Origin of the sequence: Lysobacter sp. Root494 (assembly GCF_001427225.1) — a bacterium.
In the GTDB taxonomy this organism is placed as follows: Bacteria; Pseudomonadota; Gammaproteobacteria; order Xanthomonadales; family Xanthomonadaceae; genus Agrilutibacter.
On the sequence record NZ_LMFH01000009.1, the window covers coordinates 1 to 55,199 of the forward strand.

A 55,199-nucleotide genomic window follows, 5' to 3' on the forward strand; every position below is an offset into this window, starting at 1 on the left:
AAGTTCTGGCGCAGGATGACGTTCACGACGCCGGCGATGGCATCCGAACCGTAGATCGAGGATGCGCCGTCCTTCAGGACTTCGATGCGCTCCACCGCGGCGGTCGGGATGGTGTTGAGGTCGACCGCGCCGCCCAGGCCGGTGCCACCGATCCAGCGACGGCCGTTGACCAGCACCAGGGTGCGGTTGGAACCGAGGTTGCGCAGGCTGACGCGGGTTTCGCCGTTGCCACCGTTGTTCATGGTGGTGTTGAGGGTCGAGCCGTTGGCGGTGATGTTCTGGATCACGTCGCCGACCGACGTCAGGCCCTGCGCCTGGATGTCATCGCGGCTCAGCGAGAACACCGGCTGCGAGGTTTCGATGTCGGTGCGCTTGATGCGCGAACCGGTCACCTCGATGCGGTCGAGGGTGGTGGCTTCTTTTTCCTGCGGCGCCGCGGCGTCCTGCGCGAACGCGGGCATCGCCGATGCGAACAGCGTCGAAGCGATGGCGAGCTTGAGTCCGCGCGCGAGCGGATGGTGTTGCGGATGGTGTGTCATTCCAAAACTCCAGATCGGATTCCCGCCGGACGGCCGGGTCCGATCAACTTACAAATCGTTAACACGCACCCCGTGCCGTAAAGACCGCATTCGATGTGCGCGAACGTGGATTTCGCCCGCGTTGGCATCGCGCGTTTGCAGGGAAATGGACTGCGCTTCGCGCACCTGTGCCGATAGCCTTCACTCATCACACGGGACGGATACCTATACAGAGCCATGCGCTGGCTTCCTGCACTGCTCGGATTTGCTCTCTCGTCGCCCGCGTGGGCCGCACCGGCCTGCACGGCGCGGAGCGGCTCGACGCGGCTTCCGCTGGTGGAGCTGTACACGGCCGAGGGCTGCAACCAGTGCCCGCCCGCGGATCGCTGGCTTGGCACGCTCGCCAGTGGTTCGAAGGACGTCGCCGCACTCGCGTTCCATGTGGACTACTGGAACGACGACGGCTGGGTCGATCCGTTTTCCGATGCCGCTTACACACAGCGCCAGGACTACCGCGTGCGACTCGCCCGCAAGAAGGCGCTGGTCACACCGCAGGTCATGGTGGGTGCCAATTCCACCGTCAACTGGCGCGAACCGGCCACGGTGAACCGCGTCCTCAGGGCTGCGCGCCAGGGGGCGCCCGAAGTGGCTCTCTCATTATCGGGCAACGTCATCGGCGATCACGCCGAGCTGCAGTTGTCCGCACGGCCCGGCGTCGAAACTAAGCCCGAAGGCGAAGCCCCGATGCTCTGGCTCGCGCTGTACCAGGAAGGTGCCGACAGTCGCATCACGGCCGGTGAGAACCGCGGCGTGTCGCTGCACCACACCAATGTCGTGCGCAAGCTGGCCGGGCCCTGGAAGCTTGAAGCAACGGGAACGCAGGGCACTGTCAGCATTCCGCTAAAGGGCCTGGATCCGACGGGTCTCGGCGTCGTGCTGTTCGCCGAAAGCGGCAGGGACGCGCGGACGCTGCAGAGCGTGGTGCTGCCCCTGCGCAATTGCCGATAATCGAGCCCGGCTTCGCTGGCGCGATCGCCGCCAGTGGCCCGCCTCCTGGTATCGAAAGTGGACTGCGAATGGTCTCTTCCTCACGATCCAATGCGAGCAGGAGGAAGTAAATGGACCTGGTTCTCGACGAAGACGGCCCGCTGTACCTGCAATTGGCCCGCGCCCTCAAGGAGGCGATGGCCACCGGACGGCTGACCAACGGCACGCGGCTGCCTTCCAGCCGTGAGATGGCCTACGACCTCAATCTCTCCCGCACGACGGTAGTCGCCGCGTACGAACATCTGCGCGCGGAAGGGTTCATCACCGGCCGCGTCGGCTCCGGCAGCTACGTGACATCGCCCTGGTCGGCGCCGGTACGGCCACCGCCCGCGCGCCGTGCCGTCGTCGCGCAGTCCGCCTTCAGCCGCCGCGCTCGCGAGTTCTCCACGCTCGGCAACATTCCCGGCCATCGCCCTCCCGGCATGCGCTACGCCTTCCAGTACGGCATGCCCGTGGTCAACACCGCGCTCACGGCGCAATGGACGCGCGAACTCGCACGCGCGGCGCCCTATGTCCAGCCCAACTATCCACGGATCCAGGGCCTGCCCGCGTTGCGCGAAGCCGTATCCCGGCACGTGGGCCGCACCCGCGGCGTCGTGTGCACGCCCGACGACGTGCTCATCGTCGGCGGCACCCAGCAGGCGTTCTCGCTGATTGCACGTGTATTGCTCGACGAAGGCGACCAAGTCGCGCTGGAAGAGCCGCACTACTTCAGCGCGCGCACGCTGCTGCAGATCCATGGTGCGCGCCTGATCGGCATTCCGGTGGACGCTGAAGGCATGCAGGTGGATCGCCTTCCCGATCCCGCGGTGAAACTCACCTGCGTCACGCCCTCCCACCAGTTTCCGACCGGATCGGTGCTCTCGCACGAACGGCGCCTGGCCTTGCTCGAATACGCGCGGTTGGGTTCGGGATGGATCCTCGAAGACGACTACGACGGCGAATTCCGGCACGACCAGCAACCGGTGAAAGCATTGCAGCAACTCGACCGCGACGGCCGGGTGCTCTACGTGGGGAGTTTTTCGAAGACGCTGTTCCCGGCGCTGCGGCTGGGCTACATCATCATGCCGCCGGGCTTGAAGGACGACCTGCTCGTTGCGAAGTGGAGCGACGATTTCGGCACGCCGTCCATGGACCAGGCCGCGCTGGCCGGCTTCATCACCTCCGGCGGCTACGACCGTCACCTGCGCCAGGTCACGCGCAAGCTCGCCGAGCGGCGCAACCTCATGCGTTCGCTGCTCGAGCAACACTGCGGCGACCGGCTCGAGATCATGGAGTCGCATTCGGGCATGCACCTGGTCGCCTGGGTACACGACATGCCGGCAGCCGAAGGCGAAGCGCTCATCCATGCGGCACGCGAACGCAAGCTGGCCCTGTATTCGATCGCACCGTGCTACCTGCAGCCGCCGGACCGTACCGGGCTGATCATGGGTTTCAGTGCGATGTCGCCCAGCGAACTGCGGGACGCGGTGCCGCTGTTCGCGAAATGCCTGGCGCTGTTTCCGCGGCGTGCGGCGGGCGATCGTTCGCGACCGGCGCTGTATCTGGCCAGCAGCTCGGGCTGAGAAGCCAAGACCCAACACCTCTTGACGTACGCCGTTAATTCCATAAAACTGGAATTATGGAAACGAGCAACGCCCTCGCCGCACTCTCGGCCCTCAGCCACGAATCCCGCCTCGCTGCCTTTCGCCAGCTGGTCCAGGCTGGGCCGGACGGCCTGTCGGTCGGCGAACTGCGCGAGCGGCTGGAGCTGCCGCCCGCGACGCTGACCGCGCACCTCAACATCCTGCGCGGCGCCGGCCTGGTGACCGACCAGCGCGAGGGCCGGGTGATCCGCGTCCGCGCCCACTACGGGCAGATGAACGACCTGCTCGCCTACCTGACCGAAAACTGCTGCGGCGGCGCGTCGAACTGCGCTCCCGCGTCCACCTGCACACCCGCGGCCGCGCGGGCACGTACCGAAGGAGCCACGCCATGAGCCACCGCTTCCACCTGCACCTCAACGTCGCCGACCTCGCCGCGAGCGTCCGCTTCTACTCGCAGCTGTTCGCCGCCGAGCCCACGGTGCTCAAGGGCGACTACGCGAAGTGGATGCTCGAGGATCCGCGCATCAACTTCGCGATCTCCAACACCGGGCGCGCGCCGGGCATCGACCACCTGGGCCTGCAGGTCGACGACGAAGCGGGCCTGGCCGAACTCGGTCGCCGCCTCGACGCCGCCGGCGCCGCGGTGGTGCCCGAAGACGCGGCGATCTGCTGCTACGCGCACTCCGACAAGCTGTGGACCGAAGACCCGCAGGGCACGCGCTGGGAAACCTTCCATACCCACGGTGAAGCCACGACCTACTACGCCGCCGACGCGGCCTGCTCTACCGACGTCGCCGCGTGCACGCCGAACGTGCGCGAGATGAAGCCGAAGGTCGACAAGGGCGCGGCGTGCTGCGCGCCGCAGTCGGCCTGCTGCTGATTGCCCTTGCGAACCGGACCTGACTCCATGACGGCAAAGAAACGCGTCCTCTTCGTCTGCGTCGAGAACTCCAACCGCAGCCAGATGGCGGAAGCCTTCGCGCATATCCACGGCGGCGACGCCGTGGAAGCCTTCAGCGCCGGCTCGAAGCCGTCCGGCGTGCTCAATCCGAAGGCGATCCGCTTCATGGGCGAGCTCGGCTACGACCTCACCGCGCATGCGTCGAAGTCGCTGGACGAGATCGGCGGCGAATTCGACGCGGTAGTCACCATGGGTTGCGGCGACGACTGCCCGTGGATGCCGGCGAAGCAGCGCGAGGATTGGGCCCTGCCCGATCCCAGGCACATGGACGACGACGCCTACCGCGCGGTACGCGACGAGATTTCCGCGCGCGTCAAAGCACTGCTGGCGAGCCTGTGATGCCGCTGTCGCGCCGGCTCATCGCCGAGTTCGTCGGCACCGCCCTGCTGCTCGCCTGCGTGGTGGGTTCGGGAATCATGGGCGTCGCGCTGTCGGGCGGAAACGACGGTGTCGCGCTGCTCGCCAACGCGGCGGCGACCGCGGGTGCGCTGTACATGCTGATCACCGTGTTCGGACCGGTGTCGGGCGCGCACTTCAATCCGGCGGTCACACTGGTGATGCGGCTGCGCGGCGAGCTGCGCACCGACGAAGCCATCGTCTACATCGCCGCGCAGGTCGCCGCCGCGATCGTTGGCGTGCTGCTCGCGCATGCGATGTTCGACCTGCCGCTGCTGCAACCTGGCACGCGGATGCGCACCGGCGCGGCGCAGTGGCTGAGCGAAGGCGTGGCGACGTTCGGGCTGCTGCTCACGATCCTGCTAGGCGCGCGGCATCGCGCGACGGCGATTCCCGCATTGGTGGCGAGCTACATCTTCGCCGCGTACTGGTTCACCGCGAGCACGTCGTTCGCGAATCCGGCGGTGACGCTGGCGCGGTCGCTGACGCAGACGTTCGCAGGCATTCGTCCGGCCGATGTGCTCGCATTCGTTGCCTCGCAGCTTGCCGGTGCGTTGCTTGCGCTGGCGTTCGCGACCTGGTTGCTTCGCGATTCGAAAACGGTGCAAAGCGAAGGCACGTGACCAGGCCCGCGGGGATCAGTCGCGCAATGCGGCGGCGTGGTGGGCGACGTGTTCGCCGATGAAGCTGGCGATGAAGTAATAGCTGTGGTCGTAGCCCGGTTGCAGGCGCAGCTCGAGCGGATGGCCGGCGGCGGCGCAGGCATCGCGGAGGCGTTCGGGTTGCAGTTGCGCCGCGAGGAATTCGTCTTCGCTGCCCTGGTCGACGAGTAGCGGCAGTCGCTCGCTTGCGTTCGCGATCAGGGCGCACGCGTCCCACGCCTTCCATGCTGCGCGATCCTCGCCGAGGTACGCGCCGAACGCCTTTTCGCCCCACGGCACCTGCGACGGCGCCACGATCGGTGAGAAGGCGGAGACGCTTCGATAACGGCCCGGATTGCGCAGCGCCAGTACCAGCGCGCCGTGGCCGCCCATCGAGTGGCCGCTGATCGCGCGGGCACCGGTGGCAGGGAAATTCGCTTGGACCAGCGCAGGCAGTTCTTCGACGACATGGTCGTGCATGCGGTAGTGCGCCGACCATGGCGCCTGCGTCGCGTTGAGATAGAAGCCCGCGCCCTGGCCGAGGTCGTAGCCTTCGGCATCCGCGACATCCGCGCCGCGCGGGCTCGTATCCGGCGCGACGAGGATGACGCCGTGCTCGGCCGCGTAACGCTGCGCGCCGGCCTTGGTGATGAAGTTCTGTTCGGTGCAGGTCAGGCCCGACAGCCAGTACAGCACCGGGCAGGATTTCTGTTCAACCTGCGGCGGTAGGTAGATGCCGAAGCGCATCTCGCAGTCGAGCACCTGCGAGCGGTGGCGCCAGACTTCCTGGCGGCCGCCAGAACACGCGTGGGATTCAATCCTTTCCATCAATTCACTCCGACCTCGCGGAAGCTGACTCGTCATTCCCGCGAAGAGCTTCACCACAGCCGAAGGCTGCTCGAGCGGGAAACCAGTGTCGTCTGTTTCACCTTGTACCGACAAAAGTCGCTGGGTCCCCGCCTTCGCGGGGATGACGGCCGTGGTGATCTGGTTGATCGCGACGCAGCCCAGCAATGGCGATGCGCAAGTCAGTAATGCACCACCGACCGGATCGACTTGCCCTCATGCATCAAGTCGAACGCTTCGTTGATGTCTTCCAGTGGCATCGTGTGGGTCACGAACGGCGCCAGTTCGATGTCGCCGCGCATTGCGTCCTCGACCATGCCCGGCAACTGCGTGCGGCCCTTCACCCCACCGAAGGCGGTGCCCATCCACTTGCGTCCGGTGACGAGCTGGAACGGCCGCGTCGAGATCTCCTGTCCCGCGCCCGCGACGCCGATGATCACCGACTGGCCCCAGCCACGGTGCGCGCACTCCAGCGCCGCGCGCATCACGTGGACGTTGCCGATGCATTCGAACGAATGATCCACGCCCCAACCGGTCATCTCGACGACCACCTGCTGGATCGGCTTGTCATGGTCCTTCGGGTTCACGCAATCGGTGGCGCCCATCTGCTGCGCCATCCCGAACTTGGACGGATTGGTATCGATCGCAATGACGCGGCCCGCCTTCGCCTGGCGCGCGCCCTGGATCACCGCGAGGCCGATGCCGCCCAGGCCGAACACCGCGACCGAATCGCCCGGCTGCACCTTCGCCGTGTTGTGCACGGCCCCGATGCCAGTGGTGACGCCGCAGCCGAGCAGGCACACGTGCTCGTGGTTGGCTTCGGGGTTGATCTTCGCCAGCGAGACTTCCGCAACGACGGTGTATTCGCTGAAGGTCGAGCAGCCCATGTAGTGGTACAGCGGCTGCCCGTTGTAGGAGAACCGCGACGTACCGTCGGGCATCACGCCCTTGCCCTGTGTCGCCCGCACCGCCACGCACAGGTTGGTCTTGCCCGACTTGCAGAACAGGCATTCGCCGCACTCGGCGGTGTAGAGCGGGATGACGTGGTCGCCCGGCTTCACCGAGGTCACGCCCTCGCCCACTTCGACCACGATGCCGGCGCCTTCATGGCCGAGCACGACCGGGAACAGGCCCTCGGGATCCTCGCCGCTCAGCGTGAACGCATCGGTGTGGCAGACGCCGGTGTGGGTGATCTTCACCAGCACCTCGCCGGCGCGCGGCGGCGCGACGTCGATCTCGACGATCTGCAGCGGCTGGCCCGCGGCGAAGGCGACGGCGGCACGGCTTTTCATTTCGGTTCTCCGGAGGCGGTGGTGCAGATGATCGGTCGTCGGCACCGCGATTGTGCCGGTGGCGGTGCGATTCGCCAGAGCCGGCAACGCTCACGAATTCGCCGACGCACCCACCGAACGCAGATAAGCATCGAGATTGCGCTGCGGATTCTCCGCGAATACCTCGCCGGTCAGTGCGAAGGCGGCGATGCGATCCGGGCGGAAGCTGCGGAAATCGCCGCGCAGCCGGCACCACGCACCCATCGTCCAGCTGCCGCCCCAGAACGCCAGCGCCAGCGGCTCGACGTCGCGCACGCTGACTTCGCCATTGCCGTCGCGGTAATCCAGACGCAGCACTTGCGCGTTTTCGATCGCGGCATGCAGCGCGTCGATCAGGCCGGTGGCTTCGATGCGGTTGCTCAGCTGCGGCGCGAAGATGCGCGTGCGGCGGCTGCGGTTGCGCAGTTCGTCGGGCAGCACCGCCTCGATCTTGAGCAATGCGGCCGTGGCGCCGCGGCCGAGGCGCTCGCCGCCGAAGGCACGGACGAAGCGCGTGCCGACGACCAGGGCCTCGAGTTCTTCGACAGTGAACATCAGCGGCGGAATGTCCGCGCCCTTGCGCAGCATGTAGCCGACGCCGGCTTCGCCTTCGATCGGCACGCCCGACAGCTGCAGGTCGGCGACATCACGGTAGACCGTGCGCAGCGAAACCTGCAGGGTGGTCGCCAGCTGCTGCGCGGTGATCGCGGAACGGCGGCCACGCAGGGCGTGGATGAGCAGGAACAATCGGTCGGCGCGGCGCATGCGGCATGATCGGGTGACCCCTTCGGATGTTCAACATCCGGGTGCTGCCCTTGAAACCGTCATTCCCGCGAAAGCGGGAATGACGAACAGAGCGGACTTCGCGGTTCCATGCTGATCGCAACTCGACCGCTTCACCGCAATTCCGATCTCGCGGTTGGTGTGAGGCGAAGCAGCTCCGGTGGCTGCGTGAGTTCCTCCAGCATCGCGGCGGCGATCGTTTCCTGCCACGCCGCGTCCGCGCGCAAGGCAGTCAGGTGCGCGTCGAGTGCAGCAACATCGGTGAAACGCGCAAGCCACACGAACACGCGTTCGCCTTCGCGCACCGGCAGGCGCGGGAACGTGTTTTCGCTTGCATCGGTGACGTACTGCGCGAGCAGCTCGGCGCCGTGCTGGCGCAACAACGGAGCCAGCTGCTGTTCGAAGCGCGTGCCGAAGTTCCGTTCCGCGGGTTCGGTCAGTCCACAGATGCCGAGGCAGAGCGCACCGGACGCAACCGGTTCGCCGACGGCCGGTCGCGATACAGGAACCGCAGACGATTCCGCCTCCGCATGCGGCTTCAACAGCAACACGTTGTCGCTGTCGATCATCGTCGCGTTCGCGGTTTCGCGATGCTTCTGCCATACCGGACCGAAGTAGAACGCCTGCAGCGCTTCGCGTCGCGCGTCCATCGACGGGAACCCGCGTAGCCACACGAAGCGGTCCGGCGCATCGAGGTCGCGGAAATGGCCGATCACGTGCATGCCCACGGCTTCCTGCGGTTCGATGAATTCGCGCTCGAACAACTCGACCAACGCGTCGCGCTGTCCGGGGTGCAGCGTGTACTGGCGCAGTTCAAGCACGTGGTCTTCCTGCACCAGCCGGCCCTGCGCATCGAGGCGGCGGAACCACATGTGCCAGTTGGTTTCCCAGCTCGCGCCATCATCTTCGGAGAAGGCCTGCTGCCAGTGCGCGCTGTTCGCGCTGGAATGGCTCCAGAGGAACCGCACGCGCACCGGCCGGCCGTCGTGCAGGTCCTCGCCATGGAACGTGCCCACGCCGTCTTCGAAGATGCCACTCACCGGCGGATCGAGCACGCCGCTGCGATCGCTCGACCAGTGGATGCGCCATTGCCGCGCGGCGAGGTCGTACAGGCGTAGCGCGAGGCCTTCGTAGCCGCCGTTCCATGCCGTGTGGAATTCCTCGAGATTGCCAATCCCGCCGAGCAGCGGCCGGCACTCGTCGGTCGCATTGAAGACTTCCCAATCCTGGCTGCCCGCAAGCCGCTCGCGCAGGCGTTCGTTCTGCACCTGCCAGCGACCGTGGATGAAGTCGAAGTCGTGGCGTCCGTCGTCGTGATGATCGTGGTCGTGCATGAAAGGCTCCATCGGATGGGGCGAGCAGGCGTGAGGCGGGGCTGGCCATGCCGGAGGGCCGGATCGCGCGTCATGGATTCGCGGCGGGCCCGGCCTCCGCGACGATGTTCGTACGGGTCCGACCTCACGACGCCAGCCTGCGCCGGAGCTGCTGCCAACCTGATGTCAGGAGCCTGAACGCGTTGCCCCAGCTGGTTTTCACCGGCCGCTGACCGCCGGCTGTGCACGCTGGCGCTGTCCGCAACCAGCCCCCGGCTGCGTAAAACGGGTTGGCAGGCATCTCAGTTCCTGCGACAGCCCCCTTCGAGACTGCACGCATGAACGCTACCTACGCCCCCGCCTCTTCCGCTGAACTGCTTGACGCCCTCGCCCGCCTCGACACCGCGATGGCACTGGTGGTGCGGCGCGCCGGCCAAGGTTGCGGCCCGGATTGCGAGCGGCATCTGGACGGGGCGTCGCGCGGACTGCGCGCCCTGCTTGGCCCGGACGCGAGCCAGGTCGTAAGCGACGTCATCGAGGCCGCGCACCGCGTGCTCACCTCGGCCGATCCGTCGGCGCCGCTGCTGATGCTGTCGATGGCACGCAAGACGCTCGCGACCGTGGTGCATCGCCAGGCGGCGCGGGCGACACGAAAGGTGGCCTGAGCGGTCCTGTCCGCCTTTTCCGCATCCTTCTGAAACGGCTTCCGGTGGGCGGCGTGCCACGCGATGCCGTTGGCATCGGCGACAATGGCGGCCCCTTTTCTGCCTGCCCGCCCATGTCCAGCTCCGCTTCGATTTCGCTCACCCGCTTCCTGATCGAGGAACAACGCGCCGGCCGCATCAATCCCGACCTTCGCCTGCTGATCGAAGTAGTGGCGCGGGCCTGCAAGACCATTTCGATCGCGGTGGGCAAGGGTGCGCTGGGTGGCGTGCTCGGCGACGCGGGTTCGCCCGGCGTGGCGAGCATGAACATCCAGGGCGAGGCGCAGAAGAAGCTCGACGTGCTGAGCAACGAGATCCTGCTCGAAGCCAACGCCTGGGGCGGCCACCTTGCCGGCCTCGCGTCGGAAGAGATGGATACCTCGCAGCCGATCCCCGACGTCTACCCGCGCGGCAACTACCTGTTGATGTTCGATCCGCTCGATGGCTCCTCGAACATCGACGTCAACATTTCCGTCGGCACCATCTTCTCGGTGCTGCGCTGCCCGGACGACGTGACCACGCCGCGCGACGAGCACTTCCTGCAGCCGGGCACCGCCCAGGTCGCCGCCGGCTACTGCACCTACGGGCCGAGCACGATGCTGGTGCTCACCGTCGGCCACGGCACGCACGCGTTCACCCTGGACCGCGAAGTCGGTTCATTCGTGCTGACCACGCGCGGCATGCGCATTCCCGAGGAGACGAAGGAATTCGCGGTCAACATGTCCAACCAGCGCTTCTGGGAAGCGCCGATGCAGCAGTACGTCGGTGACCTGCTCGCCGGCACGGAAGGTCCGCGCGGCAAGGACTTCAACATGCGCTGGGTCGCGTCGATGGTCGCGGACGTGCACCGCATCCTCACCCGCGGCGGCATCTTCAGCTATCCGCTCGACAGCAAATGCCGCGACAAGGGCGGCAAGCTGCGGCTGATGTACGAAGCCAACCCGATGGCGCTCCTCGTCGAACAGGCCGGCGGCGCGGCGACCACCGGCCGTGCACGCATGCTCGAAGTGCAGCCAACCGGGCTGCACATGCGCGTGCCGGTGTTCCTGGGTTCGAAGCGGGAAGTGGAGACCGCCACGCGTTACCACTGCGAGTACGACGCGGTGAGCGGGAACGCGGCGGCGGTGGCCTGAGCGGCGCCAGCTACCCGTCATTCCCGCGAAGGCGGGAATCCATGGACGCTGCTCTGCTCTTCACTCTCGTGGCCCCAACGGCAAACCCAAGTCCATCGATTCCCGCCTGCGCGGGAATGACGGCAGAGGCACTGAAGCCGAGCGCGAATCTGCTTTACTGAAACCTTTGCGGCCAGCCAACTCTTCCACACCATCCTGCCCATGAGCGCCACCGACACCCACGCCGATTTCATCGAGGTCTACGACGGCGCGTTGTCGCGCGAGGCGTGCGCGGCGCTGGTCGAGCGCTTCACCGCGAGCAATGCCGCGCTGCCCGGCCGCGTCGGCGGCGGCGTGCTGCCCGACCTCAAGGACAGCCTCGACATCTCGCTCGCCGGCAAACCCGAATGGCGCGATGCCGAGGCGCAACTCAACCAGGCCATGTTCCGTGGCCTGCTCGCGTACCTGCGCCGCTATCCGCACACGCTGATCGCGCCGCTGATGCTCGAAGTACCGGGCGACAACGACACCCGCCACCGCCTCACCGCCGAGCGCCTGCAGGCGATGGACGACGCGACGCTGTCGCCGATCGTGCAGACCGTGCTGCGGCCGGGCGCGATCAACCTGCAGCGCTACACCGGTGGCCGCGGCGGGTATCCGTACTGGCACTGCGAGTTGTATCCGCGCGATCCGCAGTGCGACACGCTGCACCGCCACCTGTTGTGGACGATCTACCTCAACGACGGTTTCGACGAAGGCGAAACCGAGTTCCTCTACCAGCAGCGCAAGATCGCGCCGCGCACGGGTTCGCTGCTGATCGCACCCGCGGCGTTCACGCATACGCATCGCGGCAACCGGCCGCTCGGCGGCGACAAGTTCATCGCGACGAGCTGGATCCTGTTCCAGCGTGCGGAGGCGTTGTTCGGGAAGTCGTAGAGCCGCCTGGCGCTCGCGAACGTTTCCACGCAGAAGGCGGAGTCGATCCGCTTGCGCCATATGGCTTCAAACGTTTCTGTTCGGCCATTTGGCGCTGCTCTGCTCTTGCTCGTCATTCCGGCGAAGGCGGGAATCCAGTGACTTGGCTTCTTCTTGTGAAGGCCCCTGTGGCGAACAAGAAGCGCGCGCGAGTAACAAAGACGCTGGATTCCCGCCTTCGCGGGAATGACGAGCAAAAAGACCTGGTGGTGGCGAGCAACAACGAAACCAGTACGCCGGATACCCGGCGAGATACGCAACAACAGCGAAGGGAACCGCCTGGCCGCTAAGCCACCCGCGGATGGTTAAGCACCAGCCAGTACAACCCCACCTGCCGCACCGCCCATACGAACTGCTCGAAATCCACCGGTTTCTGGATGTAGCTGTTCACGCCCAGGGCATAGCTGGCTTCCACATCGAAAGGTTCCGCGCTGGTGGTCAGCACGATCACCGGCAGGTCGCGCGTCGCCGGATGGGCGCGGATCGCCTGCAGCACTTCGCGCCCATCGAGCTTGGGCAGGTTGAGATCGAGCAGCACGATCGAAGGCAGAGCGGTGGCATCGCGCGATGCGTAGCGGCCACGGGCGAAGAGATAGTCCAGCGCCTCGGCGCCGTCGCGCACGACCACCAGGTGGTTGGCGACGTTGGCTTCCTCGAAGGCGAGGCGGGTCAGCTCGACATCGTCCGGGTTGTCTTCGACCAGCAGGATTTCTTTATGCTGCATGCGGCGATCCCTCATCCGGTCCCGGTAGCTCGACAGTGAAGGTGGCTCCGTCACCGGGCGGTGAAGCCGCGGTGATGGTGCCGCCGTGCCGCATTGCGATGCGTTGCGCGATGGTGAGGCCGAGGCCGTGGCCGGCGCCCTCTTCCGCCGTGTGCAGGCGCTGCAGGGGTTCGAAGATCTTGTGGAGATAGCGTGGATCGAAGCCGATGCCGTGGTCGCGGACCTCGGCCCGGAAAACGTCGCGGTCGAGGGTACCCGTCACCTCGATGCGCGTCGTCTCCGCCGCCGCGGAGAACTTCCAGGCGTTGTGCAGCAGTTGCGCGAGCATCAGCCGGAGCAGGCGTTCGTCGCCGTGCGCCGTCAGGCCGGGTTGCACGAGGATCTGCGCGGCGCGGTCCGGCTCGCCCGCCTGCAGGTCGGACAGGATCCATTCCGCGAACAGGCTGATGTCGACGTCCACCATCTGCAGCGGCGCATGGGTGGCCCGGGAGAGCTCGCCGAGCTCTTCCAGCAGGGCATTCATGCGCGTGGCTGCATCGCGCACGCGTTGCAGTTGCTCGCGCTCGCGTTCGTCGAGGCGCTCGTGCGCGCTGGTCGCCACGCGCGTGGCGAAGCCCTCGATGGTCCGCAGCGGCGCGCGCAGGTCGTGGGTGATCGCGTCGGTCAGGAGCTGCAGCTGCCGGCGGGCGGCGTCGAGCTGGGCACGGGCCTGTTGCGGGGATTCGTCGTTGTTCATGGACCAGCGGCGGCGGCAGATGCCTGATTATCGGCCAGCCGCTTCGCGTGCGTCATTTCCCTGTTCAGCAGCTAGAACAACTCGCCCTGTGGCGATGCCGCTCGCGGCGGCGTGAAGCGGCTCGCATCCAGTGGCGGCAGCCGCCCGAACCCGATCCGGGCATGCGCCTTGGCGAAGCGTTGCTGCATCAGCTGCGCGAACGGCCCTTCGCCGCGCATGCGCTTGCCGAACGCGCTGTCGTAATCCTTGCCGCCGCGCATCTGCCGGATGAGGCTCATCACGTGCGCGGCGCGGTCCGGGTAGTGCAGCTCCAGCCATTCGCGCCAGATCTGCTTGAGCTCGTGCGGCAATCGCAGCAATACGTAACCGGCGGCACGCGCACCATGTTCGTAGGCGGCTTCGAGGATGTGCTCGAGCTCGCGGTCGTTGATCATCGGGATCATCGGCGCGGCCATCACGCCGACCGGCACGCCGGCTTCATGCAAGGCCTGTATCGCGCGCAGCTTCGCGTGCGGCGCGGACGCGCGCGGTTCCATTTTCGAAGCGAGCTTGTTGTCGAGCGTGGTCACCGAGAAGTACACATTGACCAGGCGCTCGCGGGCCATCGCGGCGAGCACGTCGATGTCGCGCTCGATCAGCGCGTTCTTGGTGATGAAGCTGAGCGGATGCTTCGTTTCCGCCAGCACTTCCAGGCACTGGCGGGTGACGCGGTAGCGGCGCTCGATCGGCTGGTACGCATCGGTGTTGATGCCGAGCGCAATCGGCGTGCACTTGTACGAAGGCCGCGCAAGTTCCGCGCGCAGGCGTTCGGCGGCGTTGGTCTTCGCGAACAGCTTCGTCTCGAAGTCGAGCCCGGGCGAGAGATCGAGGTACGCGTGCGACGGTCGTGCGAAGCAGTAGACACAACCGTGTTCGCAACCGCGATACGGATTCACCGACGCGGCGAAACCGACATCCGGCGAATCATTTCGACTGATGATGCTGCGCGCGCGTTCCTCGGTGACGGTGGTCTGCGGGCGTGGCGCGTCGGCGATGTCTTCGTACACCGAACCCCAGCCGTCGTCCGCGCCCTGCGTGGTGGTGACCGCGTAGCGGCCATGCACGTACGAAGCGGCACCGCGGCCCTTGAGCGGCGCCTGTGGACGGCGGGCGTCGGTGTCGTACGCGTCTTCCATTGGCTCTTGCGCGATCGCATGGCGGGGACGCCCAGCTTATTAGCATTATTACTAACTGACAAACCCGTTTTTCCTGAACAGGTCAAACGTGGAGCCCCGGCGGTCATCACCGCCGCTTGGGATACCCTCGCCGCGTCGCCAGCCCGCGACGACACTGAATCCGCAAGCGCCCATGCCCGATGCCGTACGCGATCTCTGGACGGCCCTGCTCGCCGTGCCCCATCTCAAGCTGTACCTGACGCTCGCCTGGGCGGTATACCTGTTGTGGCTGGGCAGCTGGATCGTGCTGCAGAAGCGCGAGCCGGTGGCGACGCTCAGCTGGCTGGTCAGCCTCGCCGCGCTGCCGTATGTCGGCTTCCTCATTTATTACCTGCTCGGTCCGCAGCGCATCCACCGTCAGCGCCTGCGCCGCGTGCGCGCCCGCGCGAAGCTGCCGCCGCTGCCGGACGGCTTCAAGCCAACGCCCGAAGCGATCGAACTCGCGCGGCTCGGCCAGGCCACCACCGGCCTGCCCCCGACGACCGCGACCGGTGCGCGCCTGCTGATCGACGGCGCCGCCAAGTACTCCTCCTTGCTGCACGACGTTGCCGCGGCGCAGGACCACGTCCACCTCGAGTACTACATCTTCTATCCGGACCGGACCGGCGCCGCGTTGCGCGATGCACTGGTCGAGCGCGCACGCGCCGGAGTGAGGGTGCGGCTGCTGCTCGATGCGGTGGGTTCGGGCAAGACCCCGGCGCGCTTCTTCGACGCACTCGTCGCGGCCGGCGGCGAGCTGGCCTGGTTCCATCCTTCGCGGATCCTGCAGGTCTGGAAGCGGCCGTGGCTCAACCTGCGCAGCCATCGCAAGATCGTGGTGATCGATGGCCGCATCGCCTATACCGGTGGCATCAACATCACCGACGAGGAGGACGAGCGCCTGCGCGACGACGCGTACCGCGACCTGCACCTGCGCGTGGAAGGCAACGTGGTGAGTTCGCTGCAGGTGGTCTTCATCGAGGACTGGGCCTATGCCACCGGCAAGCCGCCGCTCGCGCTGCCTTCGCCGGAGCCGCACCCGGGTCGGGTTCCGATGCAGGTGCTGGTGTCGGGTCCGGACTCGTCGTGGGAAGCGATCCATCGCCTGCACGTCGGCGCGATCCATTCCGCGAAGCGGCGGGTATGGCTGGCCACGCCCTACTTCGTGCCGGGCGAAGCCGCGCGCATGGCGCTGACCTCGGCCGCGCTCGGCGGCCTCGACGTGCGCCTGCTCGTGCCGCGCCGCAGCGACAGCCGGCTGGTGACGCTGGCTGCGCGCTCCTACTTCGACGAACTGCTCGCAGCCGGCGTGCAGGTGTACGAATACGGCCCACGGATGCTGCACACCAAAGCGCTGCTGTGCGACGACGACCTCGCGATCATCGGCAGCGCCAACTTCGACCATCGCAGCTTCCGCCTCAACTTCGAGGTGTCCCTGATGTTCGCCGACGCCGAACTGTGCGTCGAGCTGGCCGCGCTGCTGGAACGCGAGTGCATGGCTTCGCGCGGCGTGCAGCCGGAACGGGAGCGGCCGCTATTTCGCACGCGGCTGCCGGAAGCGCTGGCACGCCTGGTGTCCCCGCTGCTGTAACCCCCGGACGTGTGGCGCCGGGCTCGCGACCGGCGGGCCGCAGGCGCGAGCGCACGCACGAAACTGCCCGGATTGGCGCGCTACACTTTCGCCAAGCGCACTACGGAGTTGCCCATGGCCTGGTTGTTCCTTCTGCTCGGTTTCGGCGCCCTGTGGGTGGCGTTTACCGCATCGTCCCCGGGCCTGCTGGCCCTCGCACTGGTCGCGGCGCTGGTGCTGTTCATCGCCTTCGTGTTGAAGATGGCGTCCGACCGCATCGGCAACCGGTCACGCGACGAACAGCTGATGCTGGATCCGGACGAGCTGCGCCGCCTGCGCGAGCAGGCCGAAGCGCGCAAGCTCGCCGCAGCGTCGCAGAGCGACGTAACGCGCTGAGTTCGCACCGCCTCGGCTCCATGGTCGCGGCGGATACCGCGCCGGACACAGAGCGGAAGGATGGCCGTCGTAAACTGGCGCCATGACCGTCCTCAGCGTCAACGTCAACAAGATCGCCGTGCTACGCAATTCGCGTGGTGGCAACGAGCCGGACGTGGTGCGCGCCGCGCGCGCCTGCCTCGATGCCGGCGCGCACGGCATCACCGTGCACCCGCGTCCCGATGCGCGCCATATCCGCGCGGACGACGTGTACGCCCTCGCCGAACTCACTCGCGAGTACGGCGTCGAGTTCAATCTCGAAGGCAACCCGTTCGCGCCGCCGCGTCCCGGATATCCCGGCTTCGTCGCGCTGTGCGAACAGGTGCGTCCGGCGCAGGCCACGCTCGTGCCCGACAGCGACGCGCAGCTGACGTCGGACCATGGCTTCGATTTCGCGCGCGATGCCGATGCGTTGCGGCCACTTGTCACCCAGCTGCGAGCGCTGCAATGTCGCATCAGCCTGTTTGCCGATGCGCATGTGGAAGCCAGCGGGGACATGCGGCTCGCGGCTGATGTGGGGGCTGATCGCGTTGAGCTGTACACAGGACCTTATGCCGAAGCCCATGCCCGCGGCGATGCGGCAACCCTGTTTGCGCGTTTCGCGGCGACTTCACGTCGTGCGCAGGCGGCGGGACTGGGCGTGAATGCCGGGCATGATCTCAGCCTGGAGAATCTCGGCGATTTCCTGCGTGCCGTGCCTAACGTGCAAGAGGTCTCGATCGGCCATGCGCTGATCGGCGAGGCGCTGTATGCGGGGCTGGACGCGACGGTAAAGCGCTATCTGCGGATTCTTGCTGCCGTTTGAGCCGTACGTCCTTAGTTGTGACTTGCTTGTCGCGTTATCAGCGACATTGGCTCCGCACGCAGCATGTACGCATGACGCTTCGGCGGTAACTTGCTACCTCCGTGTTGCCGGTTGTGCGCGCGCGAGCCAAGCGCTCGGCAACCACCACCTGCGTCGCGCTGAGTGATTCGAAAGTAATGGCGCTGGGCTGCGACGCCGTGGTTCGACGCGACCGCAGGGATCGATACATGCATGGTTGAAGCCGCGACGCATTCGAGCGTCGCGCGTCGGGTGTGCCCCTTGTTCTTACGTGCGCTCTTGCATCGAACGCACAGTCGAGCCACGTGTCGGATCTCAGCGTTGCAGCGCGATATTGGTGAGCCCACTGCGCCGCGCCGCCGCAAGTGCGCTCGTGAATGCCTGATAGTCCGCGTTCTCGCTCACGGTCACATCCACGATCGCGTTTGGCGTCGTGCGTGCCGCGTTGCGTAGTGCCTCAGACAAGGCCTGTTCGGTCAGTACCGTGTCTTCCAGCATGAATTGGCCATCGCCCTGCACACCCACGCGCAAGTGCGGTGGTTCGGTCGGCTGCAGTGGTGGTTGCTGAGGGAGGGTCAGGTCGAGCGAACGCGTCGCGATCGGCGCAGCCACCATGAAGATGATCAGCAGCACGAGCATCACGTCCACCAGCGGCGTGATGTTCATTTCCGCCATCGTCCGGCCGCCCGTACTCCTGGAATCGCCCGCAAACATGGAAGTCGCCATGGTCCCCTCCTCCGGTCACGTTGATGGGTGCCGCTGCAGGCCTTCTTCGGCCCGGCAGTGGCGCGCCGGGTGAAGTCCGAGGCCGGATTCACGCTACGCCTGGGCTCGCAACGTTGGCAAGGGCACGGCGGGGTTATACCGGCGGTCGGACACCGCCGGGATGGCGACTGCTCGCGCGGAGGAAAGCACTTCTCCCTGCGATGAGATGGCATCCGCTTTGGTGCGTAGTCCGGAAGCTGGTGGCAGGCTCGGACAAAAAAAACGCCGCCCGGAGGCGGCGTTCTCACGACTTGTAGCGGTAAGCGGTAAAGCGTTGGCCAGGCTTACTGCGGCTGGACGAAGCCGATCTTCTGCATGTCGGCGTTCTTCGCCCGTGCCAGCACCTTGGCGAGGATGCCGTAATCGGCATCCGGGTTCACATCGATTTCGAGCAACGGCTGGTTGGTCGGATCCTTCGCGACCTCGTTGATCATCTGCTGCTGCAGCACGCGGATGTCGACCGGCGAATCGTTCCAGAAGATCACACCACTGGCGTCGATGCGCAGCCGGATCGGCGGCGGCGGCGTCTTGGTCTGCGGCGGCTGGTTCAACGAACGCTGCGGCAGGTTGACGTCGATCGGGTAGGACAGGATCGGCGCGGTGACCATGAAGATGATCAGCAGCACCAGCATCACGTCGACGAGCGGCGTGACGTTGATGTCGGCCATGGGACCGCCGCCGGAACCACTTGCAAATGCCATGTCTGTTTCTCCGGTTACGGTTACTGCTGGCCCGAGCGATCCTTGATCGCCACGAAGCCCACCTTGCGCATGCCCTGGCTCTGTGCGATCTGCACGACTTCCTGCACGAGCTTGTACTTGGCGGTCTTGTCGCCGCGCACGTTGACCTGCGGCTGCGGGGTCTTCTGCGCTTCCACCGAGAAGCGGCTTTCGATCACGCCCTTGGTCACCGGCTCGTCGTTCCAGTACAGGGCGCCGCTTTCCTCCACCGCGATGGTGATCGGGGTGACGTGCGGGCCCTTGTCTTCTTCACGATGCAGGAGGTTCGCTTCCGGAAGCTCGACCTTGACCTTATGGGTCATCAGCGGTGCGGTGATCATGAAGATGATGAGCAGCACCAGCATCACGTCGACGAGCGGCGTGACGTTGATTTCGGCCATCGGGCGACCGGCACCACTATCAGAACTGAAAGCCATGTTCGAACTCCGGAGCGACTACTGACAGACGACGTGCGATCAGCGCTTGCCGACTTCGCCGACGCGCGCGCCGGTAGCGAAGAAGTCGTGCAGGTCGTGGGCGAACGTGTCGAACTTGTTGTTCGTCACGCGGTTGAGGCGGGTGAAGAAGTTGTAAGCCAGCACCGCCGGGATCGCGACGAACAGACCGATCGCGGTCATGATCAGCGCTTCACCGACCGGACCGGCGACGGCGTCAATCGAGGCGTTGCCCGAAGCACCGATGCGGATCAGCGCGCCGTAGATGCCCCACACGGTACCGAGCAGGCCGACGAACGGCGCGGTCGAACCGACGGTGGCGAGCACGGTCAGGCCGGACTCGAGGCGCGAGGATTCGCGGGTCACGCCCTGGCGCAGGGCGCGGTCAACGAACTCGGAGCGGTTCAGCGACTCGACCAGGCGCGAACCCTCGTGGCGCTGGTGGTGAGCGGCGGCCTGGGCAGCGTCCAGGGCGATCTTGGAGAACGGTTCGAAGCGCGGCTGTTCTTCCATGAAGCGGATCGCGTCCTGGGCGTTCGGGGTTTCCCAGAACGTGCTGATCACGCGGTCCGAAGTGCCCTTCAGGCGCATGTTCTTGATGAAGTTGGTGACGATCCAGTAGATCGAGAGCACCGACATCAGCGTGAGGGTGATGAGCACGGCCCAGGAAACGGCGTAATGGCCCGGGGTGCTGATCATTTCCTGAAGCAGATTGCCGAAGCCCATCTGCGACAGAGCGGCGGCGTTGGAGCCTCCGGTTTGTGCCGCAGCGGCGGCGGTGGTTTCCTGCAACATGACGCTTACCTTTTAGTCGTGGAAGGTGGAATTGCTAATTACAACAGTGCTCCCCGGCACGCAGGCCGGGGCTTGAAACTTAGAGATTGAAGACAACCGGGACGCGCACGGTGCTGGGCACCGGATTGCCGTTTTCCTTGGCGGGGTTGAAGCGCCACTTCTTCTTGCGCGGTGCGTCCTGGGCGGCACGATCAAGGTCGCGGTTGCGGCTGGACTTCTCGACCCGGACGTTGACGACGTTGCCCTGTGCGTCGATGTCGACCAGCAACACCACCGTGCCGGTGACGCCGGCGCGGACTGCGGCGGCCGGGTAGTCCGGCGGATTCATGCGCTGCGACGACGGATCGATCGAGCCGGCGATGGTCTCGGACGGACGCGGCGGCGCCGGCGGCGACGGCGGGACCGGCGGAAGATCGACCGGGCTCGGGTCTTCGACTTCGATCGGCGGCTGTTCCGGCGGCGGCGGCAACGGAGTCGGCTGCGGCGGCGACAGCTGGCGAACCGGCTGCGGCTTGGGCTCTTCCGGCGGCGGCGGCGGCGGCGGCGGCGGCGGCGGTGGTGGACGCACGATGTTCACGATCGTGGTCTCCTCCTTGGCCTTCTCGCTCGGCGGTGCGGCCAGCGGAGCCAGCAACAGCAACAGGGCGCCGACGTGGACTGCCAGCGCCATGCTGATGCCGGTAATGCGCGCCCAGTTAAGGCCTTCGCGATCGTCGTCGTGGATATGTGTTTCGAGGGCTTGCGTCATGCGCCGTAGCTCGGGAAGTTTTTTCCGGACGCCAGGGCGCCGCGGGCGATATTCGATTCCAGCGGTCGCGCAGGCGAGACCGCAGGAACCTCCTAGCATATACCAGTTAGAGGCTTGGCTTCCAAGCACGAACCGGCGTTTTTGTGGGGTGAAGCCTTATTTTGACGGCAATGCCAGAATCTTCTTGGCGTCATCAGGCTTCTTGAGGCCTTTTGCGATGGCCTGTTTCGCGGCTTCCTTCGCTTCGGGAACACGTTCTTCCTGCCACAACAGGCGAGCGAGGTTCAGGTAGGTCTCGCCGTCGTCATCCAGCGGCGCGGCCTTCTTGTAGGCATCGATCGCCGGGCCGGGCTGCTCGGAGAAGTAATAGGACTGCGCAAGCGCGAGATAGACCTGGTGGTCGGGCTTGAGCACGCCCTTGTCGAGGCCTTCCTTGATTACCGCCGCCGCTTCCTTCTCCTTGCCCTCCAGGTTGAGGTAGGTGGCATACAGCTGGCGGTAGTCGCGATCCTCGGTGAGCTGTCCAGCAGCGCGCAGCTTTTCGAGGACGACGGCGGCCTTGTCGTACTTGTCCGACTGCAGGTAGACGGCGACGAGGTTCATCTGTGCGCGCTTGTCGGTCGGATTCTTGGCCGCAACCTTTTCCGCCATCGCAATGGCCTGGTCGCCCTGGCCGCTCTCGGCGTACGCCGCCATCAGGAGCTGCTGCCAGTCGGCGCGCGGCTCGGGACTGGCATCGATCGCCTGCTTGAGGACTGCGGCAGCCTCCGGATATTTCTCCAGACGATAGAGGGCGTTGCCCTTTACGACGAGGTGCTCCGGATTCTGGCTCTTGGTTTCACCGAGGAAGCGATCGATCGTCACCAGGCCTTCCTGGTACTTGTCTTCCTGCAACTGGAGCTGCGCCTTCATCAGCATCACGTTGTAATGGCTGTTGTTGTCGAGGGCATCGAAGCCGAGCGCCTTGTCCAGATAGGCGATGGCACTCGCGGTGTCGTCGCCTTCATACGCGATCTGCGCCGCGATCTGCGCTGCGAAGGCGTGGTCGTAGGCATTGAACGCGCTGTTGTTGATGATCTCGTCGGCGAGGGCGCGCGCTTCGGCGGCCTTGTCGTCGTCGTACAGCTTCATCATCTTCTGCAGCTTCGGGCCGGCCTTCGATGACGCCTTGATGCCGGGTTCTTTGCGCGTGGCATTCGGATAGCTGTCGGCCTTCTTCTCTTCCTTGCCGCCCTTCGCGGCTTCGCGCTCCTGGCGACGCTGTTGCGCGCGCTCGGCGGCGCTCTGCGCATGGACCGGCGAGAAGGCACCGACCGTCAGAACTACTGCGATGGCGGCCGCCAGGACAGTGCGATGGGAAGAGATGGAATTCATTGCTGTCACCTTTGTTGCGCCCGTGTCGGTGTGAAGGCGGGCCAGGGGGCCGTCACGCTATCAGAAACGGCCGTGCCGGCGATATGGGGTTGCATGTGCGGCAAGTGTCGTGTTTAGCCACACTTTGGCGTATGGCCAGCGGCGCGCGCCTGTTGATAGACGGGCACGAGGCTTGCGGCACGGCTGCTGAGTTCCTGGATGCGGTTCTCCGGATTGGGGTGCGTCGACAACCATTCGGGCGGACGACTGCTGCTCGCGGCAATCATGTTCTCCCACAGGTTCACCGCCTGGCGCGGGTCGAAGCCGGCACGGGCCATCAATTGCTGGCCGACAACATCGGCTTCACTTTCCTGCGTGCGCGAATTCGGCAACAGGAAGCCGGCCTGCGCGGCAATGCTTCCGCCTTGCGTCACGGCGTTCGCCACGCCTTCGCCGTAACGCGAGCCGGCAAGCGCACCGAGTACCTGCAAGGCACCCTGCGTACCCATCTGCCGCGTGATGCGTTCGTTGTGATGGCGCGAATAGACGTGACCGACTTCGTGCGCGACCACCGCAGCGAGTTGATCCTGGTTTTTCGCCACGCTGAAGATGCCGGTGTTGACGCCGACCTTGCCGCCCGGCAGCGCGAACGCGTTGGGGGAACTATCGACGAACACTGCGGTTTCCCAGCCCACGTTCTGCCATTCCGCCGGAAGCTGTTGCACGACCTGTTGCACGACACAGCGCACGTACGCGTTCTGCCGGCTGTCGGTGCTCTGCGGCGTCTTCGCCTTGGCTTCGGCGAATGCCTGCGCACCCAGTTGCGCGAGTTGCTCATCGGACACGGCGCCGACCACCTGTTTGCGGCCGGTGGGCGAGGTAGTAGTAGCGCAACCGGCAAGTAGCGTAGTGACCGCGGCGACAAGTAGCAGGCGCTTCATCGTCGAATTCCTGAATGGGTTAAACGCGTTGTAGACCCGCAGGTATTAACGGTTCGTCAATGTTTCGAGTGCGGCGACGCGAGCCGCCGCACCCGGACGAACCGGCGTTACACGTCGAGGTTCGCGACCTTCAACGCGTTCTCTTCGATGAAGTCGCGGCGCGGCTCCACCACGTCGCCCATCAGCGTCGAGAAGATCTGATCCGCGGCCACGGCGTCTTCGATCCGCACCTGCAGCAGGCGGCGTGTTTCCGGATTGACGGTGGTGTCCCACAGCTGCTCGGGGTTCATTTCACCCAGGCCCTTGAAGCGCTGGATCTGACGACCCTTCTTGGCTTCCTCGAGCAACCACGCCTGCGCTTCGGCGAAGCTGAGGATCGGTTGTTCGCGGTTACCGCGCACGATCTTCGCGCCGTCGCGCACGAGGCCGTGCAGCAGCGCGGCCGCATCACGCACCGCGCGCAGTTCGCCCCCCTCGAACGCGGCCATCGGCAGCACTTGCGTATGGTCGACCCCCATGTGCGTGCGATGCACGAGCAGGGCGGCCTGGCGAACGTCGGTAGCCGGATGAAGTTCGAGGCGGTAACGCGGCTTGCCGAGACCGGTACGGTTTAGGCGCGACTGCAGCGCGTCGAGCTCAGAACGCTCGTCGGTGTTGCTCGCGAGCGTGGCGGCGTCGAGCGGAGTGAAGTCGATCAGCGACTCGAGCACGATCGGATCGTAGCGATGTGCGTTGCGCGCAATGGCTTCGCGCGCGCCTGCATACGCCAGCAGCAGTTTTTCCAGCGCTTCGCCGGTGATCGGTGGCTCGCCATCGGCGGGAATCAGCGATGCACCTTCGACCGCGTTACCGGCGAGATACGCATCGAGTGCCGCATCGTCCTTCAGGTACAGCTCGGTCTTGCCCTGCTTGATCTTGTACAACGGCGGCAGGCCGATGTAGATGTGGCCGCGCTCAAGCAGTTCCGGCATCTGGCGGTAGAAGAACGTCAGCAGCAGCGTGCGGATGTGCGAGCCGTCGACGTCGGCGTCGGTCATCAGGATGATGCGGTGATAGCGCAGCTTGTCCGGGTTGTATTCGTCCTTGCCGATACCGGTGCCCAGCGCAGTGATCAGCGTGCCGACTTCCGCCGATGCGAGCATGCGATCGAAGCGCGCGCGTTCGACGTTCAGGATCTTGCCCTTGAGCGGAAGGATCGCCTGGGTCTTGCGGTTGCGCCCCTGCTTGGCCGAGCCGCCCGCCGAGTCACCCTCGACGATGAACAGTTCGGAGAGCGCCGGATCCTTCTCCTGGCAGTCGGCGAGCTTGCCGGGCAGGCCGGCGATGTCGAGCGCGCCCTTGCGGCGGGTAAGGTCACGGGCCTTGCGAGCGGCCTCGCGGGCGCGGGCGGCGTCGACGATCTTGCCCGCGATAGCGCGGGCTTCATTGGGGTGTTCCTGGAGGAACTCCTCCAAACGTGCGCCGAACGTGCTTTCAACTACCGGCCTCACCTCGGAACTGACCAGTTTTTCCTTGGTCTGCGAGGAAAAGCTCGGGTCCGGCACCTTCACCGAGAGCACGGCAATCATGCCTTCGCGCATGTCATCGCCCGAGAGGGTGATCTTCGCCTGCTTGGCGATGCCGTTCTGCTCGATGTAGTTCGACAGGGTGCGCGTGAGGGCGGCACGGAAGCCGATCAGGTGGGTGCCGCCGTCCTTCTGCGGGATGTTGTTGGTGAAGCAGAACATCGTTTCCTGGTAGGCGTCGGTCCATTGCAGGGCGACGTCCACGGTGATGCCATTCATCTCACCAGAGACCGAGATTACGTTCGGATGCAGCGGCGTCTTGAGTTGCGCCAGGTGTTCGACGAAGGAGCGGATGCCGCCTTCGTACTGGAAGATGTCGCGCTTGCCTTCGCCGCGCTCGTCGACAAGGCTGATCTTGACGCCCGAGTTCAGGAACGACAGTTCGCGCAGGCGCTTGGCCAGGATGTCGTAATGGAATTCGACGTCGGTGAAAATTTCCACCGAAGGCTTGAAGCGGAGCAGGGTGCCGCGCTTGTTCGAATCTTCCAGCTTCTTGAGCGGGTATAGCGGCTCGCCGAGTGCGTATTCCTGCTTGTAATGGCCGCCGTCGCGCCAGATCTCCAGCCACAGATGTTCGGACAGTGCGTTGACGACCGACACGCCGACGCCGTGCAGGCCGCCGGAAACCTTGTAGCTGTTGTCGTCGAACTTGCCGCCGGCGTGCAGCACGGTGAGGATCACCTCGGCCGCCGATACGCCTTCTTCCTTGTGGATGTCGACCGGGATGCCGCGACCGTTGTCGCTGACCGAGCAGGAGCCGTCTTCGTGCAGGGTCACGATCACTTCATCGGCATGGCCGGCCAGGGCCTCGTCGATGGAGTTGTCCACGACCTCGAAGACCATGTGATGCAGACCGGTGCCGTCATGCACGTCGCCGATGTACATGCCCGGGCGCTTGCGCACGGCTTCCAGGCCACGGAGCACCGTGATCTTGCTGGAGTCGTAGGTCTGGGTCGGGGCGACGGGGGAGGAGTCGTTCGAAGGATCGTGTTCGATCGAATTCATGGGTGCAGCAGGCTCCTGCGGCGCATCCGCCGGGGCCCTGGAAACGGGTCGGAAAGCGCGCCGAGATTCATTGATTTACGTGCGTGAAGTATAGCGGCCGCGGGTCTGGAGCGGGCGTTTCAGGCGCTGTTTGCCTGTGCGCGGACGGGCAGAGGTTCAGCCCGCTGTCGGCTTAAACGACGGGAAACACCGCTGCGTGTTCCACGTGGAACTTGTGCACCGATGCGCCCACGGCTTCGAGCCCAGCGGGCGGTTCGGTGCCGGTGACGAACACCTGTGCCCCGCAGGCCAACAGGTGCTTCAGGACGCGCTGCTGGTGGTTGCGATCGAGCTCCGACGCCAGGTCGTCCAGCGCCACGACCGGCCATTCGCCCTGTTCCGCGGCGTGGTGCTCGGCCTGCGCCAGCAGCACCGCCAGGGCGACCAGCTTGGCCTGGCCCCGCGACAGCGCTTCGCGGCCAGGCACGGCGGAAAACCCGAGCGACCAGTCGGCTCGATGCGGGCCGACCGAAGTGTGGCCGACCAGCAGGTCGCGTTCGCGAGCCACCAGCAGGGCGTCCTGCAGCGGCAGGTCGTCCCGTCGCCAGCCCGGCAGGTAGCGGAGTTCGCCCGCGCCCAAGGTTGGGGCCAATGAACCGGCCAGCCGGGCGTAGTGGGGTTGCACGGCGTCCAGGTACTGCTGGCGCTGCCGGGTCATGGTCTCGCCAGCATCGGACAGCTCGGCATCCCAGGCATCCAGTTGCGAATCGCGAGCTTTCGACTTCAGCAGGGCATTTCGTTGCCGGAGCGCGCGGCTGTAGCGCCGCCACAGAGGCAGGAACTCAGGTTCCACGTGGAACAAGCCCCAGTCCAGAAATCGCCGCCGCGGCTCGCCGCCGCCACTGATCAGGGCGTGGCTGCCCGGATCGAAGCTGACCACAGCAAGCGCAGCGCACAGATCACCGAGATGGCTCACCGCGGCGCCATCGAGGCGCCCTGTCCATTCCTGCCCGTTGTGCCGCAATCCGGCCTTGCGCGAGCGGGCGTAGGCGTGGGCCGCATCGGCCACGCCGCCGGTGCCGGTACGTAGCCGCTGCCTCCCTTCTTCCACCCATTCCACGAATATTTCCAGAGCAGTCGCGCCAGTCTGGACCAGTCCGTCCCGGACCCGGCCGCGAAAGCTGCGGCCGTAAGCCATCAGGTGCAACGCCTCAAGCACACTGGTCTTGCCGGCACCGTTCTCGCCGGTGATCAGGTTGAGGCCCGGGCCCGGCGCCAGGCTCGTCTCGCTAAAGCGGCGGAGGTGGCGAATGTCGAGGCGGGTGACGTGCATGGCAGCCATTGTAGGAGTGCGGCCGCGGGGTCCGGCCAAAACCAAAACGCCCGGCGAGGGCCGGGCGTTCGGTGTTCCACGTGAAACCTCTCTTCAGAGCCGCAAGGGCATGACCACGTGGCGGCATCGCTCGTTGGAGGCTTCGCGCACTAACGCCGAGGAGTTCGCATCGCGAAGCGCGACCACCACGTTCTCGTCGCGCAGCGCGCTCAGGGCATCCAGCAGGTAGTTCACGTTGAAGCCGACGGCGAGATCCGACACGCGGGTATCGGCCTCGACTTCTTCCTGCGCCTCTTCCTGCTCGGGATTGTGCGCGCTGATCTTGAGCTGGCCGGGCGAGACCTCGATGCGTACGCCGCGGTACTTCTCGTTCGACAGGATTGCGGCGCGTTGCAGGGAGGCGCGCAACACCTCGCGGTCGATCCGTACTTCCTTGTCCGCGCCGATCGGGATCACCGCCTCGTAGTCGGGGAAGCGGCCATCGATGAGCTTGCTGGTGAAGGTGACGTCGTCGCGCTTCACGCGCAGGTGGCTGCGGCCCATTTCCAGCTCGACCTCGCGCTCGCCGCCTTCCAGCAGGCGCTGCAGCTCGGTCACACCCTTGCGCGGCACGATGATCTGGCGCTTGGTGCTGGCGCCGCTGTCCAGTGGGGCTTCGCACAGGGCCAGGCGGTGGCCGTCGGTGGCCACGCACCGCAGCGAACTTTCGCGCAGGTCGAAGAGCAGGCCGTTGAGGTAATAGCGCACGTCTTGCTGGGCCATCGCGAACGCCGTGCGCTCGATCAGTTCCTTGAGGGCTGCCTCAGGCACGCGGACGCGCTCGGTGGCTTCGACTTCGTCGATGGAAGGGAAATCGTTCGCCGGCAGCGAAGCCAGGGTGAAGCGGGAGCGTCCCGCCTGCACCGTGATCTTCTCGGCCGCCTGCGACACGGTGACCTTGGAGCCATCAGGCAGCGCGCGCACGATCTCGAACAGCTTGCGCGCCGGGATCGTGGTCTCGCCGTCCTGCGCGTCATCGACCCCGATGCGCGAGACCATCTCGACTTCCAGGTCCGTGCCGGTCAGCGAGAGCTGGCCGCTCTTCACCTGGACCAGCAGGTTGGCGAGGACCGGCAGGGTCTGCCGACGCTCAACGACATTGACGACTTGCGCCAATGGCTTCAGGAACACTTCGCGTTGCAGGCTGAAACGCATTCGGTGCCGCTCCCCAGAACCAATACAAAAGTAGTGAATAAATCAAAAGCATGGTGATGATGGAGGCGCCATAATCGGCTGAAAACCATATCAAGCCATTGATTTACAAGAATAAATTACTCGTGAAACCCTTGTGAAAACCCGCGGCGAGCTGGGGCACAAGCTGTGGACAACTCTGGTCGCGACCCGGCGGATGCGACTTGTACACAGGTTGCGCTCAGCCCGTGCCCAGTCCGTTGTGGACAAGCGGCGTAATCCACTGCTTATCCACCGACTGGAGCGACGCGCAAAGCCTTGTCCGTTCGCGGCGACGAGCACTTGCCCACACACGCTGGCGCCGCGCAGGTGTGAACGATACCGCGCCGCGGGCGCGCGCGCATTGGGAACGGAAAATATTGCGGCCCATCGCGTCCACCGACACAAGGGGTGCGGGTTGCCGGTCGCCTTTGGGTCGGCAGCGATCGCCAATGGCATGCGTGCCTGCCGGCAAGAAGCGCTGTCGTCGGAATGGTGGGCCAGATACTGCAACGCCACGCCTGTGCAGACGCACGAAGGAGCCAGCAGCGGGGGGCTGGCGGCCTTACTCGCTGAGCTTGCGGATCAGCTTGTCCCAGTCTTCGCGCAGCTTGCCGTCGGCATCCATCAGGGTGCGGATCTGGCGGCAGGCGTGCAGGACGGTGGTGTGGTCGCGGCCGGCGAAGGCGTCGCCGATTTCCGGCAGCGAGTGCTCGGTCAGTTCCTTCGCCAATGCCATCGCGACCTGGCGCGGGCGCGCCAGCGAACGCGTGCGGCGCTTGCTCAACAGATCCTTGATCTGCAGCCCGTAGTAATCGGCCACGACCTTCTGGATGTTGGGGATGCCGATCGCCTGCTGCTGTGCGCGCAACAGATCGCGCAGCGTCTCCTGCGCGAATTCGGTGGTGATGGCGCGACCGGTGAAGTTCGCGCGTGCGGCGAGCGTGTTGAGCGCGCCTTCCAGGTCGCGCACGTTGCTGCGCATCTTCTTGGCGAGCAGGAACGCGACGTCCTCGGGAATGTGCGCGCCACGTTCGCGTGCCTTGCTCAGCACGATCTGCGCACGTGTCTCGAAGTCGGGCGGATCGATCGCGACCGACAGGCCCCAGCCCAGGCGCGATTTCAGCCGCGGCTCCAGGCCGTCGACTTCGCGCGGGAAGCGGTCGCAGGTCAGGATGATCTGCTGCTTGCCGTCGATCAGCGCGTTGAAGGTATGGAAGAACTCTTCCTGCGTGCGGTCCTTGCCGGCGAAGAACTGGATGTCGTCGATCAGCAGCGCGTCGACCTGCTGGAACTGGCGCTTGAACGCAGCCATGCCGTTGGTCTTGTCCTGCAACGCCTTCATTAGCGAGGCGAGGAACTGCTCGCTGCGCAGGTACAGCACGCGCATGTTCGGATTGGCCGCGCGCATCGCGTTGCCGGCGGCGAACATCAGATGGGTCTTGCCCAGGCCGGTGCCGCCGTAGAGCAACAGCGGGTTGTGGGCGCGATCGCCGGGACGGGCGGCGGCCTGTAGCGCGGCGGCACGACCGAGCTGATTGCTGCGGCCTTCGACGAAGTTGTCGAAGGTGTAGTGCGCGTCGAGGTTGCCTTCGAAGGGTTCGCTGCGCGCCGCCACGGCGCCGCCACGGACCGGAATCATCTCGTTGGCGGCGATCGGTGCGGACGCACGGGGCAGGGCACCGATTTCCAGCTGCACCTCGGCGCTGCCGGCAAAGTAGCTCAGCAGTTCGCGGATGCGGCCCAGATAGCGCTCGCGGACGTGCTCGACCACGAAGGCATTGGGCGCGTACAGCACGGTGACATCGTCGCGACGCGTGGCCTGCAGGGGCTTGAGCCAGGTGTGGACGTCCTCGACCGGGAATTCGGCTTCGAGGCGTTCGAGACAGCGGGGCCAGGCTTCCATCGGGTTCGGGACTGCTCGCAAACGGTGGCCGCGGCTGGGCTGCGGCGAAAAAGAGGCTCAACGCGATGCGGGAGATCGCGCCGGGCAAAGGTCAGGAGGCGGCCAGACTATCACCGCGCCCCGGCAGGGAACAGGACTTGTCCACAGGCTGCCTGAGGTGTTTACGACGGTCCCGGAGGCGCCTTTTGCCGCATGAAGCCGCCGCCGGAGCGCCGCGCCCGCAACGCGTACTACGCGGCGCCTTGCTTCGGGCCGACGCCCCCGCTAGAATCCGCGGTCTTTTCCGCCGTTTACGCCGAGCCGACCATGGCCACCAAGCGCACTTACCAGCCCAGCAACCTCAAGCGCAAGCGCGACCACGGCTTCCGTGCCCGCATGGCGACCGCCGATGGCCGCAAGATTCTTGCCCGTCGTCGCGCCAAGGGCCGCAAGCGTCTTTGCGCCTAAGCGCAGACGGCTGCCCCCGGCAACCGCCGGACTAGTCTTCTCCGGCTTGCCCTTGGCCGCCCTCTCCGCAGCGGCGGCCGCATGAGCACTGTGAACTCCCGCTTCCCGCGCACTGCGCGGGTACGCGCGCGCGCGGATTTCGATCGCATCTTCGAACACGGCCGCCGCCAGGCGACGCCGCGGCTGGCCGTGCATTGGCACGCGAGCGACGTACCGGCGCGCTTGGGCCTTGCCGTTTCGCGCAAGGTCGACCCCAACGCCGTCGGGCGCAACCGCATCAAGCGCGCACTGCGCGAAGTGTTCCGTCACCACCGGCTGCAACTCGCGACCGGCGATTACGTGGTGGTCGCGCGGCCTTCCGCGCGCGATGCAACCCGCGAACAACTCGAGCGCCACTTCCTCGACGTACTGCGCCGGCTCGATGCATTGCCGGTGGCCGCGTTGCCGCTGACATCCTTGCCCGGCACAATGCCCGCCGCGCCGGAATCCGCCGCTTTTCCCGATGGGCTTGCGTCGACCGAGCCCGGCCCCACCTCCCTCTGACTGTGCCGACCATCCACGTCGGCCGAGCCTGCCTGCCCACATGAACCAGACCCGCCTTTTCCTGATTTTCGCCTGGCTGATGGTGGCGACCCTGCTATGGATGGAGTGGGGCAAGGAGAAGGCCGCGCCGGCGGCGCCTGCTGCAGTTGCCGAAAGCAGCAATGCGGTTGCGCCGACAGCAGGCGCGGTGCCGGGCGTGCCGACAGGAGTACCCACCGGCGCAGTGCCCAGTGCACCCGCCACGGCCACGACGCCAACGACCAGTGCGGCGCCGGCACAGGCGGCCGCGGTCACCGTCACCACCGACGTACTGCGCGTCGTGCTCGACGGCGGCGAACTGCGCCAGGCCGACCTTCTCAAGTACCCGAGCGAGGCCGATGCGAACAGCCCGCCGGTGCGGCTGTTTGCCGACGACGCGGCGCACTTTTTCGTCGCGCAGAGTGGCTGGGTCAGCAACAGCGGCACCGCGCCGAGCCATCAGGGCGCGTTCGTGCCGGCCGATGGCGGTCGCGACTTCAAGCTTGGCGGCGACGCCCGCGAGATCGTCGTTCCTTTCGTTTGGAGCGGCGCGAATGGGATGACCATCCACCGCAACTACGTCTTCCAGCGCGGCAGCTATGTCGTGCAGGTGCGCGACCAGGTGGCCAATGCCGGCAACGCGCCATGGCAGGGGTATGTCTACCGGCAGCTGATCCGCGTGCCGCGCGCGTTGTCGCGCAAGGGCCCGATGAGCGCGGAGAGCTACAGCTTCCAGGGCGCCGCGTGGTTCAGTCCGACCGACAAGTACGAAAAGTGCAAGTACGACAAATTCGCCGACGACTGCGATCTCAACAAGCAGGTCAACGGCGGCTGGATCGGGATGTTGCAGCACCACTTCTTCGCCGCCTGGATTCCGGGCGCGAACGACACCAGCACGTTCTCGCTCGCCACGCCATCGGCGAACGGCACGCCGCAGTACCTGATCCGCGAAGTCGGCCCCGGCGTCAACGTCGCGCCGGGTGCACAGGCGGAAACTTCGGCGCGCCTTTGGGTCGGGCCGAAGCTGGTGAAGCAGATCGAAGCGCAGAACGTTCCGGGTCTCGACCGTGCCGTGGACTTCTCGTCCTACGGCTGGGCGGCAACGCTCGCGGGCTGGCTGTTCTGGGTGCTCGAGAAGCTCCACAACCTGCTCGGCAACTGGGGTTGGGCGATCGTCGGCCTCGTGGTGATCATCAAGGCGCTGATGTATCCGCTGTCGGCGGCGCAGTACCGCTCGATGGCAAAGATGCGCAGGTTCCAGCCGCGCATCAAGCAACTGCAGGAGCGCTACGGCGACGACAAGCAGAAGCTGCAGATGGCGATGATGGAGCTGTACAAGAAGGAAAAGATCAATCCGGTCGGCGGCTGTTTCCCGATCCTGCTGCAGATGCCGGTGTTCCTGTGCCTGTACTGGATGCTTTCCGAATCGGTCGAGCTGCGCCACGCGCCGTGGATCGCGTGGATCGCCGACCTCACCGCGCGCGATCCGTATTTCATCCTGCCGGCGATCAACCTCGGCGTGATGTGGCTGACGCAGAAGCTCGCGCCGCAGGCTCCGGGCATGGACCCGATGCAGCAGAAGATGATGCAGTTCATGCCGCTGGTGTTCGGCGTGCTGTTCGCCTTCATGCCGGCCGGCCTGGTGCTGTACTGGATCACCAACGGCAGCCTCGGCCTGCTGCAGCAGTGGTGGATGACCAAGCGCTATGCGGAGGAGCCGGCGAGGGCGACCGCCTGATCCGGAGCTCCCACGAAGCCCGCCGCGAAGGCGGGCTTCGGCGTTTTGGGGATGAAGGAATTCCCCTGGCCTGCACCGCGCGCACGACCGATCTCCGGTCACGGCCCATCGTGTGCACGGCGCACGCCACGTTTGCTTCTGCCACCATGACCGCCATGTCTCCGCAACGCGAAACCATCGCCGCGATCGCCACCGCGCCGGGTGCCGGCGGCGTCGGCATCGTGCGCCTGTCCGGTGCGCGCGCGCGCGCGATCGCCGAAGTCGTCACCGGCATCCCGCTGACGCCACGCCACGCGCACTACGCGCGCTTCGCCACGGCGGAAGGCGAGACGCTAGACGACGGCATCGCGCTCTACTTCAAGTCACCGGCGAGCTACACCGGCGAAGATATCGTCGAGCTGCAGTCGCACGGCAGCCCGGTCGTGCTCGAACAACTGGTGCAGCGCTGCGTCGAACTCGGCGCGCGGCGCGCACGGCCGGGTGAATTTAGCGAACGCGCCTTCCTCAACGGAAAGCTCGATCTGGCCCAGGCCGAAGCCGTCGCCGACCTGATTGCCGCCGCCGATGCGAATGCCGCACGCGCTGCGCGCCGCGCGCTCGAAGGCGAATTCTCGCGTCGCGTCGAAGCACTCGCCGCGGACGTGCTTGCGATCCGTGTACACGTCGAAGCCGCGATCGACTTCGCCGACGAACCGATCGACACACTCGGCGGCGCACAACTGCGTGCGCGTTTCGCCGCCGCCGTGCAATCGCTGGACGAACTGCTGCGCGCCGCCGAACGTGGCCGCCGCCTGCGTGATGGACTGCACGCGGTGATCGTCGGGCCACCCAATGCCGGCAAGAGTTCGCTGCTCAACGCGCTGGCAGGCAGCGACCGCGCCATCGTCACCGACATCGCCGGCACCACCCGCGACCTGCTGCACGAAGTCGTGCGCATCGATGGCGTCGAACTCACGCTGGTCGACACCGCCGGCCTGCGCGAAGGCGGCGATGTGATCGAACGCGAAGGCATGCGCCGCGCACACGATGAACTCGCGCGCGCCGATCTCGCCATCGTTGTCCTCGACGCACGCGATGTCGAAGCCGGACGCGAGGCGGTGACCGACGCGATCGCCGGTGTGCCGCGACAACTATGGATCCACAACAAGTCCGACCTGCTGCCCGCCGCGGCACCGCTCGATACCGGCGAGCATCTTCGCGTTTCCGCGCGAACCGGCACGGGCCTCGAAGCACTGCACGCCCGCCTGCGCGTCCTCGCGCAAGGTGAAGGCGAAGCCGGCGAGGGCGCGTTCACCGCACGCGCCCGCCACGTCGATGCCCTGCGTCAGGCGCAGGCCGAACTGGCGATCGCGCGCGAGCAGCTCGACCACGACGCGCTCGACCTCGCCGCCGAATCGCTCCGCCATGCCCACGACGCGCTCGGCGAGATCACCGGCCACGTGCGCGCGGATGACCTTCTGGGTCACATCTTTTCGAGCTTCTGCATCGGAAAGTGACACTGCGTCGCAAAACTCCGGCGCGTTCACGGCCGTTGCAAAGCTGAACCCACTTCACGCTTGACAAAGGCCGCGGCGCGGGCGTCACTTGCATGGCGCGCACTCGATCGCCGCGCTCCAGGGGACCCTAAAACCATGATTTCCAACAGCTTCCAGGCCCGGTCCGTGCGCCGGCCCGCCACACTTCAATTCATTGCCGTGCTCACCGCCGGTCTCGTGCTTGCCGCCTGCGGCAAGGACCAGCCCGCCGAGCAGGCCGCCGCACCCGCCACGGCCACCACGGCACCGGCGCCGACGCCGGCTACCGCGGTGTCCTCGCAGGTGGCGGCCATGACCGCCGACCAGCTGCGCGACGCCGCAAGCAAGGCGTACGCGGAAAACCGCCTGTACGCACCCGCCGGCGACAACGCGGTCGAGTACTACCTCGCCTTGCGCGACAAGTCGCCTGCCGATGCGGCCGTGGCCAGCGCGCTGACCGACCTGTTGCCAATGACGGTCATCGCCATCGAGCAGAGCGTCAATCGCGACGACTTCAGCGAAGCCAAGCGCCTGTCCGCCCTGCTTGAAAAGGCCGACGGCCAGCATCCGGCGCTCGCCCGCCTCAAGGCCAGCATCGCCGCGCAGGAAGCCACTGCCGCGCAGCGCGCCCAGGCGCTGACCGCCGAGGAAGAGGCCCAGCGCCAGAAGGAGGTCGAGGCCAAGCGCCTGGCCGACCAGAAGAAGCAACAGGAAGACGCCGCGAAGAAGCTCGCCGCACAGCAGGCCAACGTGGACAAGGCCGCTGCGGACAAGGCGGCCGCGGACAAGGCGGCCGCGGACAAGGCCGCTGCCGACCGCCAGGCGTCCGAACGCGCCGCCGCCGATCGCCGCGCCGCCGAACAGCGCAACACCGCGACCGCCGCTGCCGCGCCGAGCGCGTCTGACTTGCGTCCGATCTCGATGCCGGCACCGAAGTTCCCGGCCGAAGCCCTGCGCGCCGGTACCTCCGGTTCGGTCCTGGTCGAATACACCGTCGGCACCGACGGCACGGTGACCGCCGCTCGCGTCGTGAAGGCCACCCCGGCCCGTGTCTTCGATCGCGAAGCGGTGAATGCCGTGCGCAAGTGGCGCTTCCAGCCGGTGTCCGCACCGATCACGACGCGCCGCGAAATCAGCTTCAACCCGCAGGGGTGAGCGCCCGCGCCAGTCGTCGCCCTATCGGCGGCGACTGCGGGCGCGAACGCCCGGCCATGGATGGCCGGGCAGGAGTTTCCGAAGCCATTGAAGTTGCGCCATGGATGGCGGCGTTCTCATCAAACGGAGCAGCGCTTGGCCAAACGAATGGCGCTGATCAAGCAAACAAAAAAGCCCCGCAAGTGCGGGGCTTTTTCATTCCAGTTGCAGCTTTGCACCACCTCACCCCGAAATCGCCAACCGCTCCTGGTGATAGCGCTGCACCGCCGCGAACCACAATACCGCCGCCAAGCCAAAGCCCGCGGCGAGGTACACGCCCCACACCTGCATCGGAATCGCTTCGGCGCGGATCACCTTGAGCAGCAGCTGGTTCTGCGCGAGGAACGGCACCGCGTACTGCCACAGCTGCTCCTTGAGCGGATTCACCATCAACATGATCGAGGGCACCATCGGTAGCAGCATCAGCCACATCATGTGGCTCTGCGCTTCCTTCATGCTCTTTGCGGTGGCTGACAGGAAGGTCAGCAGCGACGTGCCGATGAACAGCATCGGCAGCAGTACCAGCAGCATCTTGCCCATCGCCATGAAGCCGACGTCGATGGCTTGCCCGGACCCACCTGCGAACTGCGCACTGAGCTTGAACGCAAGCAGCGTCAGCAGCAGCGAGGCGATGCCCATCGTGCAGGCCGCGGCGATCTTGCCACTGACGATCGAGCTGCGCGCCGAAGGCGTGGCGAGCAACGGCTCGAGCGACTGGCGCTCACGTTCGCCGGCGGTCGCGTCCATGATCAGGTAGGCGCCACCGAGGAACGAGGTCAGGATCAGCAAATACGGCAACAGTGCCGCCGCGAACGCACCGCGCTTGGCTTCGGCCGAAGCGAGGTCGCGATTGCCAATCGCCAGCGGCTTGGTGATGCCCGGATCGATGCCGCGTGCGAGCAGGCGCAAGACACCGACCTGGTCGCGATAGCCCTCCAGCGCCGAACGCAAGCGCGCCATCGGAATGTCCGCCGCGCGGCGCGTGCTGTCGGCGACGATCTCGATCTTCGCCGCATTGCCTTCGCGCCAGTGCCTGTCGAAATCGGTATCGATGCTCAGCGCGACGTCGACGTCCTGGCGCGCGATCGCCGCTTCCAGATCCTTCGGGGGCGGCACCGCCTTGATCCCGCGCGTGGCGAGGAAGGCGACGAGGTTCGGCGCGCGCTCGGCGCCGATCACCGGCACTTCGAGCACCTTTTCGAGTTCGGTCTTCGCGCGGTTCTCGCCGAGCTTGCCGATGCCGAGCATCAGCACCGGATACAACAACGGGCCGAGCAGCAGCGCGAGCAACAGCGTGCGGCGATCGCGTGAGATGTCGCGCAGTTCCTTGCGCATCACCGCGAACAATGTCGGCATGAAACCGGACCGGGAAGCGAAGGTGCTCATGCGTGCAGGCCCTCCTCGGAGCCGATGGCCTTGACGAAGGCGTCTTCGAGGTTCGATTCGCCGGTCTGCGCCCGCAGTTCGTCGGCGGTGCCCGATGCGACCACGCGGCCCTTGGCGATGATCACGATGCGGTCACACAGCGCGGCGACCTCCTGCATGATGTGGCTGGAGAAGATCACGCAGCGTCCTTCGCTCCTGAGCTGTTGCAGGAAGCCGCGCATCGCGCGCGTGGTCATCACGTCGAGTCCGTTGGTGGGCTCGTCGAGGATCACGTTCTTCGGATCGTGCACGAGCGCGCGCGCAATCGCGGTCTTGGTGCGCTGGCCCTGCGAGAAGCCCTCGGTCTGGCGGTCGAGGATGTCGTCCATGTCGAGCGCCGCCGACAGCAGTTGCGTGCGGCGCGCGATGTCGGCCTTCGACATGCCATGCAGTTCGCCGAAGTAGGCGATGTTCTCGCGCGCGGTCAGGCGCTTGTAGACGCCGCGCGCATCGGGCAGCACCCCGAGTGCGCGACGCACCGCTTCGGGTTCGCGCGCCGCATCGAGCCCATCGATGGTGATGGTGCCGCGTTCGGGCTTCATCAGCGTGTACAGCATGCGCAGCGTCGTGGTCTTGCCGGCGCCGTTCGGGCCGAGCAGCCCGGTGATTTCGCCATCGCGCGCGGCGAAGCTGACGCCATCGACGGCATTGACGATGCCGGCACGCGTCCTGAAACTCTTGTGCAACTCATTTGCAGTGATCATCTGAGCATTCCCTGTGTAAGCGCGCGGCGCTTATGGCTCCCAGCCATTGAATGAAGTGAACGGCGGCACGTAGCTGAGGCTGTCGAGGCATTTCGCATCGAGCGCCTTCGCATCGGTGGTCTCGAAGAAGCGGCCAAGCAGTTTCGGCATGCAGCCCAGGCCCATGCCGCCGTGGCCCTGACCGCGCAACACGAGATGGCGTGCGTTGCGCAGGTTCCGGACCACTTCGTCGCCATACACGGGCGGCGTGACCGGATCGAGCTCGCCGGAGATCACCAGCGTCGGCAGGTCGCCCTTGAACGGCGCGGTGAAATCCACGGCGGCCTTGCCGCGCGGCCATTGCGAACACGCGGCGAAGAACATGCGCGCCAGGTCCGGCCCGAGCACGGTGCCGGCGTCGGCGGGATTGGGCTGGTAACGCGGCGCGTCTTCGGCACAGACGACGGACCACTGCATGCCACGGTTCAGCTGGTCGCCCGTCTGGCTGCCCCAGAACTTCGCGATCGCCATCAGCGATTCATAACGACCCTGCTCGGCCTCGCTCACCACCAGCGGCAGCAGCGACGCCAGTTGCGGCGCGTACGACACGCCATGCACCAGGCCCGTCAGCGTGTCGGCCGTCAGCGTGTCCTGCCGTGGCGCATTGGTGCCGGGATCGCGGTAACTCACGCGGACGGGGGCAACCGCGAGGCGCGCCTTCAACGTCTTGAGGCGGGTGATGAGATCACCCGTCGTCGCGAAGCGTGCCTTGCACGCAGGCAATGCCGCGCACTGCGCGTCCTGCTTGCGCAACGCCTCGTCGAGGCGCGGGGCGAATTCGCCGCCGACCACCAGCCGGTTTGGCGCGACACCATCGAGCACCACGCTGCGCGTGTGCTGCGGATAGTGCATGGCATATTGCTGCGCCACGCGCGTGCCGTAGGAACCGCCGATCACGTTGATCTTCGTCGCACCCAATGCCGCGCGCACGGCATCGAGGTCGGCGATCGCATCGCCCGTGGTGTAGAAACGCGGATCGGCGCGGCCTTCGAGCGACTTCAGGCACTGGCCGACATACGCCGAAAACGCGGCTTGTTCGAACTCGGCGGTTTCATCGAGTTTCAGCGGTTGTCCCTTGGCGTCGCGGCAATCGAGCGGATTCGACTTGCCTGTGCCGCGCTGGTCGACCAGCACGATGTCACGCTGCTTGCGCGCCTCGTCCAGGGCTGCATCGATGACGGCGGCATAGTCCGTGGCTGCCTGGCCGGGACCGCCGGCGAGGAAGAAGATCGGATCCGCCGTGCCACCGCTCTTGTTGTCGGCGGGCAGCCACGCGATGTTCAACGCGATCTTGCGTCCTTGCGGATGGGCGTGGTCTTCGGGCACGGAAAAACGCGTGCACTGCGCCCCGACCGCGGGCAAACCCTGTTCGCTGGTGAGCACGCAGGGAGCGAAGGCGATGCGGCCGAAGATGCGTTGGCCGGATTCGCCACTCGCCTTGGCCGGATGCGTCGCGACTTCGACGTTCTCCGGCGCGTGCCACTGGCGATAGCCGAGGAGCGCCAGCACGGCGAGTACGGCGATACCTATTCGAAGCTTGCTGCTGGGTGACATCGTGCGGATTCCTTCGTGTGCGATGTGGGGTGATGAAGCGGATGGCGCCGGTCAGTCAGCATCCGGCAGGAAGATGGATTCGATCGGTTCGCCGAACAGATGCGCGATGCGGAACGCGAGCGGCAGGCTCGGGTCGTACTTGCTGGTTTCCAGCGCGTTGATCGTCTGTCGCGAGACGTCCAGCTGTTCGGCGAGCTGGCCCTGCGACCAGCCGCGTTCCTCCCGCAGTTCGCGCAGGCGATTGTTCACGCGTAACGCCGGTGCAGCACCGCGCGCACCAGCGCGTAGCCGCCGAACAGCAGGACTCCGAGCCCGGCGAGTGCCTGCTTGGCGGGCAGTTCAAGCAGGCCGGCGTCCAGCAGGAAGAGGCCGGCCAGGAGCCCTAGCATGGTGATGCCGGCCGACCAGGCCAGCGCGCCCAGTTCTATGCGCCGCTCAAGTTCGTCGCAGTCCCGCAGGAAGCGCAGGTACAACGCGAACATCCACGCCATGACCAGCGCCGGCAGGACCGCGAATGCGCCACGCAGCGCCACGGGCGCGCCCGCCTCGCGACTGATCCATTCGTGCGCCACCGCCGTGGCCGCGAACACCACGCACGGCAACATGCTGATCCGGTAATAGCGTCGAAGCGCGGGGCTGAGGCTTTGCCAGTACTGCGTCAGCACGGGAATTTCCTGTCAAGTTCGCTTGACAGGAAGATAGGGGCCAAAAACCGGGGTGTCAAGCACCCTTTACACAAGACTTCGTCATCGTCATGCATCACCGGGCAGGCGCAACGCCCTCGGCGCCCGCGGGCTACTTGCTGCTGACGTATTTCTCGCGGCGGATCTGCGGTACTGGCAGGCCGTAGCCCTTCAGCGACTCGAAGCAGGCATCGACCATGTTCGGATTGCCGCACAGGTACGCGATGTCGTGCGCCGCATCCGGGGCGAATTCGGCCAGGAACTGCTGCACGTAGCCGTGGCGCACGTCCGCGTGCGCCTGCGGCGAATCCGGCGCAGGCAGTTCGCGCGAAAGGCACGGCACGAACCGGAAGTTGTCCGGATGCTTCTCGGCGAAGGCGCGGAACTCGTCGCCATACAGCAGCTCGCCGGGATTGCGCGCGCCGAACAGCAGCACCACCTTCACCCCGCGCTGGCGGATCTGCGTTTCCAGCTGCGGCAGCATCGCGCGGTACGGCGTGACACCGGTGCCGGTACCGATCAGCAGGTAGCGCTTGTTGCTGTCGGACGGCATCAGGCAGAAGCGGCCGAAAGGACCGCTCGCGTCGATCGCGCCGCCTTCGTCCAGGCCTTCGAACAGCGCCGTCGCTGCGCCACCGGCCACGTAGCTCACCGCGATCTCCACGCCTTCGCCCGGACCCAGCGCGTGGTCGTGGATCGTCGCCAGCGAATACGAGCGCTTGGTGGGCGTGCCGTCGGCGTAGTGGAAGTGCACCTGGATGAATTGCCCGGGGATGAAATCCAGCGGCTGCCCGTCATCACGCACGAAGGTGTAGTGGCCGACCGTGGGCGCCAGCATGCGACGGGAAACGAGCTTGAGCGGGAAATGCTGGATGGCCACGTACTGACTCTGCGGAATGGCAAATGCCGGTTGGATGGAACACAGCGTGGCCAAGGGCTCGCCGCCGGGCCGCCTATACTACCGGCAGCGAACGCCCGAGGCGTTCGCCCCCTTCAAGCCGACGCCGCGCCACGCGCGGCACAAGGCACGAAACAGGCGTGCTTTCACCCGAATGCCCATGAATGAAACCCTCGCGGTTAGCACCGCACCCGCGCTGTCCGTCCGCGACCTGCGCAAGACCTACGACAACAAGGTGGAAGCGCTCAAGGGCGTTTCCCTCGACGTGCGCGAAGGCGATTTCTTCGCCCTGCTCGGGCCCAATGGCGCGGGCAAGTCGACGCTGATCGGCATCGTCAGCTCGCTGGTGAACCTCACCTCGGGCTCGGTGTCGATCTTCGGCACCGACCTGCAGGGCAACCGCGACGCCGCGATGCGGCTGATCGGCCTGGTGCCGCAGGAACTCAACTTCAACATGTTCGAGAAGCCGCTCGACATCCTGGTGAACTACGCCGGGTTCTTCGGCGTGCCGCGCGAGCAGGCGCTGCAGCGCGCAGAGGAAGAGCTCAAGCGCGCGCAGTTGTGGGAGAAGGCGCAAATGATGAGCCGCACGCTCTCGGGCGGCATGAAGCGGCGACTGATGATCGCGCGCGCGATGATGACGCGGCCGCGCCTGCTGATCCTCGACGAGCCGACCGCGGGCGTCGACATCGAGATCCGCCGTGGCATGTGGAAGACGCTGAAGGACATCAACACCGCCGGCACCACGATCATCCTCACCACGCACTACCTCGAGGAAGCCGAGAGCCTGTGCCGCAACCTCGCGATCATCGACAAGGGCCGCATCGTCGAACAGGGACCGATGAAGGCGCTGCTGGCCAAACTCGACGTCGAAGGCTTTTTGTTCGACATCGATGGCCAGCTGCCGCCGTCGCTGCCCGCGATCGCCGGCACCACGATGGTCGCGACCGACGACCACACCCTTGATGTCGAGATGCCGCGCGCGATGGACCTCAACCGCGTCTTCGCCGCGCTGAACGATGCCGGCATCCGCGTGCGTTCGATGCGCACCAAGAGCAATCGCCTGGAGGAACTGTTCGTGCGCCTGACCAGCGAGAACCTGGACAAGAGCCCGCCGGTCAACGGCGTGCAGGTGCAGCCGGAGCAGTCCGCATGAGCGCCGTGAACCCGAGCGGCGAAATCACCGCCGCCCAGCGCAACCTCACCGCCTACGGCACGATCGTGCGCCGCGAACTGACGCGCATCCTGCGCATCTGGGGCCAGACCCTGGTGCCGCCGGCGATCACGATGACGCTGTACTTCATGATCTTCGGCGGACTGATCGGCCGCCAGGTCGGCGCGATGGACGGCATCCGCTACATGGATTTCATCGTCCCCGGACTGGTGATGATGAGCGTGATCCAGAACAGCTACGGCAACATCTCATCGAGCTTCTTCGGCGCGAAGTTCGGCCGCCATGTCGAAGAGCTGCTGGTCAGCCCGATGCCGAACTGGGTGATCCTCGCCGGCTACGTCACCGGCGCGGTGGTGCGCGGGCTGATGGTCGGCACGATCGTGCTCGCCATCGCGATGCTGTTCTCGCGCGTCAACATGCCGCATCCGCTGGTGACCCTGACGACGGTGCTGCTGGGCGCGACGATCTTCTCGCTCGCCGGCTTCGTCAACGCGGTGTACGCGAAGAAGTTCGACGACATCGCGATCGTTCCCACTTTCATCCTCACTCCGCTGACCTATCTGGGTGGCGTGTTCTATTCGGTGAAACTGCTGCCCGCATGGGCCGAGGCCGCGACGCATTTCAATCCGGTCTTCTACATGGTCAACGCGTTCCGCTACGGCCTGCTCGGTACCAGCGACGTGTCGATGTGGACCGCGTACTCGCTGATGCTGGCCTTCATCGTTGGCCTGAGTGCGCTGGCGTTGTGGCTGCTCAAGCGTGGGGTTGGACTGCGCAGCTGAGTACGGCGTGCCGTTCGGCATAGTGCCGAACTACACGAGAGCGCGGCCCAGCCGCTCGCGACAATGCTCCTGCCGGTTGCCCGTGCTCGCGGGCAGCCATCCCCCGCACAGGAGCGACAACATGAGCAAGAAATCGATCGCCGCGGCAGGCCTGGTCCTGTCGTTATCCGTCTTCGCGCCACTGCAGGCCGCCACCTCCCGAGACAACGCGGCAAAGACCCTCGAGGAAGTCACCGCGCAACCGGGCGTGCGCCACGTGGTCAAGGTCAATTGCGACAACGCCGCGTGGCCCACGCGCGGACAGGTCGCGCTGCATGCACGCACGGCCTCGAAGGAGGACGCCGAATCGCTGCGGCGGCAGATACGCGCGTCCGGGCGCGCAACCTGCGACAACGGCTACACGCATGCACTGGTGGTGTTCAAGGCGGTGCCCGGCGATGTCGCGGTCGCCGCACCGGCCTGCAGCACCACACGCGAAGGCTGACGCGCGCAGCACTGCCTGCGCTGCATTCCCGGAGCGAACTTCTTGCGGACGCTACCGCCGGTTGCGAGACTGGCGGCGAGGGCGTGGGGACGCCCAACTCCGGGGAATCAATGAAGCTGAAATGGATGCTGCTCGGCCTGCTGGCCGTGGCGATGGGCGCGCACGCACAAGGCGCGCCGGAACAGGACGAACAGGCACAGGAGAAAGCCGCGCGGGCGGTCGTCGCGGGCTTCCAGTGGCGCGATGGCGCGGTCGGCGTCGACGAGGCGAAGGCACGCTTCAACCTCAACGAGAACTTCCGTTATCTCGGCGCCGCCGATGCGCGCAAGGTGCTCGAGGACCTGTGGGGCAATCCCCCCGACGACAGCGTGCTGGGGATGATTGTGCCCAAGGGCCGTGGCGTGCTCGACGACAGCGGCTGGGCGGTGGTCGTCACGTACTCGGACGAAGGCTACGTGTCCGATGAGGACGCCGCGAAGATCGATTACGACGACATGCTCAAGGAGATGCAGGACGCCGACAAGGAAGACAACGAGGCGCGCAAGGAGGCCGGCTATCCGGCGCTGCACCTGGTCGGCTGGGCGGAGCCGCCGCACTACGACGCCGCCAGCAAGAAGCTGTACTGGGCGAAGGAGCTCAAGGGCGAAGGCTCCGAACACAGCACCGTGAACTACGACATCCGCGTGCTCGGGCGCCGCGGCTATCTCAGTCTCAATGCAGTCGCGCGCATGAACGAGCTGCCCGAAGTGAAGACCGGCATGCAGCAGCTGCTGCCGATGGTCGAATTCGACGCCGGCTCGCGTTACGCGGACTACGACAAGGGCACCGACAAGGTCGCGGCCTACGGCCTGGCCGCGCTGATCGGTGGCGGCATCGCGGCGAAGGCGGGACTGTTCGCCAAGCTCGGCGCATTGCTGCTGGGGTTGAAGAAGCTGCTGATCCCGCTGGTGCTGCTGGGCGGAGCGTTCTTCAAGAAGATTCTCGGGCTGTTCTCGCGCAGGAAGGACGGCGGTGGCGTGGTGAGCTGACGCGACTTCGTTGCATTTCGCGACAAACGGCCCGCACGTGCGGGCCGTTTGCTTTTTCCAATCGCGCCAGCGATGCGGACGGCCGCCGTGATCCCTGCGAAGACGGGATCCACGGACTTTGGTTCTTGGAAACAGATCCATGGATGCCGCGGCGCTTCACCCGTGCTTCCGCTGTCGCGGGTGGCGAGCAAAGCAGCGTTATCCAGACGCTCCCCGCGCGGAAGGCAGCGGCAGGCGGAAAAATTCGCGCGCGGTCGACGTGCTGTTCGCCGCGCTCACTTCCACCGCTTCGCCGCGATCACGCGCCAGTTCCTCGACGATGTGCGCGAGGTAGAAGGGCTCGTTGCGACGATGCGATGGCGCCGGCTTCACCGTGCGCGGCAACAGGTACGGCGCGTCGGTTTCAATCATCAGCCGGTTCGCGGGAATGTGCGTCACCAGCTCGCGCAGGTGCTGGCCGCGGCGCTCGTCGCAGAGCCAGCCGGTGATGCCGATGTGCCAGTCCTCGTCGAGGTAGTCGAACAGCTCCTCGCGCGTGCCGGTGAAGCAGTGCACGACCGCGGGGCCGAGGCGACCGTCGAAGTTGCGCATCATCGCCATGAAGTCGGCGTGCGCATCGCGCTGGTGCAGGAACAGCGGCTTGCGTGTGTCCACGGCGATCTGCAACTGCTGCTCGAAGGCGCGCCGTTGCGCCGGCCGCGGCGAGAAGTCGCGGAAGTAATCGAGTCCGCATTCGCCCACCGCCACCACTTCGGCGTGCGCGTGCAACGCGCGCATCTCGGCATCGCATTCGGCGGTGTATTCGCTGGCGTGGTGTGGGTGCACGCCGGCGGTGGCGAACAGCTCGCCCGGATGCTGCTTCGCCAGCTTCAGCGCCAGTGGCGAGTGTTCGCGCGAGGCGCCGGTGACCACCATCTGCACCACGCCGGCCTCGCGTGCGCGCTGTAGCACCGCGTCACGGTCGGGCTCGAAGGAGTCGTGGGTGAGGTTGGCGCCGATGTCGATCAGGTTCATCGGCCTATTGTAGGAGCGCACCGCTGGGGCGCGACTTTCGCCGGGTACGGCTCGCGCCCTGCGGGGCGCTCCTACAATGCCCGCATGTATTTCCCCATCTCCGACCTGTTGCCGCGCATTCGCGAATCACTCGCCGCGCATCCGCGACTGGTACTCGAAGCGCCGCCCGGCGCAGGCAAGACCACGCAGGTACCACCGGCGTTGCTCGACGCAGCGTGGCTGGACGGACGCAGGATCGTGATGCTGGAACCGCGCCGCGTCGCCGCGCGCGCCGCGGCGCAGTTCATGGCGAAGCAGCGCGGTGAAGATGCCGGCGGCACTGTCGGTTACCGCATCCGTTTCGAGAACAAGGTGTCGGCGACGACGCGGATCGAAGTGGTGACCGAGGGCATCCTCACCCGGATGATCCAGGACGACCCGACGCTGGAAGGCGTCGGCGCGCTGCTGTTCGACGAATTCCACGAACGCCACCTTGCCGCCGATCTCGGTCTCGCGCTGGCGCTGGACGTGCAGGCGTCGCTGCGCGACGACCTGCGCATCGTGGTGATGTCGGCGACACTCGATGGCGAGCGCCTCGCCGCGTTCCTTGACGCGCCGCGACTCAGCAGCGCGGGTCGCAGCCATCCGGTGGCGGTTTCGCACTTTCCGGCGCGGCGCGAGGAAGCGGTCGAGCACCAGGTGAAGCGTGCGGTGGAACACGCGCTCGTGCAGCATCCGGGCGACGTACTGGTGTTCCTGCCGGGCCAGCGTGAAATCGCGCGCACGGATGCCGCGCTCGCATCCAGCGACGTCGCGCGCGAAACCGACGTGCTGCAGCTGCACGGCGAGCTGCCGGTGGAGCAGCAGTCGCGCGTGCTGCAACCCGATCCCGCCGGGCATCGCCGCGTCGTGCTTGCCACCAATGTCGCCGAATCGAGCGTGACCCTGCCCGGCGTGCGCGTGGTGATCGACAGCGGTCTTGCGCGCGAACCGCGCTACGACCCGAACAGCGGTTTCGCGCGCCTCGACATCGTGAACATCGCGCAGGCATCGGCCGACCAGCGCGCCGGTCGCGCGGGCCGTGTCGCCGACGGCTTCGCGTACCGGCTGTGGCCCGAATCGCAGCGCCTGGAGGCGCAACGCCGGCCCGAGATCGCACAGGTGGAACTGGCCGGCCTCGCACTCGAACTCGCCGCCTGGGGCGATGCCGACCTGCATTTCGTCGATCCACCGCCGCCGGGTGCGCTCGCCGCCGCGCGCGAACTGCTGCAACGCCTCGGCGCGCTCGAAGGACGCGCGATCACCACGCTGGGCCGTCGCATGCTTGCGCTCGGCACGCATCCGCGCCTGGCGGCGATGCTGCTGGCGCCGGCCGACAACGACGAACGCGCACTGGCCTGCGACCTGGCCGCGCTGATCGAAGCACGCGATCCGCTTCGCTCGCGCTCGGATGCGCTGGCCGCGCGCTGGCAGGCACTGGCTGCCTTCCGCAACGGCCGTGTCGGCGCGGACGCATCGCGTTCCGCGCTCGCCGCGCTCGACCAGGCGGCGAAGCAATGGCGCCGCCGCCTGCGCCTCGATCGCGCGCCGCCGGCCGACATGCCGGCGCATGCCATCGGCGACGTGCTGCTGCATGCGTATCCGGATCGCATCGCCAAGCAGCATCCCTCCGATCCGCATCGCTACCAGCTCGCCAACGGCCGCAGCGCGAAGATTTTCGACGACAGTACGCTGTACGGCGAACCCTGGATCGTCATCAGCGAACTGCGCGATGAAGCGCGCGATGCACGCGTGCTGCGCGCCGCGCCCCTGGACGAGTCACGGTTGCAACGCGACTTCCCGCAACGCTTCGCCCGCGAGGACCGCGTGGTGTGGGACGCGAACACACGTGGCATCGCGGCCGTGCGCGAAACCCGCTTCGATCGCATCGTGCTCGACAGCCGGCCTCTGGCTAAACCGGATCCGTCGCGCTACGCCGATGCGCTGGTCGACGCCGTGCGTCAACTCGGCCTGGATGCATTGCCGTGGACCGAATCGCTGCAGCAATGGCGCGCCCGCGTGCGCTGCCTGCGCGCGTGGCTGCCGGAGCTGGCCGACACGCTGCCCGATCTGTCGGACGCGGCCCTGCTCGCGTCGCTCGACACATGGCTCAAGGCGGCCCTGAGCGGCAAGACGCGGCTGGATGCGCTCGACGAGCAGGCCCTGGGCGAAGCGCTGAAATCGTCCGCCGACTGGCCGATGCGGCAGAAGATCGATGCGCTGGCGCCAATGCGAATCGTCGTCCCCTCCGGCATGGAGCGGCGCATCGACTACGGTTTCGATGCGACCGCAGGCGATGGCGAAGGCGCGCCGGAAGCGCCGGTGCTCGCGGTGAAACTGCAGGAACTGTTCGGCCTCGCCGACACCCCGCGCATCGCCGACGGCCGCGTGCCACTGACCCTGCACCTGCTTTCTCCCGGCGGCAAACCGCTGCAGATCACCCGCGACCTGCGCAGCTTCTGGGACCGCACCTATCCGGAAGTGAAGAAGGAAATGAAGGGGCGATACCCGAAGCACCCGTGGCCGGATGACCCGTGGAGCGCAACGGCCACCCATCGCGCCAAGCCGCGCGGCACGTGATGTACCGGTGATTCCGGATCGCTTCGAAGACAGGGTGCCCCGTACACTGCCCTCATGACGCCGCTGGACGATCCCGCCTACCTGCCTTTCAAGCTTGATCTCGTGGGGCGTCGCGCGCTGCTGGTCCGCTTCGATGCGGCGCAGCGTCGCGAAGCCGCATTCCTCGACGACCGCGCCTTATCGCCGCAGGCCGATGGCGGATGGATTCCGCTGGACCAGCTGTTGTCGTTTTCGATCGAAGCAGCGCACGCCGATGCGATCTTCCATATCGGCCATTGCGGCTCGACCCTGCTCAGCCGGCTGCTCGAATCGTGGCCGCGTGTGCAGGCGTTGCGCGAGCCGCTCCCACTGCGCACGCTGGCGGAGGCGTGGCCACAACGCACGCAACCGGAATCGCGATTGTCGGCACGCGACACCGAGCACTGCCTCGATGCCTTGTGGTCCGCGTTGTCGCGTCCCGTTGCCGATGGCGGGCGCGTCGTCATCAAGGCGACCAGCAGCTGCAACGTGCTCGCCGAACCACTGCTGCGCGGTCATCCGGAAACGCGCGCGATCCTGCTCGACATGCCGCTGCGCTCCTATCTTGCGACGTTGTTGAAATCGCCCGATTCGAGCCGCGACGCGACGGCCGGTGCCATTGATCGCCTGCGCGACCTGCGCGCGCGCTGCGGCGACGAGGACCTGTTTCTGCACGCGCTGTCGGTCCCGCAGCAGTGCGCGATGGGCTGGGTCGCCGAACGCCTCCGCTTCGCCGCTCTCGCGCGAGCATACGGCGAGCGCGTGTTGCGCATCGATTTCGAACAGCTGCTTGCCGAACCCGAATCCACGCTTGAGCGCATCGCCGCGCATTACGGCCTTGCGCCCGGTGGCATTGTCGACGCGATGCGTTCGCCCGCGTGGGATCGCTACTCCAAGGCGCAGTCTCATGGCTATGGCCGCGAAGACCGCGCGCACGACCTCATGCTGGCGATGCAACGACACGGTGCGGACATCGCCCATGCGGAGCAGTGGCACGAGGCCTTCCTGCAGCGCCACCCGCAGCTCGCGGCCGACCTCGGCTGAGGACGCCCGCAAACATGCCGGTGCACCGGCTCCGTCTATACGGTCAGATCAGGTATCCGCCCACATCCGGAACAGATTCGTCTTCAGCGATTCCAGCAGCACCTGCAGGCGGGGATCGGGCGCGACGCCCCGCGCGGCGATCGCGCGGGCTTCGTCCAGTTGCACCAGCAGTTCGCGCTGGCCGCTGTCGGCGATCCAGCTGTGCATCCAGGTGATCGCGGCCAGGCGCACGCCGCGCGTGACGGGCGCGACCTGGTGGATCGTGGTCGAGGGATAGAGGATCGCGTCGCCGGCTTCGAGCTTGTACGCGAGTTCCTGGGCGCCGAGCTGGATCACCAGCTCGCCTCCGTCGTAATCGCGCGGGGAGTTGAGGAAGACCGTGCACGACAGGTCGCTGCGCATCGGCGGCGTCGAGGGAAACAGCGCCTCGTCCACGTGCCACCCGTAGGTCATGCCGGGTTCGTAGCGGACGACCGTGGCCCGGGCGAGCGTGCGCGGGACGGCGTACGTGCGCACGTCGGGGTGCCGTATCAATGCGTCGCGCGCGAGTTGGGCGATGCGGGCATTCACCGGATCTTCCTGCGGTGCCTGCAGGTTGCGTTTCACCGCCGAAGCCTGGTTGGTGATGCGGCCATCGCCGAAGTTCACCTGCGGCAGCAGTTCGCGCACGGTCTGCAGCTCCGCGGCGTTGAGCACTTGGGGCAGGAGTCGGATCATGGGCAGCGAGGCTCGTAGGCGATGGCGCGATGATCGGCATTCAACCGGCCTTGGGCAACTGCTCACACCGACTCAACGAATTGCGGTGGACACTGCCAGCAGTTTTCCCGAACGTTCGAGGACAGCCATGGGCAGGATCGAATCGATTTCCGAACGCGCATTGGAACTGGCGAGCTCCGTCGGCGACAACATGCGCCACGCGCTGCCGCGAGCGGGCCAGTTGCTGGATGCCGGGGCGAAGCTGGGCGTGGTCAAGAGCGGCGCGCGCGTGGCGGCAACATTCGTGCGACGCAATCCGGCGGTGATCGCGGCGGCGGTCGCCGGTGCGGGCCTGCTCTGGTATGCGGCACATCGGCGCGCCAAACGTGCCGAGCACGGCAACGGCAAGCAGGGCGAAACGATTGAAGGCAGCGCGCGCCGCGTGGAGGCGAAGCGTGCCAGCGGCGATGGTTCGCGGCGTAGCCGCAGTTCGCGCAGCGGTGGCAGCCGCAGCGGATCGCGTTCGCAGCGGTCCGCGGAAACCTGATCCGATCACGGCGCCTCATGGCGCGCGACGGCGGCGCGCTCTAGCGGGTGGCGGCCGACATTTCGGCAGGGCTGTTGATTGCTTCAGGCAGTTCGATCACGAACTGCGCGCCGCCGCCTTCGCGCGATTCGTACCAGAGGTGGCCGCCGGCCTTGACGATGATCTGCTTCGCCAGCGCCAGGCCCAGGCCGTGGGACAGGCTGTCGACGTTGTCCTGCAGGCGGGTGAACGGACGGAACAGCTGGCGCTGCTGGTCCTCGGGAATGCCGGGCCCGCGGTCGGCGACAACCAGCTGCCAGTAGCCCGGCGCACCGGCGCGCACCGCCAGCGTGAGTTCGCTCTCGGGCGCGTACTTCAGTGCATTGGACACGAGGTTCTCGGACACCTGTCGCAGCACGCGTTCGTCGATCGCAACGCGCGCATCATGCGACGAACGCACGGTGACCACTTCTATCCCGCGCGCTTCCAGCTGCATGCCGTAGCGGCGCAGCAGCCAGTCGAGCGTGTCGTTGAGGCTCGCCTGCGCATCGGCGCGACGCACGCCGGCACCGTTGCTGGTTTCCAGGTATTCGCGGATGTAGCCCAGCGCGTCCTGCGCGCTTTCGTGGATGACCGAGAGGTAGTGCGGCACGCGCTCCGGACGGCAGCTGTCGCGCAGCAGCAGGTCGCTGGCGAACTGCACGCTGGTGAGCGGATTCTTCAGGTCGTGCGCGACCAGGTTGACGAGTTCCTCCCGTTCGCGCGCCACGCGTTCGAGGCGGTCGCGCGCGAGCTTGAGGCCGACATGCGCGTTGACGCGCGCAAGCAGTTCTTCGGGGAGGAAGGGCTTGGTGACGTAATCCACCACGCCCGCATCGAACGCGCGCAGCAGCATGTCGCGATCCTGCGCCGCGGTGACGAACACCACCGGCGCGACTGGCGACGCCATCGACTGCAGGGCCTTGATCACATCGAAGCCATCCATTCCCGGCATGATCATGTCGAGCAGGACCAGATCGGGTGCCGCTTCGCGATAACGGGCGAGCGCCTCATCGCCATTGTGGGCAAGCACCACCTCATAGCCTTGCCGGGTCAGCAGGCTGCTGACCACGCGCAGGTTCACCGGCTGGTCGTCGACCACCAGGATCCTTCCATTGGGTGAGATGTAGTTCATCGGCAGCGGGAACCGCGCTACTCCTTCAGGGGTAGGTCCGCCAAAGTATCAGAACGACGCAAGCGTCGATGGCGGCCCAGCCATGTATCTGAACAAGTCAGAATCCTGACTCAGCTGCGTGAAGCACGCGTGAGCGCAGCGCGTAGCTATGCGTGATGCCAGGCGCCGGGCCCCAGCCCATCCAGCTGGTACGGACCGATCGACTTCCGCACCAGTCGCAACGTGGGCAGGCCCACCGCTGCAGTCATGCGTCGTACCTGCCGGTTGCGGCCTTCGCGGATCGTGAGTTCGAGCCAGGCGTCCGCTACCGTCTTGCGGAAACGCACCGGGGGATCGCGTGGCCACAGCGCCGGCGCTTCCATGCGACGCGCGTGCGCGGGCAGCGTGCGGCCGTCGTTGAGTTCGATGCCGGTGCGAAGTGCCGCGAGCTGCTCGTCGGAAGGCTCGCCTTCGACCTGCACCCAGTAGGTTTTGGGCTGCTTGTGGCGTGGATCGGTCAGCTTGTGCGCGAGCGTGCCGTCATCGGTGAGCAACAACAGGCCTTCGCTGTCGAAGTCGAGGCGGCCCGCCGCGTAGACGTCCGGCGGCAGGCCGAATCCGGCGAGCGTGCGGCGTGGCGGACTGCTGTTGTCGGTGAACTGGCAGAGCACGCCGTAGGGCTTGTTGAAGGCAATGAGCATGGCGCGAGTGTACGGAACGATCCAGCGGGCTTGCCTGCGCACTGCCGTTGGGGTTTGACGCGCTACGCGCGGGTTTCCGCGCGCACTTCACGCCAGACGGCAACGAGGGCCAGTGCGTAGCAGAGCGTCATCGCTACCGGAATCAGCAGCGGCGCCGGCTTCGGCAGCAACCATTGCACTGCGGCCGACAACACCACCGTGCCGATGCCCAGTGCGTAGTACGCCGGCGACCGGTACAGCCAGCCGAACGGAACGAAATGCGCGCCGAGCATCGCCGCGAGTGCGAAAGCCAGCAGCGTGGGTTCGTCGCGGAACAGCAGCGCCATCATCGGGAAGCCCAGTGCCTCGGTGGCCGCCAACATCGCGACCAGTCCCGACAAGGGGTGCCCGCGCGCGAACAGATCGCCGCCGCAGGCACGATCGAGCAGCCAACCCAGCGGATACACGATCGCCGTCGCGATCACGAAGAACGCCGCCAACACCGGCGGTTGCAGGCCTGCGAAGGCGGTGACCAGCGCAAGGCCGAGCCAGTAAAGGCAGGCCGCGGCAGTCATGCCGATGCCGCGCCGGGTGACGCGCGCGACCTCGAGGCGCAGGGAATCCAGGTCGGCCATGGCGCGGATTGTGTTGGCGTCGCAGCGTGCGAGTCGTGATGAGCAGGCAAAAAGAAGCCGGGCACTGGCCCGGCTTCTGACTACGCATCCATAGCGCGCGCTATGCGCACGCGTCTCGCGGTTCGTGCACACGCCATATGCTACGACCGCGGTCTCGTCTTCCAGCGCCGCGCGTCATGGCGAAGGCCTGCGGCATCGCCGCCGGGGTGGCGTCGAAAATCACCTCAGGCAGGCTTGCGAAAACGCAGCGTCATCCGGTCGCTCTCGCCAATCGCCTTGTACTTCGCATCGTCCGCCGCCTCGTGGTCGTTGCTCGGGGGCAGCGTCCACACGCCGTTGGGATGGTCGGTGGTGTCCTTCGGGTTGGCATTGACCTCGCTCTTCTCCTCGAGCACGAAGCCAGCCTTCGTCGCGTAGCCGATCACCAGCTCCTCGGTGAGGTAGCCGGACTTCTTCATCGTCTCCAGGTCGGTGCCCGGCTTCGCCCGGTGATCGACCACGCCGAGGGTACCGCCCGGCTTGAGCACGTCGAAGAACGCCTTGAAATAAGTGTCCGCGTTGCCGTCGGCGACCCAGTTGTGCGCATTGCGGAAGGTGAGCACGGAGTCGGCGGACGCCGCGGGCCCGAACACCGGCGCCTTCGGATCGAACACGCGCACGTCGGGCGTGCCATATACCGAAGCATTGCCCGCGAACTTCGCGCGCAACTCGTTGTTGAGCCGATAGCGGTAGCCGGGCTGGTTCGGGATCGCGTCATCCCACACCGCCGCGACGTAGTGGCCGTTGTCGCGCAGGTACGGCGCGAGGACTTCCGCATACCAGCCGCCGCCGGGGGTGATCTCGATCAGCGTTTCGTCCGGCGCCACGCCGAAGAACGTCAGGGTCTCGCGCGGATGGCGGTACGGGTCGCGCGCGACGTTCTTCGGATCGCGCCACGCGCCGGCGAGCACCGCATCGAAACTGCCGGCCTGCGCAGTCGTAGCAGTCGCCGCAGCAGCAGCAGAGGCTGCCGGCGCGGAAGCCGACGCGCTATCGGTGGTCGTCGTGTTGCACGCGGCCAGCGCGGTCGTAATCAGTGCAGCAAGCATCAGGCGTTTCATGCGGAGCTCCATGCGGATGAACGGGGATGGGTGCGCAGCCTAACGCCAAAGCCGCGAAGGCGACCATCGCATCGGTTGTCCGCAGCGAGTCCGGCCTATGTCGACGCGCGTTTGCGGCCGCTCCGTGAGGCAGGCGATGGCGCGCTTGCCGCACGCGCCCGCACGCATTCGTCCGATGCGGCATAGGCCTGCGCTTCCTCCAGCAGCCAGTCGCGGAATGCGTGCAGGCCGCGATGACGCTCGGAGCGCTCGGGGAACACCAGGTAATGCGCGAACTCCGCCTTCAGCCGTTGCTCGAACAAGGTCACCAGCCGTCCGGCTTCGACCATCGGCCGCATCAGCGTCAGTCGGCCGAGCGCGATGCCCAGGCCTTCCACGGCAGCGCGATGCAGTGTCTCGGAGTCGTCGAAGGTGGCGACGTAACGCTTCGGCGGCGTCCCGCCGAACTGCTGGAACCAGTCGCTCCAGCGTCCCCCCGGCGCACCCAGCAGCGGGAATTCGCCGAGTGTTTCCAGCGTCGGCGTGCCCAGGCGTTCGAGCAGTTCCGGGCTCATCGTCGGCGCGACGTAGTCGTCCAGCAGGTGCACTGCGCGCAGTCCCCGCCAGTCGCCCGGGCCATAGCGCAGGCCCGCATCGATGTCGGTCTGCCGCTCGAAGTCGACCTTGTTCACCGTCGACTGCAGGTTGATTTCGATCTGCGGATGCGCGGCCAGGAAACGCGGTAGCCGCGGCACCAGCCAGCTCGTCGCGAACGACGGCATCAGCGTGATCGTCAGGACGTCGTCGCGTCGCGCGCGATACGGCTGCAGCGCCTGCTCGATCGCATCGAAGTGCGGCGACACGCGATCGAACAGGCATTGCCCGTCGGCGGTGAGTTCGACCCCGCGCGCAACGCGCACGAACAGACGCTGGCCGAGACGCTCCTCCAGCCCCCGGATCTGGTGGCTCAGCGCGCTCACGGTGAGGTGCAGCGACTCGGCCGCGCGCGACAGGTTGCCGGCGCGGGCGGCGGCCACGAAGCCCTGCAGGGCATGCAACGGAGGCCGGCTCATGTTGAATCTCCT

The 55,199-nt window shown here is 66.5% G+C and carries 55 protein-coding genes and 1 pseudogene; 24 read left to right on the forward strand and 32 right to left on the reverse strand.

Features of this window, described 5'->3' with window-relative positions; genetic code table 11:
• Positions 1-407, reverse strand: a pseudogene (locus tag ASD14_RS14440) (TonB-dependent receptor plug domain-containing protein); the annotation flags it as partial.
• Positions 408-755: 348 nt separating this feature from the next.
• Between ASD14_RS14440 and ASD14_RS14445 the strand changes: the two are divergent.
• From ASD14_RS14445 to ASD14_RS14470, 6 genes are all read left to right on the forward strand, one after another.
• Positions 756-1,526, forward strand: coding sequence for a DUF1223 domain-containing protein (locus tag ASD14_RS14445; protein ID WP_056135446.1), 771 nt, complete (start codon positions 756-758; stop codon positions 1,524-1,526).
• A gap of 110 nt (positions 1,527-1,636) precedes the next feature.
• Positions 1,637-3,130: a PLP-dependent aminotransferase family protein gene (locus tag ASD14_RS14450; protein ID WP_082539019.1), complete on the forward strand. Its 1,494-nt coding sequence runs from the start codon at positions 1,637-1,639 to the stop codon at positions 3,128-3,130.
• A gap of 56 nt (positions 3,131-3,186) precedes the next feature.
• Positions 3,187-3,543: a metalloregulator ArsR/SmtB family transcription factor gene (locus tag ASD14_RS14455; RefSeq protein ID WP_056135448.1), complete on the forward strand. Its 357-nt coding sequence runs from the start codon at positions 3,187-3,189 to the stop codon at positions 3,541-3,543.
• Positions 3,540-4,031 carry an ArsI/CadI family heavy metal resistance metalloenzyme gene (locus tag ASD14_RS14460; protein WP_056135451.1) on the forward strand — a complete coding sequence of 164 codons (492 nt, stop codon included), beginning with the start codon at positions 3,540-3,542 and terminating at the stop codon, positions 4,029-4,031. Before ASD14_RS14455 ends, ASD14_RS14460 begins: the two co-directional genes overlap by 4 nt.
• Positions 4,032-4,058: 27 nt before the next feature.
• Entirely contained in the window at positions 4,059-4,451 is a 393-nt protein-coding gene (locus ASD14_RS14465; protein ID WP_056135453.1) for an arsenate reductase ArsC, read from the forward strand.
• Positions 4,451-5,131 (forward strand): aquaporin, encoded by a 681-nt coding sequence (locus ASD14_RS14470; RefSeq protein WP_056135456.1) that lies wholly within the window; start codon positions 4,451-4,453, stop codon positions 5,129-5,131. Before ASD14_RS14465 ends, ASD14_RS14470 begins: the two co-directional genes overlap by 1 nt.
• Before the next feature lie 15 nt (positions 5,132-5,146).
• Here the strand turns inward: ASD14_RS14470 and fghA are convergent, their stop codons facing one another.
• The 4 genes from fghA to ASD14_RS16355 form a co-directional block, all read right to left on the reverse strand.
• Positions 5,147-5,977, reverse strand: coding sequence for an S-formylglutathione hydrolase (gene fghA / locus ASD14_RS14475; RefSeq protein WP_056135458.1), 831 nt, complete (start codon positions 5,975-5,977; stop codon positions 5,147-5,149).
• A 200-nt stretch (positions 5,978-6,177) separates the two neighbouring features.
• The gene (locus tag ASD14_RS14480) at positions 6,178-7,287 is read right to left on the reverse strand and encodes an S-(hydroxymethyl)glutathione dehydrogenase/class III alcohol dehydrogenase (protein WP_056135859.1); all 1,110 of its coding nucleotides are present in this window, start codon (positions 7,285-7,287) and stop codon (positions 6,178-6,180) included.
• Between the two features lie 90 nt (positions 7,288-7,377).
• Positions 7,378-8,070 carry a YafY family protein gene (locus ASD14_RS14485; protein ID WP_056135461.1) on the reverse strand — a complete coding sequence of 231 codons (693 nt, stop codon included), beginning with the start codon at positions 8,068-8,070 and terminating at the stop codon, positions 7,378-7,380.
• A 131-nt stretch (positions 8,071-8,201) separates the two neighbouring features.
• Entirely contained in the window at positions 8,202-9,422 is a 1,221-nt protein-coding gene (locus ASD14_RS16355; protein WP_200947074.1) for an NIPSNAP family protein, read from the reverse strand.
• A 317-nt stretch (positions 9,423-9,739) separates the two neighbouring features.
• Here ASD14_RS16355 and ASD14_RS14495 point away from each other — a divergent pair, with 317 nt between their 5' ends.
• The 3 genes from ASD14_RS14495 to ASD14_RS14505 all read left to right on the forward strand — a co-directional run bounded on the left by ASD14_RS14495 (position 9,740) and on the right by ASD14_RS14505 (position 12,153).
• Positions 9,740-10,066, forward strand: a complete 327-nt coding sequence (locus tag ASD14_RS14495) for a hypothetical protein (RefSeq protein ID WP_056135464.1) — start codon at positions 9,740-9,742, stop codon at positions 10,064-10,066.
• A gap of 113 nt (positions 10,067-10,179) precedes the next feature.
• Positions 10,180-11,238, forward strand: a complete 1,059-nt coding sequence (locus tag ASD14_RS14500; RefSeq protein ID WP_056135864.1) for a class 1 fructose-bisphosphatase — start codon at positions 10,180-10,182, stop codon at positions 11,236-11,238.
• A 201-nt stretch (positions 11,239-11,439) separates the two neighbouring features.
• Positions 11,440-12,153: a 2OG-Fe(II) oxygenase gene (locus ASD14_RS14505; RefSeq protein ID WP_056135467.1), complete on the forward strand. Its 714-nt coding sequence runs from the start codon at positions 11,440-11,442 to the stop codon at positions 12,151-12,153.
• Positions 12,154-12,478: 325 nt separating this feature from the next.
• On the opposite strand, the gene ASD14_RS14510 is transcribed toward ASD14_RS14505, so the two are convergent.
• From ASD14_RS14510 to ASD14_RS14520, 3 genes are all read right to left on the reverse strand, one after another.
• Positions 12,479-12,916, reverse strand: a complete 438-nt coding sequence (locus ASD14_RS14510) for a response regulator (RefSeq protein WP_056135470.1) — start codon at positions 12,914-12,916, stop codon at positions 12,479-12,481.
• Positions 12,906-13,652: an ATP-binding protein gene (locus ASD14_RS14515; RefSeq protein ID WP_056135474.1), complete on the reverse strand. Its 747-nt coding sequence runs from the start codon at positions 13,650-13,652 to the stop codon at positions 12,906-12,908. The genes ASD14_RS14510 and ASD14_RS14515 overlap by 11 nt, the downstream gene beginning before the upstream one ends.
• A 71-nt stretch (positions 13,653-13,723) precedes the next feature.
• A complete protein-coding gene (locus ASD14_RS14520) occupies positions 13,724-14,827 on the reverse strand; it encodes a PA0069 family radical SAM protein (RefSeq protein WP_056135476.1) in 1,104 nt (367 codons plus the stop codon).
• A gap of 172 nt (positions 14,828-14,999) precedes the next feature.
• Between ASD14_RS14520 and cls the strand changes: the two genes are divergently transcribed.
• The 3 genes from cls (at position 15,000) to ASD14_RS14535 (ending at position 17,655) form a co-directional block, all read left to right on the forward strand.
• Complete coding sequence (gene cls / locus ASD14_RS14525) at positions 15,000-16,436, forward strand: cardiolipin synthase (RefSeq protein ID WP_056135478.1); 1,437 nt, start codon at positions 15,000-15,002, stop codon at positions 16,434-16,436.
• A 114-nt stretch (positions 16,437-16,550) separates the two neighbouring features.
• A complete protein-coding gene (locus ASD14_RS14530) occupies positions 16,551-16,811 on the forward strand; it encodes a hypothetical protein (protein WP_056135480.1) in 261 nt (86 codons plus the stop codon).
• A gap of 82 nt (positions 16,812-16,893) precedes the next feature.
• Positions 16,894-17,655: a pyridoxine 5'-phosphate synthase gene (locus ASD14_RS14535; RefSeq protein WP_056135481.1), complete on the forward strand. Its 762-nt coding sequence runs from the start codon at positions 16,894-16,896 to the stop codon at positions 17,653-17,655.
• Positions 17,656-17,988: 333 nt separating this feature from the next.
• On the opposite strand, the gene ASD14_RS14540 is transcribed toward ASD14_RS14535, so the two are convergent.
• From ASD14_RS14540 to dnaA, 11 genes are all read right to left on the reverse strand, one after another.
• Positions 17,989-18,339 carry a biopolymer transporter ExbD gene (locus tag ASD14_RS14540; RefSeq protein WP_162247715.1) on the reverse strand — a complete coding sequence of 117 codons (351 nt, stop codon included), beginning with the start codon at positions 18,337-18,339 and terminating at the stop codon, positions 17,989-17,991.
• 383 nt (positions 18,340-18,722) lie between these two features.
• A complete protein-coding gene (locus tag ASD14_RS14545) occupies positions 18,723-19,139 on the reverse strand; it encodes a biopolymer transporter ExbD (RefSeq protein ID WP_056135486.1) in 417 nt (138 codons plus the stop codon).
• 20 nt (positions 19,140-19,159) lie between these two features.
• Positions 19,160-19,594, reverse strand: coding sequence for a biopolymer transporter ExbD (locus ASD14_RS14550; protein WP_056135488.1), 435 nt, complete (start codon positions 19,592-19,594; stop codon positions 19,160-19,162).
• A 39-nt stretch (positions 19,595-19,633) separates the two neighbouring features.
• Positions 19,634-20,407 carry a MotA/TolQ/ExbB proton channel family protein gene (locus tag ASD14_RS14555; RefSeq protein ID WP_056135490.1) on the reverse strand — a complete coding sequence of 258 codons (774 nt, stop codon included), beginning with the start codon at positions 20,405-20,407 and terminating at the stop codon, positions 19,634-19,636.
• 79 nt (positions 20,408-20,486) lie between these two features.
• Positions 20,487-21,155 carry an energy transducer TonB gene (locus ASD14_RS14560; RefSeq protein WP_056135494.1) on the reverse strand — a complete coding sequence of 223 codons (669 nt, stop codon included), beginning with the start codon at positions 21,153-21,155 and terminating at the stop codon, positions 20,487-20,489.
• 156 nt (positions 21,156-21,311) lie between these two features.
• Positions 21,312-22,529, reverse strand: a complete 1,218-nt coding sequence (locus ASD14_RS14565; protein WP_056135497.1) for a tetratricopeptide repeat protein — start codon at positions 22,527-22,529, stop codon at positions 21,312-21,314.
• 113 nt (positions 22,530-22,642) lie between these two features.
• Positions 22,643-23,449, reverse strand: a complete 807-nt coding sequence (locus ASD14_RS14570; protein WP_056135499.1) for a M48 family metallopeptidase — start codon at positions 23,447-23,449, stop codon at positions 22,643-22,645.
• 107 nt (positions 23,450-23,556) lie between these two features.
• Complete coding sequence (gene gyrB, locus ASD14_RS14575) at positions 23,557-26,019, reverse strand: DNA topoisomerase (ATP-hydrolyzing) subunit B (protein WP_056135503.1); 2,463 nt, start codon at positions 26,017-26,019, stop codon at positions 23,557-23,559.
• Positions 26,020-26,191: 172 nt separating this feature from the next.
• Positions 26,192-27,331: a DNA replication/repair protein RecF gene (gene recF / locus ASD14_RS14580; RefSeq protein WP_056135867.1), complete on the reverse strand. Its 1,140-nt coding sequence runs from the start codon at positions 27,329-27,331 to the stop codon at positions 26,192-26,194.
• Between the two features lie 93 nt (positions 27,332-27,424).
• A complete protein-coding gene (gene dnaN, locus ASD14_RS14585) occupies positions 27,425-28,525 on the reverse strand; it encodes a DNA polymerase III subunit beta (protein ID WP_056135506.1) in 1,101 nt (366 codons plus the stop codon).
• Positions 28,526-29,105: 580 nt separating this feature from the next.
• The gene (gene dnaA, locus ASD14_RS14590) at positions 29,106-30,446 is read right to left on the reverse strand and encodes a chromosomal replication initiator protein DnaA (RefSeq protein WP_056135509.1); all 1,341 of its coding nucleotides are present in this window, start codon (positions 30,444-30,446) and stop codon (positions 29,106-29,108) included.
• A gap of 306 nt (positions 30,447-30,752) precedes the next feature.
• On the opposite strand from dnaA, the gene rpmH reads away from it, so the two are divergent.
• The 5 genes from rpmH (at position 30,753) to ASD14_RS14615 (ending at position 35,861) form a co-directional block, all read left to right on the forward strand.
• Positions 30,753-30,893 (forward strand): 50S ribosomal protein L34, encoded by a 141-nt coding sequence (gene rpmH, locus ASD14_RS14595; protein WP_031374044.1) that lies wholly within the window; start codon positions 30,753-30,755, stop codon positions 30,891-30,893.
• An 81-nt stretch (positions 30,894-30,974) separates the two neighbouring features.
• Positions 30,975-31,436 (forward strand): ribonuclease P protein component, encoded by a 462-nt coding sequence (rnpA, locus tag ASD14_RS14600; RefSeq protein WP_056135512.1) that lies wholly within the window; start codon positions 30,975-30,977, stop codon positions 31,434-31,436.
• A gap of 40 nt (positions 31,437-31,476) precedes the next feature.
• Positions 31,477-33,192 carry a membrane protein insertase YidC gene (yidC, locus tag ASD14_RS14605; RefSeq protein WP_056135515.1) on the forward strand — a complete coding sequence of 572 codons (1,716 nt, stop codon included), beginning with the start codon at positions 31,477-31,479 and terminating at the stop codon, positions 33,190-33,192.
• Between the two features lie 155 nt (positions 33,193-33,347).
• Positions 33,348-34,688, forward strand: coding sequence for a tRNA uridine-5-carboxymethylaminomethyl(34) synthesis GTPase MnmE (gene mnmE, locus ASD14_RS14610; RefSeq protein ID WP_056135869.1), 1,341 nt, complete (start codon positions 33,348-33,350; stop codon positions 34,686-34,688).
• Between the two features lie 135 nt (positions 34,689-34,823).
• The gene (locus ASD14_RS14615) at positions 34,824-35,861 is read left to right on the forward strand and encodes an energy transducer TonB (protein WP_157475447.1); all 1,038 of its coding nucleotides are present in this window, start codon (positions 34,824-34,826) and stop codon (positions 35,859-35,861) included.
• Between the two features lie 222 nt (positions 35,862-36,083).
• Here the strand turns inward: ASD14_RS14615 and ASD14_RS14620 are convergent, their stop codons facing one another.
• The 6 genes from ASD14_RS14620 to ASD14_RS14645 form a co-directional block, all read right to left on the reverse strand.
• The gene (locus ASD14_RS14620; protein ID WP_056135518.1) at positions 36,084-37,286 is read right to left on the reverse strand and encodes an ABC transporter permease; all 1,203 of its coding nucleotides are present in this window, start codon (positions 37,284-37,286) and stop codon (positions 36,084-36,086) included.
• Positions 37,283-38,029 (reverse strand): ATP-binding cassette domain-containing protein, encoded by a 747-nt coding sequence (locus ASD14_RS14625; protein ID WP_056135521.1) that lies wholly within the window; start codon positions 38,027-38,029, stop codon positions 37,283-37,285. The genes ASD14_RS14620 and ASD14_RS14625 overlap by 4 nt, the downstream gene beginning before the upstream one ends.
• Positions 38,030-38,059: 30 nt before the next feature.
• Positions 38,060-39,622 carry an alpha/beta hydrolase gene (locus ASD14_RS14630; RefSeq protein WP_056135523.1) on the reverse strand — a complete coding sequence of 521 codons (1,563 nt, stop codon included), beginning with the start codon at positions 39,620-39,622 and terminating at the stop codon, positions 38,060-38,062.
• 51 nt (positions 39,623-39,673) lie between these two features.
• Complete coding sequence (locus ASD14_RS14635; protein WP_056135526.1) at positions 39,674-39,871, reverse strand: helix-turn-helix transcriptional regulator; 198 nt, start codon at positions 39,869-39,871, stop codon at positions 39,674-39,676.
• Entirely contained in the window at positions 39,868-40,287 is a 420-nt protein-coding gene (locus tag ASD14_RS14640; protein ID WP_056135529.1) for a hypothetical protein, read from the reverse strand. The genes ASD14_RS14635 and ASD14_RS14640 overlap by 4 nt, the downstream gene beginning before the upstream one ends.
• Positions 40,288-40,417: 130 nt before the next feature.
• Positions 40,418-41,221 (reverse strand): ferredoxin--NADP reductase, encoded by an 804-nt coding sequence (locus ASD14_RS14645; RefSeq protein WP_255355044.1) that lies wholly within the window; start codon positions 41,219-41,221, stop codon positions 40,418-40,420.
• Between the two features lie 142 nt (positions 41,222-41,363).
• On the opposite strand from ASD14_RS14645, the gene ASD14_RS14650 reads away from it, so the two are divergent.
• From ASD14_RS14650 to ASD14_RS14665, 4 genes are all read left to right on the forward strand, one after another.
• On the forward strand, positions 41,364-42,359 hold the full coding sequence (locus ASD14_RS14650; RefSeq protein WP_056135534.1) for an ABC transporter ATP-binding protein: 996 nt from the start codon (positions 41,364-41,366) through the stop codon (positions 42,357-42,359).
• Complete coding sequence (locus ASD14_RS14655) at positions 42,356-43,159, forward strand: ABC transporter permease (protein ID WP_056135537.1); 804 nt, start codon at positions 42,356-42,358, stop codon at positions 43,157-43,159. Before ASD14_RS14650 ends, ASD14_RS14655 begins: the two co-directional genes overlap by 4 nt.
• 121 nt (positions 43,160-43,280) lie before the next feature.
• The gene (locus tag ASD14_RS14660; protein ID WP_056135540.1) at positions 43,281-43,643 is read left to right on the forward strand and encodes a hypothetical protein; all 363 of its coding nucleotides are present in this window, start codon (positions 43,281-43,283) and stop codon (positions 43,641-43,643) included.
• A 152-nt stretch (positions 43,644-43,795) separates the two neighbouring features.
• Positions 43,796-44,671 carry a DUF2167 domain-containing protein gene (locus ASD14_RS14665; RefSeq protein ID WP_235565425.1) on the forward strand — a complete coding sequence of 292 codons (876 nt, stop codon included), beginning with the start codon at positions 43,796-43,798 and terminating at the stop codon, positions 44,669-44,671.
• A 198-nt stretch (positions 44,672-44,869) separates the two neighbouring features.
• Here ASD14_RS14665 and ASD14_RS14670 read toward each other — a convergent pair whose 3' ends face one another.
• Complete coding sequence (locus ASD14_RS14670) at positions 44,870-45,685, reverse strand: TatD family hydrolase (RefSeq protein WP_056135546.1); 816 nt, start codon at positions 45,683-45,685, stop codon at positions 44,870-44,872.
• A gap of 84 nt (positions 45,686-45,769) precedes the next feature.
• On the opposite strand from ASD14_RS14670, the gene hrpB reads away from it, so the two are divergent.
• Positions 45,770-48,283, forward strand: a complete 2,514-nt coding sequence (gene hrpB, locus ASD14_RS14675) for an ATP-dependent helicase HrpB (protein ID WP_056135549.1) — start codon at positions 45,770-45,772, stop codon at positions 48,281-48,283.
• A 54-nt stretch (positions 48,284-48,337) separates the two neighbouring features.
• Positions 48,338-49,345, forward strand: coding sequence for a sulfotransferase (locus ASD14_RS14680; protein ID WP_056135552.1), 1,008 nt, complete (start codon positions 48,338-48,340; stop codon positions 49,343-49,345).
• A gap of 48 nt (positions 49,346-49,393) precedes the next feature.
• Here the strand turns inward: ASD14_RS14680 and ASD14_RS14685 are convergent, their stop codons facing one another.
• On the reverse strand, positions 49,394-50,062 hold the full coding sequence (locus ASD14_RS14685) for a Fe2+-dependent dioxygenase (protein WP_056135556.1): 669 nt from the start codon (positions 50,060-50,062) through the stop codon (positions 49,394-49,396).
• 127 nt (positions 50,063-50,189) lie between these two features.
• Between ASD14_RS14685 and ASD14_RS14690 the strand changes: the two genes are divergently transcribed.
• Positions 50,190-50,588, forward strand: coding sequence for a hypothetical protein (locus ASD14_RS14690; protein ID WP_056135558.1), 399 nt, complete (start codon positions 50,190-50,192; stop codon positions 50,586-50,588).
• 40 nt (positions 50,589-50,628) lie between these two features.
• Here ASD14_RS14690 and ASD14_RS14695 read toward each other — a convergent pair whose 3' ends face one another.
• The 5 genes from ASD14_RS14695 to ASD14_RS14715 all read right to left on the reverse strand — a co-directional run bounded on the left by ASD14_RS14695 (position 50,629) and on the right by ASD14_RS14715 (position 55,187).
• Positions 50,629-51,741, reverse strand: coding sequence for a hybrid sensor histidine kinase/response regulator (locus tag ASD14_RS14695; protein WP_056135561.1), 1,113 nt, complete (start codon positions 51,739-51,741; stop codon positions 50,629-50,631).
• Between the two features lie 146 nt (positions 51,742-51,887).
• Positions 51,888-52,421 (reverse strand): pseudouridine synthase, encoded by a 534-nt coding sequence (locus ASD14_RS14700; protein ID WP_056135564.1) that lies wholly within the window; start codon positions 52,419-52,421, stop codon positions 51,888-51,890.
• Positions 52,422-52,483: 62 nt separating this feature from the next.
• Positions 52,484-53,035: a hypothetical protein gene (locus ASD14_RS14705; protein WP_056135566.1), complete on the reverse strand. Its 552-nt coding sequence runs from the start codon at positions 53,033-53,035 to the stop codon at positions 52,484-52,486.
• A 224-nt stretch (positions 53,036-53,259) separates the two neighbouring features.
• Positions 53,260-54,135, reverse strand: a complete 876-nt coding sequence (locus tag ASD14_RS14710; protein WP_056135875.1) for a class I SAM-dependent methyltransferase — start codon at positions 54,133-54,135, stop codon at positions 53,260-53,262.
• 95 nt (positions 54,136-54,230) lie between these two features.
• Positions 54,231-55,187, reverse strand: a complete 957-nt coding sequence (locus ASD14_RS14715) for a LysR substrate-binding domain-containing protein (protein ID WP_056135569.1) — start codon at positions 55,185-55,187, stop codon at positions 54,231-54,233.
• Positions 55,188-55,199: the final 12 nt, after the last annotated feature.

Excerpts from the sequence above, each read along its gene's own strand:
- ASD14_RS14445 (WP_056135446.1), top strand. The coding sequence starts at position 756 with ATGCGCTGGCTTCCTGCACTGCTCGGATTTGCTCTCTCGTCGCCCGCG.
- ASD14_RS14450 (WP_082539019.1), top strand. The coding sequence starts at position 1,637 with ATGGACCTGGTTCTCGACGAAGACGGCCCGCTGTACCTGCAATTGGCC.
- ASD14_RS14455 (WP_056135448.1), top strand. The coding sequence starts at position 3,187 with ATGGAAACGAGCAACGCCCTCGCCGCACTCTCGGCCCTCAGCCACGAA.
- ASD14_RS14460 (WP_056135451.1), top strand. The coding sequence starts at position 3,540 with ATGAGCCACCGCTTCCACCTGCACCTCAACGTCGCCGACCTCGCCGCG.
- ASD14_RS14465 (WP_056135453.1), top strand. The coding sequence starts at position 4,059 with ATGACGGCAAAGAAACGCGTCCTCTTCGTCTGCGTCGAGAACTCCAAC.
- ASD14_RS14470 (WP_056135456.1), top strand. The coding sequence starts at position 4,451 with ATGCCGCTGTCGCGCCGGCTCATCGCCGAGTTCGTCGGCACCGCCCTG.
- fghA (WP_056135458.1), bottom strand. The coding sequence starts at position 5,977 with ATGGAAAGGATTGAATCCCACGCGTGTTCTGGCGGCCGCCAGGAAGTC.
- ASD14_RS14480 (WP_056135859.1), bottom strand. The coding sequence starts at position 7,287 with ATGAAAAGCCGTGCCGCCGTCGCCTTCGCCGCGGGCCAGCCGCTGCAG.
- ASD14_RS14485 (WP_056135461.1), bottom strand. The coding sequence starts at position 8,070 with ATGCGCCGCGCCGACCGATTGTTCCTGCTCATCCACGCCCTGCGTGGC.
- ASD14_RS16355 (WP_200947074.1), bottom strand. The coding sequence starts at position 9,422 with ATGCACGACCACGATCATCACGACGACGGACGCCACGACTTCGACTTC.
- ASD14_RS14495 (WP_056135464.1), top strand. The coding sequence starts at position 9,740 with ATGAACGCTACCTACGCCCCCGCCTCTTCCGCTGAACTGCTTGACGCC.
- ASD14_RS14500 (WP_056135864.1), top strand. The coding sequence starts at position 10,180 with ATGTCCAGCTCCGCTTCGATTTCGCTCACCCGCTTCCTGATCGAGGAA.
- ASD14_RS14505 (WP_056135467.1), top strand. The coding sequence starts at position 11,440 with ATGAGCGCCACCGACACCCACGCCGATTTCATCGAGGTCTACGACGGC.
- ASD14_RS14510 (WP_056135470.1), bottom strand. The coding sequence starts at position 12,916 with ATGCAGCATAAAGAAATCCTGCTGGTCGAAGACAACCCGGACGATGTC.
- ASD14_RS14515 (WP_056135474.1), bottom strand. The coding sequence starts at position 13,652 with ATGAACAACGACGAATCCCCGCAACAGGCCCGTGCCCAGCTCGACGCC.
- ASD14_RS14520 (WP_056135476.1), bottom strand. The coding sequence starts at position 14,827 with ATGGAAGACGCGTACGACACCGACGCCCGCCGTCCACAGGCGCCGCTC.
- cls (WP_056135478.1), top strand. The coding sequence starts at position 15,000 with ATGCCCGATGCCGTACGCGATCTCTGGACGGCCCTGCTCGCCGTGCCC.
- ASD14_RS14530 (WP_056135480.1), top strand. The coding sequence starts at position 16,551 with ATGGCCTGGTTGTTCCTTCTGCTCGGTTTCGGCGCCCTGTGGGTGGCG.
- ASD14_RS14535 (WP_056135481.1), top strand. The coding sequence starts at position 16,894 with ATGACCGTCCTCAGCGTCAACGTCAACAAGATCGCCGTGCTACGCAAT.
- ASD14_RS14540 (WP_162247715.1), bottom strand. The coding sequence starts at position 18,339 with ATGAACATCACGCCGCTGGTGGACGTGATGCTCGTGCTGCTGATCATC.
- ASD14_RS14545 (WP_056135486.1), bottom strand. The coding sequence starts at position 19,139 with ATGGCATTTGCAAGTGGTTCCGGCGGCGGTCCCATGGCCGACATCAAC.
- ASD14_RS14550 (WP_056135488.1), bottom strand. The coding sequence starts at position 19,594 with ATGGCTTTCAGTTCTGATAGTGGTGCCGGTCGCCCGATGGCCGAAATC.
- ASD14_RS14555 (WP_056135490.1), bottom strand. The coding sequence starts at position 20,407 with ATGTTGCAGGAAACCACCGCCGCCGCTGCGGCACAAACCGGAGGCTCC.
- ASD14_RS14560 (WP_056135494.1), bottom strand. The coding sequence starts at position 21,155 with ATGACGCAAGCCCTCGAAACACATATCCACGACGACGATCGCGAAGGC.
- ASD14_RS14565 (WP_056135497.1), bottom strand. The coding sequence starts at position 22,529 with ATGAATTCCATCTCTTCCCATCGCACTGTCCTGGCGGCCGCCATCGCA.
- ASD14_RS14570 (WP_056135499.1), bottom strand. The coding sequence starts at position 23,449 with ATGAAGCGCCTGCTACTTGTCGCCGCGGTCACTACGCTACTTGCCGGT.
- gyrB (WP_056135503.1), bottom strand. The coding sequence starts at position 26,019 with ATGAATTCGATCGAACACGATCCTTCGAACGACTCCTCCCCCGTCGCC.
- recF (WP_056135867.1), bottom strand. The coding sequence starts at position 27,331 with ATGCACGTCACCCGCCTCGACATTCGCCACCTCCGCCGCTTTAGCGAG.
- dnaN (WP_056135506.1), bottom strand. The coding sequence starts at position 28,525 with ATGCGTTTCAGCCTGCAACGCGAAGTGTTCCTGAAGCCATTGGCGCAA.
- dnaA (WP_056135509.1), bottom strand. The coding sequence starts at position 30,446 with ATGGAAGCCTGGCCCCGCTGTCTCGAACGCCTCGAAGCCGAATTCCCG.
- rpmH (WP_031374044.1), top strand. The coding sequence starts at position 30,753 with ATGGCCACCAAGCGCACTTACCAGCCCAGCAACCTCAAGCGCAAGCGC.
- rnpA (WP_056135512.1), top strand. The coding sequence starts at position 30,975 with ATGAGCACTGTGAACTCCCGCTTCCCGCGCACTGCGCGGGTACGCGCG.
- yidC (WP_056135515.1), top strand. The coding sequence starts at position 31,477 with ATGAACCAGACCCGCCTTTTCCTGATTTTCGCCTGGCTGATGGTGGCG.
- mnmE (WP_056135869.1), top strand. The coding sequence starts at position 33,348 with ATGTCTCCGCAACGCGAAACCATCGCCGCGATCGCCACCGCGCCGGGT.
- ASD14_RS14615 (WP_157475447.1), top strand. The coding sequence starts at position 34,824 with ATGATTTCCAACAGCTTCCAGGCCCGGTCCGTGCGCCGGCCCGCCACA.
- ASD14_RS14620 (WP_056135518.1), bottom strand. The coding sequence starts at position 37,286 with ATGAGCACCTTCGCTTCCCGGTCCGGTTTCATGCCGACATTGTTCGCG.
- ASD14_RS14625 (WP_056135521.1), bottom strand. The coding sequence starts at position 38,029 with ATGATCACTGCAAATGAGTTGCACAAGAGTTTCAGGACGCGTGCCGGC.
- ASD14_RS14630 (WP_056135523.1), bottom strand. The coding sequence starts at position 39,622 with ATGTCACCCAGCAGCAAGCTTCGAATAGGTATCGCCGTACTCGCCGTG.
- ASD14_RS14650 (WP_056135534.1), top strand. The coding sequence starts at position 41,364 with ATGAATGAAACCCTCGCGGTTAGCACCGCACCCGCGCTGTCCGTCCGC.
- ASD14_RS14655 (WP_056135537.1), top strand. The coding sequence starts at position 42,356 with ATGAGCGCCGTGAACCCGAGCGGCGAAATCACCGCCGCCCAGCGCAAC.
- ASD14_RS14660 (WP_056135540.1), top strand. The coding sequence starts at position 43,281 with ATGAGCAAGAAATCGATCGCCGCGGCAGGCCTGGTCCTGTCGTTATCC.
- ASD14_RS14665 (WP_235565425.1), top strand. The coding sequence starts at position 43,796 with ATGGGCGCGCACGCACAAGGCGCGCCGGAACAGGACGAACAGGCACAG.
- ASD14_RS14670 (WP_056135546.1), bottom strand. The coding sequence starts at position 45,685 with ATGAACCTGATCGACATCGGCGCCAACCTCACCCACGACTCCTTCGAG.
- hrpB (WP_056135549.1), top strand. The coding sequence starts at position 45,770 with ATGTATTTCCCCATCTCCGACCTGTTGCCGCGCATTCGCGAATCACTC.
- ASD14_RS14680 (WP_056135552.1), top strand. The coding sequence starts at position 48,338 with ATGACGCCGCTGGACGATCCCGCCTACCTGCCTTTCAAGCTTGATCTC.
- ASD14_RS14685 (WP_056135556.1), bottom strand. The coding sequence starts at position 50,062 with ATGATCCGACTCCTGCCCCAAGTGCTCAACGCCGCGGAGCTGCAGACC.
- ASD14_RS14690 (WP_056135558.1), top strand. The coding sequence starts at position 50,190 with ATGGGCAGGATCGAATCGATTTCCGAACGCGCATTGGAACTGGCGAGC.
- ASD14_RS14695 (WP_056135561.1), bottom strand. The coding sequence starts at position 51,741 with ATGAACTACATCTCACCCAATGGAAGGATCCTGGTGGTCGACGACCAG.
- ASD14_RS14700 (WP_056135564.1), bottom strand. The coding sequence starts at position 52,421 with ATGCTCATTGCCTTCAACAAGCCCTACGGCGTGCTCTGCCAGTTCACC.
- ASD14_RS14705 (WP_056135566.1), bottom strand. The coding sequence starts at position 53,035 with ATGGCCGACCTGGATTCCCTGCGCCTCGAGGTCGCGCGCGTCACCCGG.
- ASD14_RS14710 (WP_056135875.1), bottom strand. The coding sequence starts at position 54,135 with ATGAAACGCCTGATGCTTGCTGCACTGATTACGACCGCGCTGGCCGCG.
- ASD14_RS14715 (WP_056135569.1), bottom strand. The coding sequence starts at position 55,187 with ATGAGCCGGCCTCCGTTGCATGCCCTGCAGGGCTTCGTGGCCGCCGCC.